The sequence below is a fragment of the Eggerthella hominis genome, assembly GCF_014287365.1.
Lineage (GTDB): Bacteria > Actinomycetota > Coriobacteriia > Coriobacteriales > Eggerthellaceae > Eggerthella > Eggerthella guodeyinii.
This window is the reverse complement of the sequence record NZ_JACOOA010000002.1, coordinates 401621-459291: the sequence shown is the minus strand read 5'-3', so window position 1 is coordinate 459291 and position 57671 is coordinate 401621. Positions and strand designations below refer to the sequence as shown.

Annotated in this window: 53 protein-coding genes (2 of these 53 running past the window's edge); 36 read left to right on the top strand and 17 right to left on the bottom strand. The window is 65.9% G+C overall.

The genetic code is table 11. The features are described from left to right. Positions 1 to 194, bottom strand: the beginning of a protein-coding gene (locus H8S61_RS06730) for an RNA polymerase sigma factor (RefSeq protein ID WP_186938424.1). The gene continues 346 nt to the left of window position 1, outside the view; 194 of the gene's 540 nt are visible here — the first part of the coding sequence; the start codon lies at positions 192 to 194; the stop codon falls past the left edge of the window. 179 nt (positions 195 to 373) lie between these two features. Beyond that, entirely contained in the window at positions 374 to 769 is a 396-nt protein-coding gene (locus tag H8S61_RS06725; RefSeq protein ID WP_154333394.1) for a molybdenum cofactor biosynthesis protein MoaE, read from the bottom strand. A gap of 158 nt (positions 770 to 927) precedes the next feature. Here H8S61_RS06725 and H8S61_RS06720 point away from each other — a divergent pair, with 158 nt between their 5' ends. Next, positions 928 to 1755, top strand: coding sequence for a metallophosphoesterase (locus H8S61_RS06720; RefSeq protein WP_186938423.1), 828 nt, complete (start codon positions 928 to 930; stop codon positions 1753 to 1755). A 265-nt stretch (positions 1756 to 2020) separates the two neighbouring features. On the opposite strand, the gene hypB is transcribed toward H8S61_RS06720, so the two are convergent. The 4 genes from hypB to H8S61_RS06700 form a co-directional block, all read right to left on the bottom strand. Continuing rightward, a complete protein-coding gene (hypB, locus tag H8S61_RS06715; RefSeq protein WP_186938422.1) occupies positions 2021 to 2692 on the bottom strand; it encodes a hydrogenase nickel incorporation protein HypB in 672 nt (223 codons plus the stop codon). After that, complete coding sequence (locus H8S61_RS06710) at positions 2689 to 3063, bottom strand: hydrogenase maturation nickel metallochaperone HypA/HybF (RefSeq protein WP_186938421.1); 375 nt, start codon at positions 3061 to 3063, stop codon at positions 2689 to 2691. Before H8S61_RS06710 ends, hypB begins: the two co-directional genes overlap by 4 nt. Before the next feature lie 9 nt (positions 3064 to 3072). Next, positions 3073 to 4491: a 4Fe-4S binding protein gene (locus H8S61_RS06705; RefSeq protein WP_186938420.1), complete on the bottom strand. Its 1419-nt coding sequence runs from the start codon at positions 4489 to 4491 to the stop codon at positions 3073 to 3075. 130 nt (positions 4492 to 4621) lie between these two features. Then, a complete protein-coding gene (locus H8S61_RS06700) occupies positions 4622 to 5182 on the bottom strand; it encodes a TetR/AcrR family transcriptional regulator C-terminal domain-containing protein (RefSeq protein WP_186938419.1) in 561 nt (186 codons plus the stop codon). 522 nt (positions 5183 to 5704) lie between these two features. Between H8S61_RS06700 and lysA the strand changes: the two genes are divergently transcribed. From lysA to H8S61_RS06650, 10 genes are all read left to right on the top strand, one after another. Further along, positions 5705 to 7060 carry a diaminopimelate decarboxylase gene (lysA, locus tag H8S61_RS06695; RefSeq protein WP_114534024.1) on the top strand — a complete coding sequence of 452 codons (1356 nt, stop codon included), beginning with the start codon at positions 5705 to 5707 and terminating at the stop codon, positions 7058 to 7060. A 27-nt stretch (positions 7061 to 7087) separates the two neighbouring features. Continuing rightward, positions 7088 to 8371 (top strand): homoserine dehydrogenase, encoded by a 1284-nt coding sequence (locus H8S61_RS06690; RefSeq protein WP_186938418.1) that lies wholly within the window; start codon positions 7088 to 7090, stop codon positions 8369 to 8371. Between the two features lie 163 nt (positions 8372 to 8534). Further along, positions 8535 to 10637: an EAL domain-containing protein gene (locus H8S61_RS06685; protein WP_186938417.1), complete on the top strand. Its 2103-nt coding sequence runs from the start codon at positions 8535 to 8537 to the stop codon at positions 10635 to 10637. A gap of 324 nt (positions 10638 to 10961) precedes the next feature. Beyond that, entirely contained in the window at positions 10962 to 11378 is a 417-nt protein-coding gene (locus H8S61_RS06680; protein WP_114534018.1) for a hypothetical protein, read from the top strand. Between the two features lie 10 nt (positions 11379 to 11388). After that, positions 11389 to 11829 carry a MarR family winged helix-turn-helix transcriptional regulator gene (locus tag H8S61_RS06675; protein ID WP_186938416.1) on the top strand — a complete coding sequence of 147 codons (441 nt, stop codon included), beginning with the start codon at positions 11389 to 11391 and terminating at the stop codon, positions 11827 to 11829. A 2-nt stretch (positions 11830 to 11831) separates the two neighbouring features. Next, positions 11832 to 12689, top strand: coding sequence for a DUF5685 family protein (locus H8S61_RS06670; protein WP_186938415.1), 858 nt, complete (start codon positions 11832 to 11834; stop codon positions 12687 to 12689). Further along, on the top strand, positions 12682 to 13482 hold the full coding sequence (locus H8S61_RS06665; RefSeq protein ID WP_186938414.1) for a DnaJ domain-containing protein: 801 nt from the start codon (positions 12682 to 12684) through the stop codon (positions 13480 to 13482). Before H8S61_RS06670 ends, H8S61_RS06665 begins: the two co-directional genes overlap by 8 nt. Before the next feature lie 222 nt (positions 13483 to 13704). Then, the gene (gene dnaK / locus H8S61_RS06660) at positions 13705 to 15507 is read left to right on the top strand and encodes a molecular chaperone DnaK (protein ID WP_186938413.1); all 1803 of its coding nucleotides are present in this window, start codon (positions 13705 to 13707) and stop codon (positions 15505 to 15507) included. Positions 15508 to 15789: 282 nt separating this feature from the next. Next, complete coding sequence (pyrE, locus tag H8S61_RS06655) at positions 15790 to 16470, top strand: orotate phosphoribosyltransferase (RefSeq protein WP_114534008.1); 681 nt, start codon at positions 15790 to 15792, stop codon at positions 16468 to 16470. A gap of 141 nt (positions 16471 to 16611) precedes the next feature. Next, positions 16612 to 17280 (top strand): HAD family hydrolase, encoded by a 669-nt coding sequence (locus H8S61_RS06650; protein WP_186938412.1) that lies wholly within the window; start codon positions 16612 to 16614, stop codon positions 17278 to 17280. A 114-nt stretch (positions 17281 to 17394) separates the two neighbouring features. On the opposite strand, the gene H8S61_RS06645 is transcribed toward H8S61_RS06650, so the two are convergent. Next, complete coding sequence (locus H8S61_RS06645) at positions 17395 to 18504, bottom strand: HAMP domain-containing sensor histidine kinase (protein ID WP_186938411.1); 1110 nt, start codon at positions 18502 to 18504, stop codon at positions 17395 to 17397. Continuing rightward, positions 18501 to 19172, bottom strand: coding sequence for a response regulator transcription factor (locus H8S61_RS06640; protein ID WP_186938410.1), 672 nt, complete (start codon positions 19170 to 19172; stop codon positions 18501 to 18503). Before H8S61_RS06640 ends, H8S61_RS06645 begins: the two co-directional genes overlap by 4 nt. Before the next feature lie 256 nt (positions 19173 to 19428). Here H8S61_RS06640 and H8S61_RS06635 point away from each other — a divergent pair, with 256 nt between their 5' ends. The 5 genes from H8S61_RS06635 to H8S61_RS06615 are packed head-to-tail and all read left to right on the top strand — an operon-like array spanning position 19429 to position 24152. Then, a complete protein-coding gene (locus tag H8S61_RS06635) occupies positions 19429 to 20388 on the top strand; it encodes an ABC transporter ATP-binding protein (protein WP_186938409.1) in 960 nt (319 codons plus the stop codon). Then, complete coding sequence (locus tag H8S61_RS06630) at positions 20382 to 21245, top strand: ABC transporter permease (RefSeq protein WP_186938408.1); 864 nt, start codon at positions 20382 to 20384, stop codon at positions 21243 to 21245. Before H8S61_RS06635 ends, H8S61_RS06630 begins: the two co-directional genes overlap by 7 nt. Then, a complete protein-coding gene (locus H8S61_RS06625; protein WP_186938407.1) occupies positions 21245 to 21493 on the top strand; it encodes a hypothetical protein in 249 nt (82 codons plus the stop codon). Before H8S61_RS06630 ends, H8S61_RS06625 begins: the two co-directional genes overlap by 1 nt. A 15-nt stretch (positions 21494 to 21508) precedes the next feature. Beyond that, positions 21509 to 22741, top strand: coding sequence for a Gldg family protein (locus H8S61_RS06620; RefSeq protein ID WP_186938406.1), 1233 nt, complete (start codon positions 21509 to 21511; stop codon positions 22739 to 22741). A gap of 1 nt (position 22742) precedes the next feature. Beyond that, a complete protein-coding gene (locus tag H8S61_RS06615) occupies positions 22743 to 24152 on the top strand; it encodes a DUF4340 domain-containing protein (RefSeq protein ID WP_186938405.1) in 1410 nt (469 codons plus the stop codon). Between the two features lie 36 nt (positions 24153 to 24188). Here the strand turns inward: H8S61_RS06615 and H8S61_RS06610 are convergent, their stop codons facing one another. The 5 genes from H8S61_RS06610 to H8S61_RS06590 all read right to left on the bottom strand — a co-directional run bounded on the left by H8S61_RS06610 (position 24189) and on the right by H8S61_RS06590 (position 31307). Continuing rightward, on the bottom strand, positions 24189 to 24395 hold the full coding sequence (locus tag H8S61_RS06610) for a hypothetical protein (protein WP_160942030.1): 207 nt from the start codon (positions 24393 to 24395) through the stop codon (positions 24189 to 24191). Then, on the bottom strand, positions 24388 to 25329 hold the full coding sequence (gene metA / locus H8S61_RS06605) for a homoserine O-acetyltransferase MetA (protein WP_114534034.1): 942 nt from the start codon (positions 25327 to 25329) through the stop codon (positions 24388 to 24390). The genes H8S61_RS06610 and metA overlap by 8 nt, the downstream gene beginning before the upstream one ends. A 192-nt stretch (positions 25330 to 25521) precedes the next feature. Then, a complete protein-coding gene (locus H8S61_RS06600) occupies positions 25522 to 29220 on the bottom strand; it encodes a S8 family serine peptidase (protein WP_186938404.1) in 3699 nt (1232 codons plus the stop codon). 159 nt (positions 29221 to 29379) lie between these two features. Continuing rightward, on the bottom strand, positions 29380 to 30036 hold the full coding sequence (locus tag H8S61_RS06595; protein ID WP_186938403.1) for a helix-turn-helix transcriptional regulator: 657 nt from the start codon (positions 30034 to 30036) through the stop codon (positions 29380 to 29382). 14 nt (positions 30037 to 30050) lie between these two features. Further along, a complete protein-coding gene (locus H8S61_RS06590; protein ID WP_186938402.1) occupies positions 30051 to 31307 on the bottom strand; it encodes an arginine deiminase in 1257 nt (418 codons plus the stop codon). A 247-nt stretch (positions 31308 to 31554) separates the two neighbouring features. Between H8S61_RS06590 and H8S61_RS06585 the strand changes: the two genes are divergently transcribed. From H8S61_RS06585 to H8S61_RS06540, 10 genes are all read left to right on the top strand, one after another. Next, entirely contained in the window at positions 31555 to 32985 is a 1431-nt protein-coding gene (locus tag H8S61_RS06585; RefSeq protein ID WP_186938401.1) for a YfcC family protein, read from the top strand. A gap of 69 nt (positions 32986 to 33054) precedes the next feature. Then, the gene (locus H8S61_RS06580; RefSeq protein WP_186938400.1) at positions 33055 to 34302 is read left to right on the top strand and encodes an arginine deiminase; all 1248 of its coding nucleotides are present in this window, start codon (positions 33055 to 33057) and stop codon (positions 34300 to 34302) included. Between the two features lie 25 nt (positions 34303 to 34327). Continuing rightward, positions 34328 to 35335, top strand: coding sequence for an ornithine carbamoyltransferase (argF, locus tag H8S61_RS06575; protein ID WP_186938399.1), 1008 nt, complete (start codon positions 34328 to 34330; stop codon positions 35333 to 35335). A gap of 219 nt (positions 35336 to 35554) precedes the next feature. Beyond that, positions 35555 to 36835 (top strand): O-acetylhomoserine aminocarboxypropyltransferase/cysteine synthase family protein, encoded by a 1281-nt coding sequence (locus tag H8S61_RS06570; RefSeq protein WP_186938398.1) that lies wholly within the window; start codon positions 35555 to 35557, stop codon positions 36833 to 36835. Between the two features lie 72 nt (positions 36836 to 36907). Further along, a complete protein-coding gene (locus tag H8S61_RS06565) occupies positions 36908 to 37339 on the top strand; it encodes a hypothetical protein (protein WP_186938397.1) in 432 nt (143 codons plus the stop codon). A gap of 102 nt (positions 37340 to 37441) precedes the next feature. Then, positions 37442 to 37750: a hypothetical protein gene (locus tag H8S61_RS06560; RefSeq protein WP_114551758.1), complete on the top strand. Its 309-nt coding sequence runs from the start codon at positions 37442 to 37444 to the stop codon at positions 37748 to 37750. A gap of 326 nt (positions 37751 to 38076) precedes the next feature. Then, a complete protein-coding gene (locus tag H8S61_RS06555) occupies positions 38077 to 39585 on the top strand; it encodes a Fic family protein (protein ID WP_160942021.1) in 1509 nt (502 codons plus the stop codon). A gap of 76 nt (positions 39586 to 39661) precedes the next feature. Beyond that, a complete protein-coding gene (locus H8S61_RS06550) occupies positions 39662 to 41317 on the top strand; it encodes a molybdopterin-dependent oxidoreductase (protein WP_255466498.1) in 1656 nt (551 codons plus the stop codon). Positions 41318 to 41385: 68 nt separating this feature from the next. After that, positions 41386 to 42141 (top strand): molybdopterin-dependent oxidoreductase, encoded by a 756-nt coding sequence (locus H8S61_RS06545; RefSeq protein WP_255466497.1) that lies wholly within the window; start codon positions 41386 to 41388, stop codon positions 42139 to 42141. Positions 42142 to 42151: 10 nt separating this feature from the next. Then, positions 42152 to 42430 (top strand): molybdopterin-binding protein, encoded by a 279-nt coding sequence (locus H8S61_RS06540; RefSeq protein WP_160942019.1) that lies wholly within the window; start codon positions 42152 to 42154, stop codon positions 42428 to 42430. Between the two features lie 57 nt (positions 42431 to 42487). On the opposite strand, the gene H8S61_RS06535 is transcribed toward H8S61_RS06540, so the two are convergent. Then, on the bottom strand, positions 42488 to 43498 hold the full coding sequence (locus tag H8S61_RS06535; RefSeq protein WP_186938394.1) for a helix-turn-helix domain-containing protein: 1011 nt from the start codon (positions 43496 to 43498) through the stop codon (positions 42488 to 42490). A gap of 105 nt (positions 43499 to 43603) precedes the next feature. On the opposite strand from H8S61_RS06535, the gene H8S61_RS06530 reads away from it, so the two are divergent. Continuing rightward, on the top strand, positions 43604 to 45007 hold the full coding sequence (locus H8S61_RS06530; RefSeq protein WP_186938393.1) for an MATE family efflux transporter: 1404 nt from the start codon (positions 43604 to 43606) through the stop codon (positions 45005 to 45007). A 57-nt stretch (positions 45008 to 45064) separates the two neighbouring features. Here H8S61_RS06530 and H8S61_RS06525 read toward each other — a convergent pair whose 3' ends face one another. The 3 genes from H8S61_RS06525 to H8S61_RS06515 form a co-directional block, all read right to left on the bottom strand. Further along, positions 45065 to 45487, bottom strand: a complete 423-nt coding sequence (locus H8S61_RS06525) for a flavodoxin (RefSeq protein WP_009305889.1) — start codon at positions 45485 to 45487, stop codon at positions 45065 to 45067. Between the two features lie 128 nt (positions 45488 to 45615). Then, a complete protein-coding gene (locus H8S61_RS06520; protein WP_186938392.1) occupies positions 45616 to 46320 on the bottom strand; it encodes a DUF3793 family protein in 705 nt (234 codons plus the stop codon). 288 nt (positions 46321 to 46608) lie between these two features. Further along, entirely contained in the window at positions 46609 to 47583 is a 975-nt protein-coding gene (locus H8S61_RS06515; protein ID WP_035584274.1) for a helix-turn-helix domain-containing protein, read from the bottom strand. Positions 47584 to 47786: 203 nt separating this feature from the next. Here H8S61_RS06515 and H8S61_RS06510 point away from each other — a divergent pair, with 203 nt between their 5' ends. From H8S61_RS06510 to H8S61_RS06470, 9 genes are all read left to right on the top strand, one after another. After that, positions 47787 to 48434, top strand: a complete 648-nt coding sequence (locus tag H8S61_RS06510; protein WP_009305892.1) for an MptD family putative ECF transporter S component — start codon at positions 47787 to 47789, stop codon at positions 48432 to 48434. A gap of 7 nt (positions 48435 to 48441) precedes the next feature. Further along, positions 48442 to 49167 (top strand): energy-coupling factor transporter transmembrane component T family protein, encoded by a 726-nt coding sequence (locus H8S61_RS06505; protein WP_186938391.1) that lies wholly within the window; start codon positions 48442 to 48444, stop codon positions 49165 to 49167. Next, entirely contained in the window at positions 49167 to 50639 is a 1473-nt protein-coding gene (locus tag H8S61_RS06500; RefSeq protein WP_186938390.1) for an ABC transporter ATP-binding protein, read from the top strand. Before H8S61_RS06505 ends, H8S61_RS06500 begins: the two co-directional genes overlap by 1 nt. A 161-nt stretch (positions 50640 to 50800) precedes the next feature. Further along, the gene (locus H8S61_RS06495; protein WP_009305895.1) at positions 50801 to 51412 is read left to right on the top strand and encodes a TetR/AcrR family transcriptional regulator; all 612 of its coding nucleotides are present in this window, start codon (positions 50801 to 50803) and stop codon (positions 51410 to 51412) included. A gap of 91 nt (positions 51413 to 51503) precedes the next feature. Further along, entirely contained in the window at positions 51504 to 52154 is a 651-nt protein-coding gene (locus H8S61_RS06490; protein ID WP_186938389.1) for an MptD family putative ECF transporter S component, read from the top strand. Positions 52155 to 52170: 16 nt separating this feature from the next. After that, the gene (locus H8S61_RS06485; protein ID WP_255466496.1) at positions 52171 to 52923 is read left to right on the top strand and encodes an energy-coupling factor transporter transmembrane component T; all 753 of its coding nucleotides are present in this window, start codon (positions 52171 to 52173) and stop codon (positions 52921 to 52923) included. Further along, a complete protein-coding gene (locus tag H8S61_RS06480; protein ID WP_186938387.1) occupies positions 52920 to 54395 on the top strand; it encodes an ABC transporter ATP-binding protein in 1476 nt (491 codons plus the stop codon). The genes H8S61_RS06485 and H8S61_RS06480 overlap by 4 nt, the downstream gene beginning before the upstream one ends. Before the next feature lie 108 nt (positions 54396 to 54503). Further along, complete coding sequence (locus tag H8S61_RS06475) at positions 54504 to 56363, top strand: ABC transporter ATP-binding protein (protein ID WP_160942010.1); 1860 nt, start codon at positions 54504 to 54506, stop codon at positions 56361 to 56363. A gap of 1 nt (position 56364) precedes the next feature. Then, a protein-coding gene (locus H8S61_RS06470) for an ABC transporter ATP-binding protein (RefSeq protein WP_186938386.1) crosses the window boundary here: on the top strand, positions 56365 to 57671 show its 5' portion. Its footprint extends 439 nt past the window's final position; the window shows 1307 of its 1746 coding nt (coding positions 1-1307); it begins with the start codon at positions 56365 to 56367; its stop codon lies beyond the right edge, outside the window.

The following is a 57671-nucleotide window of genomic DNA, read 5'->3' as shown; positions in this document are numbered from 1 at the left end:
AGCAGCCACGCCTTGAGGTGCTCGTCGTCTTTGAAGCTGGTCGCGTCTTTCAGCAGGCGCAGGAAGACGTCTTGGCAGACGTCGTCCGCGTCGTGCGGGGACTGCGTTTGGTTGAGGGCCAGGCGGTAGACGGTGCTTCCCCAGGTGCGCATGGCGTGCTCCATGAAGTCGTCCTGCCTGAGCGTTGGTTGCATACGGGGTATCGCCTCCTTGCCATCAACACGAAGCGGTGTGCGGAAATGTGCCCAGAACGAGAAAAAAGCGGCGAAGCGGGAAATCGCCCGCTTCGCCGCTTTCCGCGTGCCGCTCGAGTGACGGCCCTTCGCCGGGGGCCGTCGCGTGAAGTCGCCCGCTTTGCGGAGTCGGCTTCGCTTTACGCGTAGATCTCTTTTTCCACCACGAGGTCGTTCTTGATAGTGCCGACGAGCTTTTGCAGCGCGTCGATGCAGTTCGGGCGGATGTCCGCGCCGATGAGCACGTACATGATGGAGTCGCCCACGTTCAGCACGCCCTCGTTGAGCCACGTGCGCACGTAGTACACGCCCGGCCAGGTGAGGGCCTCTTCGACCGCCGCCTCGACGCCGGCCGCGTCGTAGGAGAACTCCACCTGGGCAACCTCGCCCAGGCCTTCGACGCCCTCGCGCACCTGCTGCTTCGGCGTGATGCGCACGATGCCGTTGTGGGTGAGGAACATGCCGCACTGCGCGGCCTTCGGGTCCTGCTTCGCTTCTGCGAGCCACTGGTCGATCGACGGTTCCTGCTGAGCCATGCTGCTCCCTTCCTTGAGGATGATCGCCCCATTATACGCCAGCGACGAACGGCTGGGCGCGCGGGCGTGCGACAATGGGGGAGGGTATAATGCGGCTACGGCAACGGCATCGTCCAGCGCGACGGCAGGGCGCGGTGCGGCGACGGGAAGGAGCGGCCATGGCGGGATTGTCGATTGCGGGCGCGATCGTGCTGCTGGTGGCCGGGTTGCTGCTTTACGCCCTCAAGGTGGAGCCGTACCGCTTGACGGTGAACGAGCATCGCCTCAACGAGCCGTTCGAGGGGTCCGAGGAGCTGAGGATCGTGCAGCTCTCGGATATCCACATCAAGCCGGAATACACCGTCCGCCAGCTGAAACGCATCGTGGACAAGGCGAACGAGCTCGCCCCCGACCTCATCGTGTTCACGGGCGACCTGTACGACCGCTACAACGCCTATCGCGACGACGAGAACGTCGTGCGCGAGCTGCGGCGCCTGAAGGCGCGGTACGGCAAGATCGCCATCTGGGGCAACCACGATTGCGCGGGCGGAGAGGTGAAGGGCTACCGCGACGTCATCGAGGGTTCGGGATTCACGCTGTTGCAGGGCGAGAACTGCTACCTGTACACCGACCTCGGCCACGCCGTGATGGTCACGGGCATCGACGATTACCTGGGCGGCAAGCCCTACATGCCCGACGAGTCGAAGAGCTCGCCCTGGGACTTCCAGATCCTGCTCGTCCACGAACCCGACGTGGTGGACCAGTACGTCGACTACGACTACGATATCGTTCTGGCAGGTCACACGCACGGCGGGCAGGTGCGCCTCCCGTTCATGAAGCCGCCCGTCACCACGAAGCTGGGCAAAACGTACACGAACGGCATCTACACCATCAAAGGCCGCACGGCCACCCAAGCGCTCCACGTGAACACGGGCCTCGGCACCTCGCGCTTCACCATCCGCTTCTGCGTAGTGCCAGAGATCGCCCTGTTGCGCGCTTATTTGTGAGCCGGTGGCTCAGACACGCAAATCGCGGCGAAGTAGGCAATTTTTGCGTTTTGCGTACGATTTCGGAGCTTTCGGGCCGCTCAGAGTACCTCCGAGAAAAGGCGGACTCGCATTTCCCCAGGTCGGATTTGTCCGCATCGGCAAGAATCGTTGGAGCAGAGGTCCAAACGTACGCAAAACGAAAAAATTGCCTACTTCGTCGCGATTTGCGTGTCGCGACCCGGAGGGGCACCCCGCACGCCGCAGGGCACCCCCGTCCCCGGGTTTACGCCAGCGCCGCCGCCCGGCGCTGGCGCACCCACGCTGCGAGCTCGTCGACGCCTTCGCCGGTCCGGGCCGACGTGACGAAGATGTCGAGGCCGGGGTTGAGCACGCGCGCTTGCGCATGCAGCGCCTCCATGTCGAAATCGGGGTTGAGCGGGAGATAGTCGGATTTCGTCACCACGAGCGCATCGACCACGGCGAACATGGGCGGATACTTGTACACCTTGTCGTAGCCTTCGGGCACCGACAGCAGCATGATGCGCGCGTGCGCGCCCGTGTCGAACTCCGCAGGGCACACGAGGTTGCCGATGTTCTCCAGGAGCAGGTAGTCGAAACGCGCCCCGCCGAACGCGTCGTGCGCCTTCTGCACCATGCTCATCTCCACGTGGCAGACGCCGCGCGTGTTGAGCTCGACGGACGGCACGCCCGCTTCCTTGATCTTGAGGGCGTCGACATCGGATTCCAGGTCGGCCTCTATCACGCTGCATGTCGCCTGAGCCCGCAGACGCTCGATGAGGGCGAGCAGGAGCGTCGTCTTGCCCGCGCCCGGCGACGCCATCACGTCGAGGAAGAACGTGCCGTCGGCCTTGCGCGCCGCGCGGAACGCGTCGGCGGCGCGGTCGTTGCGTGCGAGGATGTTCTGCTTGACTTCGATAACGCGCGTCTCGTTCATGCGCTCGTCCTTTCTCGCTCAACCGCCTCGATCTTGCTGATGGAGAACTCCATGCCGCTGACCAGCTTGTAATCCTGATACGCCTCGCACGCGGGGCATGCCCACGTCGCGCGGTCGATCACGTTGACGTGGAACACGGCTCCGCACCGGTTGCACTGCACGCGGTAGGGAACGCGGCGGATGACCACCTCGGCGCGCTCGGCAACCGTCCCGCGCGCGAGGAACTGGAACAGGCTCTCGAAATACTCCTCGACCACGTCGCGCCCCTCGCCGATGACGAGGTGAACCGCGCGAACCTCGGCTGCGTGCGCGGCTTCGGCCTCGTCGAGCACGACGTCCACCACGTTGCGCACCAGCGCCATCTCGTGCATAACGCCCTCCTACAGGCTGGACGCGACAAAGTCGACGAGCTGGCCTCGCTGCATGCGGTCTTTCGCGAAGAACTTGTTGCACTCCACGTAGTCGGCGGGCAGCTCGGGATAGCTCGGGTTGGCGGTGAGGATGCGGGCGCTCGAAGGGCACACCGCAACGCACTGGCCGCAGCGCACGCACGCCTTGTCCATGACGCAGGCCCCGTCGTCGCCGAAGCTGATGGACTCCATGGGGCAGCGCTCGATGCACTTTCCACATTTTGTGCACGCATCCGCGTCGTAGCTGAGAACATACGCGTTGTAGTATGTCGACGCCGCGCCCTCGCCGTTGATGCCGCGATAGGCCATCAGGTTGCCGCAGCTTTTCGAATGGCAGCAGCAGATGATGTCGGCATTTTTGGCGCAGATGGATTCCACCACCATGCCCCGCTCGATGATGTCCTCGACGATCTCGATAGCTTCGTCTTGGGTGATCTGCTCGCCGATGCCCGTCTCGATGAAGTACTCGGCCATCTCTCCCAGCGACAGGCAGGTGCGATGGGGGTGCTCTTCGGGGAACTCGACGCCGAGCGCATCCCACATGGTGCGGCACTGGCAGGCCGATACGGTGATAGTGGAGTTGCGCTTGATGAGGGCGCGCCAATCGTGGTAGGGCTGCAGCTGGTCCTCGGCAACGACCTCGGCGCTTACCGGATAGGAGCGGAACAGCGGGAACGTGGTGTCGAAGCCGCTCTCGCCGTTCGGGTCGGTGCCGGCGATTCCCTGGGTGTCGAATTCGGCAACGGCACCTTCGACGCCCGAATAGAGGGCCTTGAGCTCGTTGAACTCCCAGAAGCCGTTGATGTACGGCATGAGCGCGTAGAACGGCAGGCCCCCGCGGCGGACGCGCCAGATGAGGCAGCGGTCGGCCTGGTCTTCCAGGATGGCGGCGCATTCCTCTTCCGAGCGGCCCGACACGCCGGCGTAGTCGCTGGCGGTGAAGTACTCGTGCAGCGGCATTTCCAGGTAGTGCTCGGCGTCCTCTTCGCTCCAGAGGTACTTGATCATGTCCCAGCTGTTCTCGGCGGGCGTCGACCCGATGCCGCGTCCGATGCGGTTGATGCGATTGCGCATGCGCAGGTAGACAACGGGAATGACGGTGCCGTCGGTCAGCGTGAGGTCGTTGGTCACCTCGGATTCGTTGAGGACCGCCTCCATCAGCTCGTCGCTATCGAGCACGCATTCGTACGTTTTCGTCGGCGCTCCGTCAGCGCCTTGGCCGTCTGTTGCGCCCGCAGCGTTCGCCGCCGATTCCGGTGCGCAGCCGAACAGCGTCATGATGGGCATCATGCCGACGGCTCCGAATGCGGCCCCCTTCAAGAAGTCGCGGCGCTTGATCCCTTCGTGATTCGTCGGTTCTTGCGTGTGCTTGGTCTCGTCTGCGTGCATGTCTGCCCCTCTCAGCCAGAAATGTTCTCGGTTGCCGCATGCGGCAACCTCCCGCTTTCATTCTAGGAAGCGGCGTTCTGCGGGAAAACAGACAATGAGGGTGCAGTCGTCTAGTCGACGGTGCGGCCGCCTAGCGCGGCGCTTTGAAGTCGGGCAGCATTTCGTCGAGGATGAAGTCGGGCGATGTTTCGTAGATCACGGCCATGAGTGCCTCGATCGGCCATTCCAGCCCGCTTTTGCACCATTCCATGAAGAGGTCGACGTTGCCGTACAGATAGGCGTCCACGAGGGCCTTTCTCCTGAGATACTCCTCGCTCCCGGCGGGGATGTCTTTGAACGCCACCGCGTAGTAGTTCTCCCTGAGCCACGCCAGGTAGCTGTCCCTGAAGCAGTTCTGGCCGTCGTGGTACGGCAGCTGGCGGTAGAACTCCTTGTGCTCGAGCATGAAGCGAAACACCTGCTCCGAGGCATCGGGCGGGCAGAACGGCGGGTAGTTTTCATCGAGAATGGAAATGTGGACGTAGGCGATCAGATCGTTGATGTCTCTGAAATGGTTGTAGAACGTCTGGCGAGCGGTGCCCGCCTCGCTCAACACGTCGCCCACGGTGATCTTCTTCAAGGGCTTCGATGCGCACAGCTCAAGCAAGGCCGCGACGTATGCGCCCTTGATGTCGCGGTCGTCTTTCATCATAAAGACCCCCTGTCCCCTTGGTGGATAAATATACCACGGGTGGCTGGCGTTTGGGTACAAGCGTATTCCTGCTCAAGCGCAGCGTGGCGTAGAGCTGCTTGACGCAAGGGCGGGAGCTTGGCGTGCGCGACGATCGCGATTTGCGTGTCACGGACACGCAAATCGCGGCGTTCTAGGCAATTTTTGCGTTTTGCGTACGTTTGGGCCGCTGCTCCAACGATTCTTGTCGATGCGGACAAATCCGACCTGGGGAAATGCGAGCCCGCCTTTTCTCGGAGGTGCTCTAAGCGGCCCGAAAGCTCCGAAATCGTACGCAAAACGAAAAAATTGCTTACTTCGAGCGGATTTGCGTGTCCGCACGTGCAGTCGAGGAGGCCGCCGCGCGTGTTCTGTGCGCCGTTCGTGCGACCCGCGGCCACCCGCCGCGCGGTGGATGATTGCCACATTTTCGCTGTGTGCAATCTGTGTGCATATCGGGGATGATAGACTAGGCGAATCCCCAGGATGCACGAAAGGAATCACATGTCTCTTCCCGCAGCCGACTTGAGCAAGCAACCCGACAATCGCACCACCATGGAGCTGGGCGCGGTGCTCCCCCTGACCGCCGAGGTGAAGGACGACCACCTGTACGTGGGCGGCGTCGATTTGGTGGAGCTGGCGCGCGAGCAGGGCACCGCGCTGTACGTGATGGACGAGCTGGACATGCGCACGCGCATGGAAACCTACCTCACGGCGTTCCGCAGCCGCTACGAGAACTCCGACGTCGTCTATGCCAGCAAGGCGTTCCTCAACAAGGAGGCCGCGCGCATCGTGGCCGACGAGGGCCTGTGCCTCGACGTGTCGGGCGGCGGCGAGCTGGCCATCGCGCGCGCGGCGGGCTTCCCGATGGAGCGCGTGTTCATGCACGGCAACAACAAGACGCCGCGCGAGCTGCGCGAGGCCATCCAGGCGGGCGTCGGCCGCATCATCATCGATAGCCGCATCGAGCTCAAGCGCATCTCCGAGATCGCCGGCGAGTTGGGCGTCGAGCAGGCCATCTACATGCGCATCACGCCGGGCGTCGAGGCCGACACCCACCAGTACATCCGCACCGGTTGCGAGGACTCGAAGTTCGGCTTCACCATGCGCGAGGATTTCGCCTACGGGTGCGTGAAGGACGTGCTGGCGGCGCCGAACGTGAAGCTGGCGGGCCTGCACTGCCACATCGGCTCGCAGATTTTCGCGCTGCACTCCTACCCCGAGGCCGTCGAGGTCATGGTGGAGCTCATGGCGCGCATCGAGGACGGGTACGGCTATCGTATCGAGGAGCTGGACGTGGGCGGCGGCTTGGGCATCGCCTACACGGCCGACGACAAGCCGGCCTCCATCGACGAGTTCGCCGAAACGGTCACGTCGGCGGTGCACGCGGCGTGCGCGAAGTTCGGCGTTCCCGAGCCGCGCCTGCTCACCGAGCCGGGCCGCAGCCTCGTGGCCACCGCGGGCGTGACGCTGTACACGGTGGGCATCCTGAAAACGCTGCCGGGCATCCGCAAGTACGTGGCGGTGGACGGCGGCATGTCCGACAACATCCGCACGGCGCTGTACCACGCCGATTATGAGCCGGTCATCGCGAACAAGGCCGGCCAGCCGCGCACCGAGATCGTCACCATCGCGGGCAAGCACTGCGAAAGCGGCGACGCCGTGGTCATCGACATGCCGATGCAGCACGCCGACCTGGGCGACATCGTCGCCGTCTTCGGCACGGGCGCGTACTGCTACACTATGGCGAGCAACTACAACGGCCAGCCGCGGCCGGCCATCGTGTTCGTGAAGGACGGCGAGGCGCGCGTGACCACGCGGCGCGAAACGTACGACGACCTGATGGCGCGGGATCTGTAGGAACGTACTCGGGAAAGGGAGCGCAGCATGACGGTAAAACTGGGATTGGTCGGCACGGGCACGGTCGGCGGCGGGTGCATCGACATCCTCAAGAACCACCGCGAAGACTTCAAGCGCCACTACGGCATCGACGTGGAGCTCGTGCGCGTGTGCTCGCGCAACCCCGAGCAGGCGATCGCCCACGGCGTGGAGGACATCTTCACGCAGGACTTCCAGGACATCCTGAACGACCCTGACATCGACATCGTGGTCGAGCTCATCGGCGGCACCACCGTGGCGCGCGAGATCGTGGTGGGCGCGCTCAAGGCGGGCAAGAACGTGGTCACGGCCAACAAGGCGCTCATGGCCACGTACGGCGAAGAGGTCATGCGCACGGCCGACGAAGCCGGCAAGGAGATCGCGTTCGAGGCCAGCGTGGGCGGCGGCATCCCCATCATCGACCCGATGAAGCACTCACTCATCGCCAACGAGATCAGCTCGGTCATGGGCATCGTGAACGGCACGACGAACTACATGCTCACGCGCATGGTGGAAGACGGTCTCAGCTACGATGCCGCGCTCAAAGAGGCGCAGGAGAAGGGATTCGCCGAGGCCGATTCCACTGCTGACGTGGACGGATTCGACGCCGCCGCGAAAATCGCCATCCTCGCGTCCATCGCGTTCAATTCGCGCGTCACCATCGAGGACGTGCACACCGAGGGCATCCGCAACGTCACCACGATGGATCTCGACGCGGCGCGCGACATGGGCTACTGCGTGAAGCTGCTGGCGTTGGCTCATCGCACGAACGAGGGCGTGGACGTGCGCGTGCATCCCACCATGCTGCCGCTCACCCACCAGCTGGCCACCGTCGACGGCGTGTACAACGCCATCTACGTGACGGGCGACGCCGTGGGCGAGACGATGTTCTTCGGCGAGGGCGCGGGCGCGGGCCCGGCTGCGAGCGCCGTGATGGGCGACGTGCTGGAGGTGGCGCGCCATGTCACGCTGGGCATCGGGCCGCTGGTGGGCTGCACCTGCACCGACGAGCTTCCCATCGTGCCGATGGACGACCTCAAGACGAAGTACTACATCCGCTTCAAGGTGGCCGACCGCTCCGGCGTGCTGGCCGCGATGGCCGGCGTGTTCGCGAAGCACAACGTGAGCGTGTACTCCGTGGTGCAGCGCGGCAAGAAGGAGGGCGGCCAGGTGGATCTCGTGTACGTCACCCACACCGCGCGCGAGAAGAGCGTGCGCGACGTGCTGGCCGAGATCGCCGAGCTCGACGACGTGCTGCGCGACGAGCCCAGCGTCATCCGCGTGGAGGAGTAAGGCTCCCGCGCGTTTCCGCTTTTTATTTGAACGGCCTCGCACCTACGTGTGGGGCCGTTCGTTTTTACCCCACCCCCTTAGCAACTCTTCCGATGTTCATCTATACTGGTTCTGCTGGTCACCGGGCCGTACGAGAACTTCGGGACGAAGGGGGAAGCGCTGCATGCAAAACGCGATGGATTCGCTTCTCGACGGATTGTCCGAACTCGTGTACGTCAGCGACCCCGACACCTACCAGCTGTTGTTCGTGAACAAAGCCGGCAAGGAGATTTACGGTCGCGATGCCGACGACGGCACGCATTTGTGCTACAGCGTGCTGCAAAATCGCACCTCCCCTTGCCCGTTCTGCACGAACAAGCAGCTGAACGCGCACACGTTCCTCGAGTGGGAGTACACGAGCCCCATCACGACGCATCACTACCTGCTGCGCGACAAACTCATCGATTGGGAGGGGCGCGAGGCGCGCCTCGAGATCGCGTTCGACATCACCGACCACGAGCGCGAGAAGGAATCGTTCAAGTTCCTGGCCGGGGCGAACGGCCTCAACGTCGAATGCATACGCGTGCTGGAGAACGAGCCCCTCGGCGCGGCGCTCAACGCGGTGCTGGGCATGGTAGGCACGTTTCTGGAGGCCGATCGCACGTACATTTTCGGCATCGAGAACCATCGCATGACGAACATCTACGAATGGTGCGCGGAGGGCGTGGCACCGGAAATCCAGAACCTGACGGATTTGCCGCTGTCGCTGATCGACCATTGGATCGAGCGCTTCGACCGGGGAAGCGCCGTCATCATCAACTCGGTGGCCGACTTGGAAGACGGCGGGCGCTCCGACGAGCGCGAGGCGCTGGCGGCGCAGGGCATCGGATCGCTCGTGGCGGTCCCGCTCGAGATCGACGGCAAGCTCGTGGGTTATCTGGGCGCGGACGATCCCAAGAAGGGTCGCCTCGAGATCATCGAGCAGCCGCTCGTGGGCTTGGCGTCGTTCATTTCCGCAAGCATGAAGCGCGCGGTGGCGGAGCGCCAGGTTAACGATTTGACCTGGAATGACGGACTGACGTGCGCGCATTCGCGCGGTGCGTTCCACCGCGACTACGATCGCGGCACATTCGATCGCATCGGATTCGTGCTGGTGGACGCCGACCGCCTCGCGGTCATCAACCGCGAGCGCAGCCGCGCCGAAGGCGACGAGATGCTGCAGCGCATCGCCGTGTGCATGCGCGACGTGTTCGGCGACGGCGTCTACCGGATCGGCGACGACGAGTTCTGCGCCGTGGCAACGCCGATGGCGTACGAGGATTTCAACCGTCTCGTGCGCACGCTGACGGTGCGCTTCGCCCAGATGGGGTTGCCGGCATCGGCCGGGCCGGCGTGGAGCGAGCGCTGCGACGACACGAACCGGCTGCTGGACACGGCGGGCGACCGCATGCGCCGCGCGAAGCGCGGGCGGCATCGCGCGGTCGACCTGGGCGTCGATCTCGCGCAGGACGCCGCCGTCAGCAACCTCGTCCGCCCCGGCGGCGCGCAGGAGGCGGTGGCCGCAGGGCTGCTCGACATCTTCCTCATGCCGCAGGTGGCAACGCAAACCGGTGCGCTCGTGGGGGCGGAGGCGCTCATCCGCTACCTCGACCCCGAACGCGGCGTCGCGGCGCAGCCCGCCTCGTTCATTCCCGCGCTGGAGGACATGGGGGAAATCGCGGACGTGGATTTCTTCGCTCTGTCGCGCGCGTGCGAAACGGTGGCGCGCTGGCAGCGCGAAGGCGGCCGCGTGGTGCCGCTCGCGGTGAACTTCTCGCGCCTGACGGTGGGCGAGGAGGGGTTCGTCTCCCGCGTGGTGCAAACCGTGGCGCGGTACGGCGTCGACCCTGCGCTCATCGAGATCGAGGTGACGGAGTCGGCGCGCGGGCAGGGCGGCAACCTGCTGCGCAACGTAGCCGACGAGCTGCGCGGGTGCGGCTTCCGCGTGGCCATCGACGACTTCGGCGTGGACAACGCGAACGTGTCGTTGTTCGTGCAGCTGGAATTCGACGTGTTGAAGATGGATAAGTCGCTGATCTGGGGCATCGATGCAACCGATCGCACGATGCGCGTGGTCAGCGGCATGGCCACCCTGTGCGACGACCTGCACGTCGAGTCGGTGGCCGAGGGCATCGAGACGGAGCAGCAGTTCAAGGCGCTGGGTACCACGGGCTGCACGCGCGCACAAGGCTACTACGTCGGACGCCCCGCACCCATCGTCGAGTTTGAGCAGCGCTTTCTGGCGTAGCCCCTCCCTCTTATGGCGCGGCGCGCTCTTCGGGATGCGCGCGCCTTGTGCCGAGTCGATCGCACGCCGCTCCCGTCGCGAATCGGCGCGGCGCCAGCTCATAGGTTCGCAAATGTTTCCCCGCTCCTACCGCGCCCATGATGACCCCCGCCCTGTGGGCGCTTTATGGCCGCATCATGTCAGTTCGATGACATCGGCGTGTCGCGGCTGAAAATTACTCTTACATTAATACTATATTTCCTGAGAGATCGAAGAGAGCCGGGCGACAACGCCGGCATGAGCGCAGCGGCCCCGGTGGGCCGCATGCAACGGAAAGAGGTTCGCGTGAAGGGTTTTCTCGAGCGTTTGCAGTGGAAGCTGTCGGGCATGATGCAGGGGCGTCGCGGTGCCGACACCCTGTCGAACTTCCTCGTGGTCGTGGGCATCGTCTTGCTGCTGGCGTCGATCGTACCGGGGCTCGATCTGCTGTCGTGGGTGGCGCTGATCGTGTTGGCGTACTCGCTGTTCCGCAGCTATTCGAAGAACATCGCCGCGCGCGATCGCGAGAACGCCGCATTCGAGCGCATCGTGGAGAAACCGCGCAAGCAGCTGTCGCTCATGCGCAAGCAGTGGACGAACCGCAAGACCACGCGCTACTTCAAGTGCAAGGGCTGCGGCCAGGTGCTTTCGGTGCCGCGCGGCAAGGGCACGCTGCGCGTGGTGTGCCCGAAGTGCAAGACCGAGACGAAACAGAAGTCGTAAGGGCCGCGCCGTGGACATCTCGACGTTCAAGCACGAGCTTTTCGTGGTTACCTACGACGTTCAGAAGATCTTGCACGAGACGATGGCGCCCATCTGCCAGCAGCACGGCCTGACGTTGCAGCAGATGCACGTGCTGATGGAGCTAATGCGCACGCCGGGATTGACCGCGGGCCAGCTGAGCGACCAAGCGGGCATCCTGCGCACGAACTTCCCGTCGGTGTGCCGCAAGCTGGAAGACCGCGGGCTCATCGAGCGCCAGCGCAGCCAGACGGACAAGCGCTCGCTGCGGCTGCGGGTGACCGACGAGGGCCGCGTGCTCATGGCCGGCATCGACGAGGAGGTGCAGCGTCGGTACGGCACGGCGTTCGCCGCCGAGCCGCCTGAGACGTTCGACACCATCATCGAGGGGTTCCAGGCGCTTGCGGACTTCTCGAAGAAGCTGGGGCGCTGAGCATGTTCGGTTACGTGGTGCCCAGCTGGGAGGGCTTGGACGACGCCGAGCGCGAGCGCTACCATGCCGCGTACTGCGGGCTGTGCCGTGCGATCGGGCAGCAGTGCGGGCAGCGTTGCCGCGTGGCGCTCACCTACGACCTGGTGTTTTTGGCGCTGTTGCTGGGCTCGCTGTACGAGCCGGAAGAACGCGCGGGCGAAGGTCGCTGCGTGCCCCATCCGGTGAAGCCGCACGGGTTCGTCAGCACCGCGTGCATCGACTACGCGGCCGACGTGACCGTGGCGCTGGCGTACTACAAGGGCCTCGACGACTGGAACGACGACCGCAGCGTGCGGGCGCGCGCGTTCGCCGGCGCGCTGGCCGGGCCGTATCGCGGCATCCGCGCGCGGAACCCGCGCATCTGCGAGGCCGTTGAGACGGGCATGGCCGACATCGGCGCCATCGAGGCGGCTGCTCGTGCGGCGGCTGCGACACCGGGCAGCGAGCCGCCCGCGCCCGATGCGGCCGCCAACCGCTTCGGCGTGCTGATGGGCGAGCTGTTCGTCTACCGGCCGGACGACTTCTGGGCCGACGACCTGCGGAGATTAGGTGCACGGTTGGGAAAGTTCGTGTACGTGATGGACGCGGCGATGGATTACGAGGACGATAAGGCCTCGGGCAGTTACAACCCGCTGGTGGATATCGAAGCCGGTGCGGAGGACGTGCACGAGGATTTGAACCTGCTCATGGCCGGCGTGGCCGAGGCGTTCGAGCGACTGCCGCTCGAACGCGACCTGCGCTTGCTGCGCAGCGTGGTGTACGCGGGCGTGTGGCAGAAGTACCATGCGAAGGAAAACGACAAGGAGAAGCGCCGTGGTTGAGAACCCCTACGACGTGCTGGGCGTGAGCCGTGATGCGTCCGCCGACGAGGTGAAGAAGGCGTACCGCAAGAAGGCGCGCGAGAACCATCCCGACTTGAACCCGAACGATCCCGCTGCGGCGGATCGCATGAACAAGATCAACGAGGCGTACGACCGCATCATCAATCCCGAGAAGTACGCGGCGCGCGATCGTCGTGCGAGCGCGGCGTCGGGCCCGCAGGGCGGCGCGGGCTACGGCGGCGCAGGTTACGGCGGATCGGGCGGCGGCGCGGGCCAAGGCCAGGGCGCGGGCGGCGGCTCCGGTTACGGCACGGAGGGCCCCTACGGCTGGTCGGGCGGCTTCGGCTTCGACTTCGACGACCTGTTCGGCTTCGGCGGCGCGGGCTACGGCAGCCGCGAGCCCATCCATCCCGAGGCGGCGGCGGGCGACAGCGTGCAGATGCGCAACGCCGTCGACGCCATCAATGCCGGGCGCGGGCAGCAGGCGGTCGACATCCTGAACACCGTGACGAGCGACGGCCGCACGGCGCGCTGGTACTACCTGAGCGCGCTCGCGAACGACGCTGCGGGCAACACGCTCATGGCGCTCGAGCAGATCAGGCGCGCGGTGCGCATGGATCCGAACAACCCGGACTACCAGCGCGCGCAGCGGCAGTTCCAGCAGACCGGGCAAACCTATCAGCAGGAGAGCCAGTCGCAAGGTTTCAGCATGGGCGTCGACCCCGGCCTCATCTGTTGCGGCGTTTGGTGCCTCGGCCCCACGCTGTGCCGCTTCTGCGGCATGCCGTTCTGATGGTTTCGGCGGCCTACCGGCCGTCGGAACTGCTCGACGCTGCGGCTTCCCGTGGTGCCCGACCTCGCAGCGAGGCCGAGGACTCGCGTACCGAAGTACGCTTCGCCCTCGCCCTCCCCACGATCTCGGGCACCACGGAAACCCTCGCTGACGTTACGAACTACCAGTGATTCGAGTTTTCGCACTTGCACCTACGCAATCTCAACCTGAAAGGACGCATCTATGGCAACGATCGGCATCGACTTAGGAACGACGAACAGCTGCGCGGCGACGGTGGAGGGCGGCCGGCCCGTCATCGTGCCGAACGCGGAAGGGGAGCGCACCACGCCGAGCGTGATCGCGTTCTCGAAGGAGGGCGAGCGCCTGGTGGGAACCATCGCGTGCCGCCAGGCGGCGGTGAACCCCGACCGCACCATCGAGTCGGTCAAGCGCCATATGGGCAGCGACTGGCGCGCCACCGTGGACGGCAAAGCCTATTCGCCGCAGGAGCTGTCCGCCATGATACTGCGCAAGCTGCGCCGCGACGCGGAGGCGTTCCTCGGTCAGGATGTGCCGCAGGCGGTCATCACGGTGCCCGCGTACTTCGACGACGCGCAGCGCCAGGCTACGAAGGACGCCGGGCGCATCGCCGGCCTCGACGTGCTGCGCATCATCAACGAGCCCACGGCCGCCGCGCTGGCCTACGGGCTGGACAACGGCACGCCGCAGAAGGTGATGGTGTACGACCTGGGCGGCGGCACGTTCGACGTGTCGGTCATCGAGATCGGCGACAACGTCATCGAGGTGCTGGCCACGTCGGGCGATAACCACCTCGGCGGCGACGACTTCGACGAGCGCGTGGCGGCCTACCTGCTCGACGCGTTTCAGCGCGAGCACGGAATCGACCTGCGCCGCGACCAAACGGCCTTGCAGCGCGTCACCGAGGCGGCGCGCGAGGCGAAGAAGGAGCTTTCGTCGCTCGACACCGCGCACGTCAACCTTCCGTTCCTGGCGCAGGGTTCGTCGGGTCCGCTGCACCTCGAGACTACGCTCACGCGCGCCGCGTTCAACGACATGACGCGCGACCTGGTCGAACGCACGTCGAACCCCGTGCAGACCGCCCTCAACGACGCGGGCATCGCCGCCTCCGAGCTGGGATGCGTGCTGCTGGTGGGCGGCTCCACGCGCATTCCGGCCGTGCAGGATCACGTGCGCAAGCTCACGGGCAAGGAACCGTCCGCGTCCATCAACCCCGACGAATGCGTGGCCATGGGCGCCGCCATCCAGGGCGCAACGCTGTCGGGCACGTCGACGGGCCTGGTGAAAGCCGACAACAGCATCCTGCTGCTCGACGTGACGCCGCTCAGCCTGTCCATCGAGACGGTGGGAGGCGTGGCCACGCGCCTCGTGGAGCGCAACACCACGCTGCCGGTGAACTATTCGCAGGTGTTCAGCACCGCCGCCGCCTTCCAGACCAGCGTGGAGATCCACGTGCTGCAGGGCGAGCGTCCCATGGCGAAGGACAACAAGTCCATCGGCACGTTCAAGCTGAAGGGCATCAAGCGCGCGCCGGCCGGCGTGCCGCAGATCGAGGTGACGTTCGACATCGACGCGAACGGCATCCTCACCGTGTCGGCGAAGGACCTGGATACGGGCAAGCAGCAGTCCATCACCATCGACGACTCGGGCCGCATGTCCGACGACGACATCGAGCGCGCCATCCGCGACGCCGAGCAGTACGCCTCCCAGGACAACGAGCGTCGCGAGGCCATGGCGGCCCGCGAGGAGGCTCAGAGCCTGCTGAACGAGGTGGACCGGGCGTTCGGCCAGGTGGGCAAGCAGCTGGAGAAGGACGAGAAGAAACAGGTCAAGGCCGATGCCGAGACGCTGCGCAAGGCGTTGTCGAAGCGCCCCGCCGGTTTCGGCAAGAAGGCGCGCGAGGCCGAGGCGGCGTCGGTCGACGACGTGTCCGACATCAAGGCCGCCGCCGAGCGCTTGAGGGCATCGAGCGCCCACGTGCGCGAGCTGTTGGGGCAGCAAGGATAGAGCCGCCGAGGGCGCAACAGGCGGCGGACGGCGGGTCGCGTCCGCCGCCTTGGACGCGAAATGACACCCATGACAATTTTCGGTGCGTTACGGCCATTGGCCGACTGCGACTTTTCGCAAAACGCCTGGTGGCGAAAATCTCCCCGCCCGCTTTTCACGTAATGGCCCTTTCGAAATTGTCATGGGTGCCGATTTGCGCCCAAGGCACAGCGAACCGCACTTTCTAGTATCATGGTTCGCAGCGGGCGCGGCGCGCTTGGAAGACACGGAGAAGGGACCCCTATGGAGCAGTATAAGCAAGAGTTCATCGAGTTCATGGTCGAAAGCGAAGTGCTCAAGTTCGGCGAGTTCACGCTGAAAAGCGGCAGGAAGTCCCCCTTCTTCATGAACGCGGGCGCCTATGTGACGGGCGAGCAGCTGCACCGCCTGGGCCTGTACTACGCGCGCGCCATCCACGACAACTTCGGGCTCGATTTCGACGTGGTGTTCGGGCCCGCGTACAAGGGCATCCCGCTGTCGGTGATCACGGTCATCGGGCTGCAGGAGCTGTACGGCAAGGAGGCGCGCTACTGCTCCAACCGCAAAGAGGTCAAGGACCACGGCGCCGACGCGGGCAACCTGCTGGGCAGCGAGCTGCACGACGGCGATCGCGTGGTCATGGTGGAGGACGTCACCACGTCGGGCAAGTCCATCGACGAGACGTATCCCGTGCTCAAGGGCGCGGCCGACGTGGACGTCAAGGGCCTCATCGTGTCGCTCAACCGCATGGAAGTGGGCAAGGGCGGCGTGGTGACCGCGCAGCAGGAGGTTCAGGAGAAGTACGGCTTCCCCGTGGCGTCCATCGTGAGCATGGCCGAGGTGACGGAATGCCTGCACAACCGCGAGGTGCAGGGCCGCGTCGTCATCGACGACCAGGTGAAGGCCGCCCTCGACGCCTACTACGACCAGTACGGCGTGAAGTAACCCGCCGCCGCGCGGGGCTGGTAAGTATCCTGTAAATTCGGCACGGGTCGGATGCGCTGACGGTTTGACGTCTGATAAGCTGGGTCACGACATGAGGATTCGGCCGAGGCGCAGCGCCTCGGCGCGGGCGAAGGGGTTTGCATGGAGGCATCTCGGATCGGCGTGATCTTCGATTGCGATGGGACGCTGCTCGACTCGATGCGCGTGTGGCGCGAGGCGGAAACCGAGCTGGCGCGGCGCGCGAACGTGACGCTGTCGGCGGCCGACACCGACGCGCTCACCGCGATGACCATTCCCGAGTGCGGCGCGTTCTTCCACGAGCGCTTCGGGCTGGGCGCGTCGGGCGACGAGGTGATCGCCATGATGGACGAGCTCATGCTGGCGTTCTACCGCGAGCGCGTGCTGGCGCGGCCGGGCGCGCTCGCGTTCGTGCAGGGGCTTGCCGAGCGCGGCGTGCGCATGAGCGTGGCTTCGTCGAGCCCGCAGCCGTACCTGCAGGCGGGCCTCGAGCGTTGCGGCTTCGCGCCGTACTTCGATGCCATCGTGTCGGTGGATGACGTAGGCGCGTCGAAGCGCGAGCCCGCCGTGTACGATCGCGCCCGCGAAGCGATGGGCACGCCGCTGGCCACCACCTGGGGCGTCGAGGACTCGGTGTACGCTGTGGGCACGCTGAAAGCTGCCGATTATCGCACGCTCGGCATCTACGATTGCGACATCTCCGGCACCGTCGAATCGCTGCGCGAGGCCGCCGAACGCTTCATCGCCACCTTCGAAGACCTGGACGCCGCCACATTCATCGAGTGGAACTAGCGAACGCAAGGGGCGTCGCGCGAGGCAAGCTCGTCGTAGCCGCGGGAGCCGTCGGCGAGCGAGGGTGCGTTGAGGTTTGAATCTGGTTTTGTCGGGTCCCAAGTAGGGCCCTCATCAAAAAACCGCTCGTTCGCCGACGGCTCCGGGTACCCGCGCGGTGAAGGTGGCTCCTTTGCCGGGGGCGCTTGTTGCGGTGAGGGTGCCGTTGTGCAGCTCGACGATGCGCTTGGCGAGGGGGAGGCCGAGGCCGTTGCCCTCGCTGGCGTGGGAGGCGTCGCCCTGGTAGAACTTCTCGAAGGCGCGGCGCTGCGTCTGCTCGTCCATGCCCGGGCCGTTGTCGGCGACCGTCACCTCGGCGAACGCGCCGTCGCGCCGCAGCCGCACGCTCACCCGCCCGCCGTCCGGAGCGAACTTCGCCGCGTTGCCCAGCAGGTTCGTCCATACGTGGGCGAGCAGGTCCTCGTCGCCGCGCAGCCGCACGTCCTCGAGCTCCACGTCCACAGCGATGCCGCGCTCGCTCCAGGCGTCCTCGAGCAGCAGCACGCATGCGCGGATCTGCTCGTCGAGCGAAAACGCCTGCGTGTCGCCCAGGGCGGCTTCGCGCTCCAGCTTCGACAGGCGCAGCACGTTGTCGGTGAGCGACGAGAGCCGCCGGGCGTTCGAGGCGATTTTCGCGACGCACTGCGCCCGGCGCTCGTCGCTGAGCGTGGGGCTTTCCAGCAGCGTCGCGTAACCCTCGATGGCGGCGAGCGGCGTCTTGAACTCGTGCGAGACGTTGCTCACGAAGTCGGTGCGCAGAAGCTCGGTCTGCGCCAGCTCGCGGGTCATGGCGGTGAAGTTGTCGGCCATGTCCCGCACTTCGCGCACGCTGGACGAACGGTGCAGCTCGACGTCGAAGTCGCCTCGCGCCACGCGCTTGGCGGCTTCACCGATTTCCGTGACGGGCGCGATGATGCGCCTGCTCTGCCACGTGCCGAGGGCGCCGCCCAGCACCACGCTGGCGATGGCGGTGCCGATCAGGGGGTTGTGCAGCGCGCCTTCGTCCGCGCCGTCGCCGGCCGAGCGGGAGCCGTCCACCATCATCGACGCCGTCACCACCGCGAACGTGACCAGCGCGAGCGTCACGAACAGCACGAGCGAGAGCGCGGTGGCCATCTTGAACGTCCGGTTCACTGCGGGCTTCGCTTCCGTCGCCTCGGCCCGCTCCCGTTCCTCGCGCCTCACGAGCTCACCGCCTTGTACCCCAGCCCGCGCACCGTGGCGATGCTGATGTCGGGATTGTCCTTGAGCCGCTCGCGCAGCCGGTTCACGTGCACGTCCAGCGTGTGCGCTCCCACCTGGGAGTCGACGCCCCACACTTCGTCCATGATCTGGCGGCGCGTGAACACCCGGTTCGGCGACGAGGCCAGCTTGCACAGCAGCAGGAACTCCTTGCAAGGCAGCGTCTCGCGCGCGCCGTTGCGCACGAGCTCCATCGCGTCGATGTCGAGCGTCGTCGCGCCGAGGCGCACCACCCGCTCGCGCGCGATGCGCGCCCGGCGCAGCAGCGCATCGATGCGCCACACCATCTCGTTGACGTCGATGGGCTTCACCATGTAGTCGTCGGTGCCGTGCGCGAACCCGCGCCGCTTGTCGGCCGCCGCGCCGCGCGCGGTGATCATGAGGATGGGAAGCTCGGGGTGCTCGGCGCGCAATCGGGCGGTCAGCTGGAATCCGTCCACCTCCGGCAGCATGAGGTCGGTGATCACGAGGTCGATCGGCTCGCGCTGCATGGCCTCGAGCGCCGCGCGCCCGTTCTCGGCCGTGACGGCGCGCCATCCGCGCTCCTCGAGCACCGTGCCGTACAGCTCGCACAAATCGTGATCGTCTTCCACCACCAGCATCGTGAACATGCGCTTCTCCTCGTCATCGCGATGCGCGCTCCCTTGTCCGCGCCTCTTCGAGCATATCCGAATCGCGTCGGCCAGCTGTGAACGAACTATGGAAAAACGTCGGACGACGCATGGAGGCCCGCGGGGGCGTGAGGTTGGGTTGAGGTTGGTTCCGTACGTTGATGGGGGCGCGCGTCGGCTCGGACGCGCAACGGTTGCGGCGCGTTGTCGGCGCCGTCCCCTCCGGAAAGGAACGCGAATCGATGGGAGCACGCACATGATTGAGGTCAAGCATCTGACGAGAAGATACGGAAGCACCCTCGCCGTCGACGACGTCTCCTTTTCCGTGGAGCGCGGCGCGATCTGCGGGCTGCTGGGCCCCAACGGCGCGGGGAAATCCACGACGATGAACATCATGACCGGCTGCCTGGCCGCCACCGACGGTGAGGTACGCTACGACGGCCTGGAGATATACGCCGATAAAGACCAGGTGAAGCGCAGGATCGGGTACTTGCCCGAGCAGCCGCCCCTCTACGGCGACATGACCGTGTGGGAGTACCTCGACTTCGTCGCCCGCGCGAAGGGCTTGCCGCGCCTGCAGGTGACGGAAGAGGTGAAGCGCACGGGGTTCGCCTGCGGGCTGGAAGAGGTGATCGGCCGCCCCATCAAGAACCTCTCGAAGGGCTACAAGCAGCGCGTGGGCATCGCGCAGGCGCTCATCGGCGACCCCGACGTCGTCATCCTCGACGAGCCCACCGTGGGCCTCGACCCCATCCAGATCATCGAGATCCGCGATCTGGTGAAGCGCCTGGGCGAGCGCCATACCGTGATCGTGAGCAGCCATATCCTGTCGGAGATCAGGGCACTGTGCGATCGCATCGTCATCATCTCGAAGGGGCGCGTGGTGGCCGACGACACGCCGGAAAACCTGGAGAAGCTGTTCGCCGGCTCCAGCACCACGGTGGCGACGGTGCGGACGAGCGAGGGCACCGCCCTCTCCATCGCCTCCGGCGTGCCCCACGCGGGCGCGGTGACCTGCGATCCCGCCGCCGAGGAGGGCGCCGTCGACGTGCGCATCGAGGCTGCGGACGATGCCGACATCCGCGCCGCGGTGTCCCGCGCGTTCGCCGAGCGCGACGTGGCGCTGCTGCAGATGGTGACGAGCTGCGCCTCGCTCGAGGACGTGTTCGTCGAGTTGACGACGGAAACCCCGGAGGAGGTGGAGGTGCCATGCTAGCCATCTTCTCGCGCGAGGTGAAATCGTTCTTCATCACGATGACCGGATGGGCGTTCGTCGCATTCATGCTGGTGTTCATCGGCATCTACATGATGATCTACAACTTGAACTACGGGTACGGCAACTTCGAGTACGTGCTTTCGGGGCTGACGTTCGTGTACCTCATGGCGGTGCCGCTGCTCACCATGCGCTGCTTCGCGGACGAGCGCCGGCAGCACACCGACCAGCTGCTGTACGCGCTGCCGCTCTCGTCGGGCAAGATCGTGATGGGGAAGTACCTCGCCATGCTCGTGGTGCTGGCCGTGCCGACGGTGGTGTCGTGCACGTATCCCGTCATCATCTCGCTGTTCGGCGACGTGTACCTTCCCACGGCCTACGCGAGCATCCTCGCGTTCTTCCTGCTGGGCGCGGCGCTGACGGCCGTCGGCATGTTCTGCTCGTCGCTGTGCGAGAGCCAGGTGACGGCCGCGGTCGTGTGCTTCATCGTGCTGCTGGTCGACTACTTCATCAGCGGTCTCTCGTCGCTGGTTCCCAGCGGCGTGGGCCCGGCGTGCTTCGTCGTGTCGGTGCTGATCGCGCTGGGCGTGGTGGCGCTCATCGTGCTCACGAAAAACGGCGTGTTCGCCGTGGCGGTGGGCGTGGTCGCCGAGGTCGCGCTGCTGGCGGTGGCCGCGTTCAACGGCTCGGTGCTGGAGGGCGCGGTGCCGGACGTGCTGTCGGGCATCTCGCTGTTCGAGCGGTTCTCGCCGTTCGTCGAGGGCGTGTTCGATCTTGCCTCCATCGCGTTCTTCCTCGCGGTGACGGCGGCCTTCGCGGTGCTGACGGTGCACTGCTTCGAGAAGAGGAGGTGGAGCTGATGGGCGCCTGTTCGACGTCGGTGCGTTCGCGCGTGGGACGCATGCGGGACGCGGTGGTCCGCACGTTTTCCAAGGAGCATCTGAGGGAGCTGTTCACCGGCCGCTCGTTCAAAACGGGAGGCTACACGGCCGCCGTATGCGTGGCGGTGATCGGCATCTGCATCGCGGCGGTGCTCGTGGTGGAGGCGCTTCCCGCGTCGCTCACCGAATGGGACATATCGCAAGAGCAGACCACGTCGATATCCTAGGAAACCGCCGACTACGTGGCGGGCCTCGAGGACGACGTGACGATATACCTCATCGCCGAGGAAGGGGAGGAGGACGAACGCATCGTGCGCCTGCTCCAGCAGTACGCCGACGCGAGCGACCGCGTGTCGGTGGTGCAGAAGGACCCGGTGCTCTACCCGGCGTTCACCAGCCAGTACACGTCGGACGAGGTGACGGGCAACAGCCTGATCGTCACGTGCGGCGACGAGTACCGCCTCGTGGACTACTACGACATATACACGATGAGCTCGTCGTCGTACAGCTACGAGTTCGGCGGCGAATCGGCGGTGACCAGCGCGCTCGTGGCGCTGACGACCGACGAGCTTCCCGTGGTGTACACGCTGACGGGCCATGGCGAAAGCGATCTGCCCACGGGCGTCGCGTCCAGCATCGAAAGCGCCAACATCGAGACGACCGAGCTCAACCTGCTGGCGAGCGATGCCGTGCCCGAGGATGCCGACGCGGTGTTGGCGTACGCGCCCACGAGCGATCTGTCCACGGACGAGAAGGACAAGCTGCTCGCCTATCTTGAGCAGGGCGGCAGCCTGCTGCTGTTCACCGATTACTCGGCGGAAGACCTGCCGAACTTCGACGACGTGATGAACGCGTACGGCCTGGAGGCGGTCGACGGGATCATCGTGGAGGGAGACGGCTCGCACGCGCTGAGCGGCTACCCCTACTACCTGTTGCCCGACATCGGCGACCACGTCATCACCGAGGGCCTTGCCGACGCGAACGCGTACGTGCTCGTGCCGCTTGCGCACGGCATCGCGGAGATCGACTCGTACCGCAGCTCGCTCACCATCACGCCGCTTTTGAGCACGTCGACGTCGGCGTACGTGAAAGCCGACGCCTACAACGCCGAAACGCTGGCGAAGGAGGACGGCGACGTGTCCGGCTCCACCATGGTGGGGGCGGCGGTGACCGAAGCGGTCGGCGACGAGGAGGAGACGCGGGTCGTGTGGTTCAGCTCGAGCCAGTTCCTCGACACGTCGCTGGACAAGCAGGTGGGCGGCAACAACTCGAAGCTGGTGGTGAACGCGCTGGCGTGGCTTGCCGACGCCGAGGACGCCGCCACGATCGCGGTTGCGAGCAAGGGGCTGGGCACGACGATGATCACCATCGATTCGTCCTCGGCCAGCGTGGTGAGCGCATTCGTGGTCGGCGTGGTGCCGCTGTTCTTCCTGATCTGCGGATTCGTGGTCTGGCGCTCGCGAAGGAGGCTGTAGCATGGCCGGGTTGGCATCGAAGCGCGCCCGCACGGTGCTCGTGCTGGCGCTGGCGCTGGCGGCGCTGGGCGGCGCGTATGCGCTCGCGTCGGGGATGGCCGATGCCGAAGGCGAAGGCTCCCTGGCGGCCGGCGAGCCGTTCCTGTCCGTCTCGTCGGAGGAAATCGCAGAGGTGACCTGGACGTACGGCGGCGCGACGGCCACCGTGGTCAAGGAGGACGGCACGTGGGCGGATGCGGAAGCCGCAGGCGTGTCCCTCGACCAGTCGGCGGCTGCGGAGCTTGCGTCGGCGGCGGCCGATGCAAGCTCGAGCCGATCCGTCGCGCGCTCGCAGGAAGACGCGGCGATGGGGCTGGAAAGCCCGACGGTCCGGGCCACGCTCGTCCTGACGGACGGCAGCTCGGTGTCGTTCGAGGTGGGCGCGGCCACGGCCGACGGCACTTCGTGCTACGCGTGGCGCGAGGGGTCGGAGGACGTGCAGGTGGTGGACATCGCCCTGCTCAACGCGTTTTCCTGCTCGATGGCTGACCTCTACGTCACCGAGAGCGCGCCGGGATCTTCGAGCGTCACGGCGTTCGAGGTCGATCGCGGCGGCGACGTCCTGTCGATGACGTACCTCGAAGAGGGGTCCGATGCGACCTACTCGTCGTCCTATCAATGGTTCTTGCAGGACGGCGACGCCCTGCGCGCCCTCGACACGAGCAAGGCGCGAACCCTGGCCAACGTGGTGAATCGCATCACGTGGAAGTCGTGCGTCGATACGGCGTACGCCGACGACGCGGCCGCGACGTACGGGTTCGACGACCCGGTGCTCACGGCGACCCTCTCGTACACGAACGACGATGAGCCGAGCGAATACGTGCTGATCGTGGGTTCGAAAGCGAGTTCGAGCACCTATTACGCCCACCCGGCCGGCTCGACGTACGTGTACACGGTGGCCGCAGAGAAGGTGGAAGACCTGCTGGAGGCCACGTTCGAGACGTTGCGTCCCGACGACGTGTGCCTCATGGATTGGGATACGGTGGACGCGCTCGACATCGTGTGCGACGGCGAGGCGACGACGGTGTCGTTCGTGAGGACGGAGGAGCAGGACGACGACGGCGAGACCGTGGTCAGCACGTCGTACGAGGTGGACGGCGCGTCGGCGGATGCGAGCGCGGTGTCGTCCCTGACGGATGCCATCGACGGGATGGAGTCGGAGGGGGAGGGCACGATCGACGCCGCCCAAGGCGGCGCGGATGCCGAGCTGGCGATCACCTTCCACCGCACCGCGTCGACGTACGAGACGATGACCCTGAGCTTCATTCGCTACGACAACAGCTTCTACCTGGTGTCGTTCAACGGCGAGGAGCGTCTCCTCGTCAACCGCAACGACGTGGCGGCCCTCAAGGAGGCGGTGCAAGCGCTGTGACCCGCCGGGCGCGCCGAGCGCCCTGTGCGCTGCCTGCTAGCGCCAGGGGTCTTCCTGGAACGCGGGGTCGGGGTCGGCGGGGCGGTCGCTGAACGGGTCGTAGCCGTCGTCGTCTTCCTGGGCGGGGCGCAGGAACGGGTCGGCCGAACGCGGCTGCGGCCCCTCCTCCGACGGCTTCGAGCCTGCGACCGGCGTGGTGACCGGTCGCAGGATGTAGTGCGGCTTGTGCTCTGAGTCACTCATGGACGCTATCCTCTTCGGTGCCTACTTTCGCCAAATCGTATGGCGTGGTCTGGTACACATAATAGTTCAACCAGTTCGTGTACAACAGCTGCGCATGCGCGCGCCACGTGGCTTTCGGCGTTTGCGTCGGGTCGTCGTTCGGGAAGTAGTGGCGGGGGAGCGGCATGTCGAGGCCCTTCGCCACGTCGCGTTCGTACTCCACCATGAGCGTGCCGGCGTCGTACTCGGGGTGCCCGAACACGAAGAAGTGGCGGCTGTCGGTGCTCTTCGCGATGTAGACGCCGGCCTCGTCGGAGACGGCGATCAGCTCGAGGTCGGGATGCGCCTCGATGTCGGCCGCGTGCACCTCGGTGTAGCGCGAGTGCGGTGCGCGGAACGAGTCGTTGAACCCGCGCACGAGCGGCGACGACGGCTTCACCACGTCGTGATCGAACACGCCGAACAGCTTGTTCTCCAACTCGTACTTGGGGATGCCGTAGTGGTGGTAGATGCCGGCCTGCGCGCCCCAGCAGATGTGGAACGTGGAGTGCACGTTCGTGGCGGACCAATCCATGATGCGGGCGAGCTCGTCCCAGTAGTCCACGTCCTCGAAGTCGAGCAGCTCCACCGGCGCGCCGGTGATGATCATGCCGTCGAAGCGCTGGTCCTTGATGTCGTCGAACGTGGTGTAGAACGTGTCGAGGTGCTGCTCGGACACGTTTTTCGCCGCATGGCTGGCCGTTTGCAGCAGGTTGACGTCGATTTGCAGCGGGGTGTTCGACAGCTTGCGCATGATCTGCGTCTCGGTGACGATTTTCGTGGGCATGAGGTTGAGCAGCAGCACCTTCAGCGGGCGAATGTCCTGGTGCAAGGCGCGGTATTCGGTCATCACGAAGATGTTCTCGCCCTCGAGCACCTCGGTTGCGGGCAGGGAGTCGGGGATTCTGATGGGCATGGGAACCTCGCATTCCATAGATCGTTGCGGCGTCTTGACCATGATACCTTCTAATCAGAATGCCTGGTTATCCGTATAACAGGTAACGAGTTATCGGCGCAGATACGCGCCGCATGAAGGCCGGTACGAGGCGCTCTCGGATTGCAAGGCGCCGAGGGGCGAGCGCTTCGTACCGGGCCATCCACCTCTTCGCTACGCTTTGCGAGCGCGACGACGGCGAACCGTCGAGACGGCGAGTGCCGCTGCGCCGGCGGATGCGAGCACGGCAAGGACGAGCGAAGAGGGCGCAAGTGGGTCTCCCGTACGCGCGAGCGCTTTGGGCGTGCTTCCGCTCGGGGCGTTAGGGGTCGGCGCTGGGTCGGGCGTCGGCTTCGGATCGGGATCGGGGGTTGGCTCCGGCCCCGGGTCGGGCGTCGGCACGATCTCGGCATCGCCGGGCTGCGCACCCGTCTCCATGGCCGTCGAGCTGAATACGTGGTACGGTTCGTTCTGCGACCCCGCCAGCACGTAGAACCGCCCGCGGTACGCCGTAGCGGCCGGAGCGACCAACGCTTGCTGCGAAGCCCTCTTCCCATACGCCGCCACCGAGGACGCCTCGTCGCCGGAAAGCAGATACGTGTCGGTCGTGCCGTCGTCGCTCGTCGGCCCGACGAGCGCGAACCCGTCTTCGACGCCGCCTGCCGCGTACGCCAGTTGCCCCGTTTCGGTTACGAGCGACGAGAGGTCGACCGGAGTGCCCTCAAGCCATCCCTTGGGAATCCCTTCGCCCGACGCGTCGTCCGAGTCGCCTTCGCGCGGCATCGCCAGTTCGACGCCTCCGATGCCGCCAAGCTGGGTGCTTATAGAAACGCCGCTCGTCACCGCGAACGCTCCGTTGCCATACGCTACCTGAGGACGGATGCGACCCGTGGAAAGCTCCCCTGCCTCCTCGAAAACGAACGTTTCGAGGTCGGCGCGATACACGACCGTGCTGTCTTTTTCTTCCCCGGTTATGCCACCGAACAGGTACAGATGCTTGCCGTCGCTCCCCAGCGTGGAGGCGTACGGCACACCGTTCTCCGCGGGGAAGTCGAAGTCGAGCATCTCCCATGTTCCGTCGGCGGTATAGCGGACGAAAGATACCTTGTCCTCCCTGTTGACCAGCTGCAACACAAGCGCGCCGCCGAGCGTGGCCCCCGTTGCGTCGACGATGCTGCCAGCAAAACCTTTCGTGCCGAGAAGGTCGACGGGAAACGGCACCTCTTCCCATGTTTTCGTATCGGGATCGTAGCGCAGCAGATGGTCGTAGCTGTTGCTCGAATCGAAAACAGATGTGCGCGGCAGGCAGTACACGTTTCCATTAAAGCCCACCAGCTGCCATGCGCCCCATGTGTTGAGCTCGTCGGGAACGGGCAGATCCGTCTGGTCGTAGTACGTCGTTTCAACGCGTTTTCCCAGATCGACGCGGTGATTGGCCTGCTTGCCGTTCGCCTCCACCCGCACGACCGCTTGGCCGCCCGCAAAGCCCTCGGGCTTCTGCACGGTCAACTCGGTCTTTCCGTCGCCCAGGTCGGCCCGCTCGGACACCGTCGCCGCCGCACCGTCCAGCATCGCCGTCGCTCCTTCCGGCATGAAGTAGCCGCGCACCGTCACCGTGCGCCCGTTGTCCACGACCTCGGTGATGGCCGGGCCGGGGTTCGACGCGCCGTCCACCGTTGCGTATCCGCCCGTCGAGCAAAGCCCCTCGTAGCGGGCGTCGGGTTCGGCTGCGCCCTTCACCAACGCAGCCAGCTTTTCGGCCGCTTTCGCCGGATCGTCTGCGGCCACATCGTCCAAGCCCTGCCCTGCGATCACCGCAGCCGCTCCGGCCACTGCCGGGCTCGCCATGGACGTGCCTTGCAGGTAGGTGTAGGGAACCAGGTCGCTGCCCAGGCCGATGCTGTCAACCACGAAGGTACCGGCCAGGTAGGGCCCCAGGTCGCTCGTGCCGCCGGTTGTGGACAGCTTCGCCACGGCGTAGCGTATGTCCACTTGGAAATTCGCCCAGTCGACGTTGTCCGGCAGCTGCCCCGAGAGGCCCGCCCACGAATCGCCGCCATAGCCGAAGGAGCCTTCTTTGGTGGCCAGCTCTTTCCAGCTGCCGTCGAGTGTTTTCACGCCGACGCTCGTCAGCGGTACGACTGAGGCGTTCTCGCCGGAGGTTGCCGTGTAGCGGATGCTCAAGTGCGTGGGCTTCTCGGCAAGCCCCGAGAGATCCACCGTGCCGCTGACGGCGCTTGCGGGGTCGCCCATTTCGGCGGAGTCCGAATCGTAGGGAAGCTCCAAGGCGCTCTCGCCGTCGAAGCGCCGGCCGCCGGCCACGATCTCGCAAGTGTCGGCGGCGTCGGAATCGACGGAGAACGAGGAAAACGTTTGCATGTCGACCCCCGCAGCGGCGTGGCTTTTGCTGTCGAAGCTTTCGTACAGCGCCGCTTCCCCGTCTTCTTCGCCAAGGTACTGCGGGCCCTCGGTGACCCCCGCTCCGTTTGCGGCGCCGGTCGCATAGGTGGACAGGACGGCCGTGCCCGGTGCCATCACGTCGGTCGTGGTCTCCCCGTACTGAGTGAACGTGGACAGGTTGCCCGTCGGGTCGATAGCGTTGACGGTTATCGCGTACGGGTTGTCGGCCAAGAGGCCGACCGTGCTGCCTGCAGCGTCGGTGTCATACGTCGAGTTGCCGGACGCGAACACGCTCACGACGCCCTGGCGCCCGATTTCCGTCACGGCCATGTCGAGCGAGCGCCATTGGCCCTGGCCCAGGCCCCACGAGTTGTTCGTCACCCGCACCTCGACGCCCGCATCGCAGGCTCGGCTGACGTAATCGAAGCATTTCAGAGCGCCGGATAAGGTGTCGTCATGACGAACGGCCATGAGGTTCACGTTCCCCGCCAGGCCCGAGACGCCTTTGCCGTCCCATGCGGCTCCGATGGTGCCCGCTACGTGCGTGCCGTGGTATTCCGTGAGGCCCGTCGTCGACGAGACGCCTGCGGCGGAGTCTGCGACGACGGCGAAGCCATGCTCGTCTTCCTTGCCCGTCGTCGCGATGCCGGACGTCAGCCCCTCGTTCCACATGACCGGTTCCAGATCGGGGTTCGAAGCGTCCACGCCCGAGTCGATGACGGCCACGACGACTTCGTCCAGCTTCTCGGCTGCGGCCGCATCGTTCCATGCGGCGTAGCCCATGTCCACGGCCTCGTTCTGCGCCATGCCGCCCATGCGCCCGTCGTTGTGGAAGCCCCATACGAATTCGTTGATGTCGGTTGCGGGCTCGTCTTTGTCTTGGCCGAAGACGATTTCTGAGGAGGGGGTGCTTTCTTCGCCGTCGCCTTCCGGCTCGGTTTCGCCCTTGTCGTTCGCGACCTCCGCCGTCGGCTTGGCGAGTGCGTCGGGCTCGGGCGTTGCGCCGTCCGCGTCGACGGTTTCCACGATGGCGTTCGGCTCCGCGAACGCCACGCGCGCATCGGACTCCAGCTCGCCGATGAGCTGCTCGGCGGTCTTGCTCTCGTCCCTCACGAGAACCAGGCGTCCGGCCGAGGCTTCGTCGCCGTTACTCGACGAGCGCGATCGAACCGCAGCGGCGGCTTCGACCGCCCCCGCATCGTCTTTCAACGCCTCGACGGCCGTTCCCGCGTCGATGCTCATCAGGTTCTCGGCGCTTCCCAGCAGGTCGTCGTTCAGCGAAAACGCTTGCGCTCCGCCGTCGATCACGTACGCGATGGCCTCGTGCTCGACGTACGTGCCCGGGGCGAGCGCCGCGTCCGCGCTACCGTCTGCGGAGCCTGCGGTCTCGTCCGCCGCCGCCGTACCTGCAGGTATCGGTACGAGCGAACATGCCAACAACGCTCCCAGCGCAAACCTTCCGAATCCCCTCATGTGCTCTCCTTCGCATCGCGCACGGGCAATGGGTGCATACTAAGGAAAAGCATACAACAAAACAGCAGCACGCGAAGATCGAATGCGACAGCGCGCAGGTCAACGGTCTCGTCGGTAAATTCGTGACGGTGCGCGAGCTAGCGCTGCGTTGATCTCGCTTCATGCTCCCAGGTCGTGATCTGCCTGGTACCATACGACGACGCCAACGATGCGGACTCGACGCCTATCGATCATGAGGTCGGGGGCGGGTGCGTCGTAGGTCCACGAGGACAGCATAATAGTGTTGTTTCCCGCTAGGTAACGGCGAATGACTACGGTTGCGTTGTCGAGGTACGCGACCACCGTGCATCCGTTCCACGGCCTCAGCTTCTGATCCACCAAAAGCAGCGATCCTACGGGATACAGACGAGTCATTTCCCGACAGTCCATGCGCACGAATATCCCGACGGGATGCCGTTGAGCGACGTCAAGCGGGGCGTACGCCTCGCTTGAGCACCGCAGCGTGGTGCCGTTGCCGGAGCGCTCCACCTTGTACACGGGGTACGGGAGCTGCATGACGTCGTTCGGGCCCGCGCCGGACGAGGGATCGCGCGCGACGGAAGGCTCCGATGCGAATCCGAGCCCCTCGCTGAGAACGTCGTCGGCCGTCACCCCGAACACTTCGATGAACTTATCGAGGTGCGCTTTGCGTATGAAGCTCTTGCTCGTTTCCCAGCGGGACACGGTTTCCTTCGTGACACTCAGCCGTTTCGCCAGCTCTGCTTGGGACAGGTGCTCGCGGGTCCTCAACGCGCGGATGTTGTCGCCGACGCCCATCGTCCGGGCGCTTCCTAGACGTTCTCTCGCCACAGCGGCAGGCACAGGCTGGTGGGGCCGCCGAAGCCGGCGGTCATCTCCTGGATCGATACAGGGTGCAGCGTCATGCCGGCCTTGTCCAGTAGGTTGTTCGCCGTGACGTTCTCTTCGCAGACGCACAGGTTGCCGGGAGCCAGGCACAGCATGCTCGTGGCGCCGTTGTCGCGCTCGAACTCGATCCGGTTGCTGGCGCCGCTATCCAGGTCCATGAGGCGAATGGGGCCGATGTCGAGCGCCTGCTTGAGCATGGATCGAAGGTCGCCTGAAAGCTCCTTGATGCTCACGCTGCCCTCTTTGCGCCCGCGGCTCATCTTGAACACGGTCGGGTTCTGGGCCAGGGCGGGATCCACCACGAAGGTGTCGTAGTCGATTCGCGAAATGCACGTGTCCAGATGCAGCCGGTTGCCTATCTGGGGTACGTCGAACGCGTAGATGCTCGTGATCTCGGATTCGTCCGCCTCCCACAGGAGGCGGCGGGCCAGCACGTCGATTGCCGCCGCTTCGGTGCGGCTGGACAGGCCCACCGCCAGCGTATGCGCATCGAGGTTGACGAGGTCCCCGCCTTCGAGGTGAAACGAGCAGCGATGGTCGAACCACGAGGGTGCGGACGCAAAGCGGGGATGGTGCCGCGCAACGGCTTCCAGCACATTGACCTCTTGGTTGCGGTCTTGCCAATACATGTGGTTCAGCGTGATGCCTTTGCCGACGACGCTCATGGGGTCGCGTGTGAAGAAGGCGGCGTTGATGGGGTTGATCAGGAACGTGTCGGCATCGAAGGAGCTTCCGGTCAAAGTGGCCAAAGACTGCCGGTCGGAGGCGAGCAGATCTATATCGCCGTAGCGGACGCCCTCGAAGAGACGCTTGACGAGCTGCTCGCTCGTGATCGCTTTGGCGAGGTGCTCTTTGACGCCCTCCGTCAGCTCGATTCCCTCGATGCGGCCGTCCTTCACGTAGGCTTCGGTCAGCTCCGTCCTGGCCTGCTCGGTGCTGTCGATAGCTTCGACCAGGAGGTCTTGCACGTGCAGCACCTCGACGCCTTCGTCGGAGAGCAGCGTGGTCAGGCGATCGTGCTCGGCCTGCGCTTTTGCCAGGTCGAACTCCGTATGGGCCGGGCGCAAGTAGAACACCTGCAAAAAGTCCCCGTGGGGATACTGCTGCGTCTCTTCTCCGGGCCGGTGCATCAACACCTGCTTCAGCGGGCCTATCTCGCTTTTCACCTGCACGCCGCCCATGACCGTCCTTTCCTCCGTCTTCTTAGGGGAAGCATAGCGAATCCGCCGTCCCCTGTACAAGCGAACTTCCAAAATATGACGTTTAATGTCTACACATTTCGGAAACACGACGAAACATGTTGCCTCCTTCGCCGCTTAACGGGCGCGTACCCTTCGCGGCCCCTGCATTTCCCGGATCCTGTCGGTGCGCCTGAGATCATGGACGCCAGGTGGGGAACCAAGGGCTATGGGAAAGGAGAGAGGTGAAATGGCAGAAAAGATCAAGCGCACGTTGCAGGTGCCGCATACCTATACCATCATCTTCGTGCTGATGATACTTGTTGCCGTGCTGACGTGGATCGTTCCGTCCGGTGCTTTCGACACGACGGAGGTCGACGGTCGCGAGGTCACCGTGTCAGGGACCTATCAGGAGATTGACAAGGTCATTGTCGACGAAGAGACCGGCGAGCAGACGGATCTGCGCCAAGGCGTCGATGCCGTGCTGCAGGCACCCCTGCAGGGCATTGAAGCCGCGGTCGAGGTTGTCGCGTTCATCTTCATCGTCGGCGGAGCGTTTCAGATCATCACGGCAACCGGGGCCATCGACGCCGGCATGAGGCGCGTGGTCAAGCGATTCAAGAGCAAGGACATCCTCGTCATACCCATCGCGATGCTGCTGTTCGCGCTGGGTGGATCGACGTTCGGCATGGCGGAGGAGACGCTGCCGTTCTTCGCGATATTCGTGCCCATCATGATCTCAATGGGATTCAACTCCCTCACCGCGTTCATGATCGTCTTTATCGGTGCGAAAGCGGGCTACATCGCCTCGACCGTCAACCCGTTCAGCGTTCTCATCGCGCAGGGCATCGTCGGCATCACCGGCAACCCGCAGCTGTGGCTTCGCGCCATCATGTTCGTGGTCATCGTGGGGCTGTCCATCGCTTGGGTCATGCTCTATGCGAGGAAGGTGCGTAAGAATCCGAAGCTGTCGTTGACGTACGAAGCCGATAAGGCGAAGCGCGAAAAACTGGGTACGGTTGCCGACGATGCTCCGTTCACGACGGCGCAGAAGCTGGTCTTGGGAGTGTTCCTCGCAGGCATGCTGCTCATCGTGTGGGGCCTGGTGACTCAAGGCTGGTACATGGGCGAGCTTTCGGCGGTGTTTCTGGCCATGGGTTTGATCTCGGGCCTCATCGCACGGTTCTCGCAGCAGCGGATCGCCTCGGAGTTCGTCATCGGTTTGAAGGACTTCGCTTTCTCGGCCATCGTGGTGGGCCTCGCGCGCGGCGTCCTGGTCATCGCCGACAACGGCATGATCATCGACACGATCCTCAACGGGCTGGCAACCGGTTTGGCAGGCGTGCCGTCGGCCGTCTACACCACCATCCTGTACGGCGTGGTGAACCTGTTGACCATCCTCGTGCCCAGCTCGTCGAGCCTGGCGGCCCTGACGATGCCGATCTTCGGCCCCCTGACCGAGCTGATGGCTCTCAACCCCGAGGGCGCCGTGACGGCTCTGTGCCTGGGCGAGCCCATGATGACCATCATCTGCCCCACAAGCGCCATCCTCATCGCCGGGCTTGCGGTGTGCAAGATAAGCCTGGAGCAATGGTGGAAGACCTGCTGGAAGTTCTGGTTGGTGCTCAGCGCGGTCTGTATAGGTTTCACGGCTGTTTCCGCGATGCTTCCCGTTGCGTAGATTGCCGACGACGGTTCGAAGGAGGTGCGCATGCGGAGCTGCCGCATGCGCACCGAGGAAGGAGAGACAATGGCGAATACGCCCCTATGCGTAACGAGCGAGATCGGCGCCCTCAAGAAGGTGGTGCTCCATCGCCCCGGCCGCGAGCTCGCGAACATGAAGGCCGACGAGTTCGAGAAGTGCTGGATCCACGATGCGTTCTATCTCGAGTACGCCCAGCAGGAGCACGACGCGTTCGCGCAGATGCTGCGCGACGAAGGTGCCGAGGTGCTGTACATGGAAGACCTGCTTGCGGAATCCATGGACCAGGATCCCCGGGCGCGCGAGGCATTTCTGGACGAGTACCTGGCCCAGGCCCCTATTCCCGACCCGCAGCTGGCTCCGCTGGTCCGCGAAGTGCTGGACGGCATCTCCGACAACCGGCGCCTCGTTGCGAAGGCCCTCGAGGGCATGAGGCTGCGCGAGCTGGATCTTGCCGATGGCCCTCGCACGCTCGCGCATCTAGCGGGAGAGGGTTTGGCGCCCGACGATTTCATCGTCTACTCGATGCCCGCCTCCTACTTTTCGCGCGACCCTATCGCATCCATCGGCGGCGGCGTGTCGCTGAACCGCATGTACCATCCGCAACGCAATCGGGAGGTTCCGTTCTACAAGACGTTCCTCACGTACCATGCGGACTATGCGGGAACGCCGTTTTGGTACGACAACGCCCATACGGCCCACATCGAGGGCGGCGACATCCTGAACATCAACGAGAAGACGGTTGCGGTGGGCATATCGGAGCGCACGGAGCCTGCGGCCATCGACGAGCTGGCACGCAACCTGTTCTGGGGCGCGCATCCCTCCGCCGTCGAAAACGTGTACGCCATCAAGATCCCCTTCGGCTACGAGACGATGCATCTCGACACCGTGTGCACGCAGATCGACTACGACAAGTTCACCGTGTATCCGGGCATGTACGACGAGCTGCGCGCCTACCGCTTGAGGAAGGGCGATCAGCCCCAGGAGGTCGTGGTGGAGGAGCTGGCGGGATCGCTGAAGCGGATTCTGGAAGTGGCAACGGGTTTGGGCGACGTGTCGCTTATCGAATGCGGCGGCGGCGATTCGGTGGAGGCGTCGCGCGAGCAGTGGAACGACGGGTCGAACACGCTGGCCATCGCCCCGGGCAAGGTTTGCGTGTACGAGCGCAACGTGGTGACGAACGAGGTGCTTCGCAAGGCGGGCGTGGAGTTGTGCGTGATCCCGTCGGAGGAGCTTTCCCGAGGCCGTGGTGGCCCGCGCTGCATGAGCATGCCGTTCGTGCGCGAGGCCCTGTAAATCTAAAAAGAAAGGATGATGAATCATGGGATTGAATCTTTCTGGCAAGAGCTTCCTCACGCTGCTGGACTTCAGCGCCGAGGAGATCGACTACCTGCTTGACCTGGCCGAGGACTTCAAGGGCCTCAAGCGTGCAGGTGTGCCGCACCGTTGGCTTGAGGGTAAGAACATCGTGCTGCTGTTCGAGAAGACGTCCACGCGCACTCGCTGCGCCTTCGAAGTGGGTGGCATGGATCTCGGCATGGGCGTGACGTACCTCGATCCGGGCAGCTCGCAGATGGGGAAGAAGGAGTCGGTGGAGGATACGGCGCGCGTGCTCGGGCGCATGTACGACGGCATCGAATACCGAGGCTTCGAACAGAGCGTTGTCGAGGAAATGGCAGAGGTTGCCGGCGTGCCGGTGTGGAACGGCTTGACCGCGCAGTTTCATCCCACCCAAGCTTTGGCCGACGTGCTGACCATGCGGCAGGAATTCGGCCGCGACTTGAAGGGCCGCAAGCTGGCCTTCTTCGGCCAAGTGGGCAACACGGCGGCGTCGCTGCTGGTCATCTGCGCAAAATTGGGTATCGACTTTGCACAGGTGGGCCCGCAGTCCGACGCCCCCGGCAACCGTACGTACGATCCTCAGCTGCTGGCTACGTGCCGGGAGCTGGCCGCGGAGAGCGGAGCGACAATCACGGTTACGGATAGCATCGAAGAAGGCGTTCAAGGTGCCGATGCGGTCTATACGGACGTATGGGTGGGAATGGGCCAGCCGGACAGCTTGTGGAAGGAGCGCATCGGTCTGCTGGAGCCCTATCGCGTGACCGAGTCGGTCATGGCGCAGGCCGCTCCGGACGCGATCTTCATGCACTGCTTGCCGTCGTTCCACGACACGAACACTATCGTCGGCGCCGAAGTCGCCGAGAAGTTCGGTGTGCAGGAGATGGAGGTTGAGGACGCGGTCTTCGAGTCGGGGCAATCGCGCGTGTTCCAGGAGGCCGAGAATCGCATGCACACTATCAAGGCGGTGATGTACGCAACTCTGCGATAGCGTGGACGGTGCGGCGTGCTGGGTGTGGGTTGTGTTGCGCAGGGCCCGATCGACTGGTCGAGCCCTGCGTTTTCAATATCGGCTAGCTTTCAGTGCGATCGCTTGGCCATCTGGAATTGCGATAGCAAGGTATCGAAAAGACGGCACTACCGAGTCTAAAGCGCTCCCCGCTATAATGGGCAAAGCAAATTCGACCTTCACGTGCAACAAGGAGCACCCATGAGCGAGTCCATCAGCACCACCTGCGTGCAGGGCGGCTATCGCCCCGGCGACGGCGAGCCGCGCCAGATTCCCATCTACCAGTCCACCACCTGGAAGTACGACACGAGCGAGCACATGGGCCGCCTGTTCGACCTCGAGGAGGCCGGCTACTTCTACACGCGCCTCGCCAACCCCACGAACGATTTCGTGGCGGCCAAGATCGCCGAGCTCGAGGGCGGCACGGCGGCCATGCTCACGTCGTCGGGCCAGGCGGCTAACTTCTTCGCCGTGTTCAACATCGCCGGGGCGGGCGACCACGTCGTAGCCAGCTCGGCCATCTACGGCGGCACGTTCAACCTGCTGGCCGTCACCATGAAGCGCATGGGCCTCGCGTGCACGTTCGTCGCGCCCGACTGCACCGACGAGGAGCTGGAGGCCGCGTTCCAGCCGAACACGAAGGCCGTGTTCGGCGAGACCATCGCGAACCCGGCGCTGTCGGTGCTCGACATCGAGCGCTTCGCCGCCGCGGCGCACGCGCACGGCGTGCCGCTCATCGTGGACAACACGTTCCCCACGCCGGTGAACTGCCGTCCCATCGAATGGGGAGCCGACATCGTGACGCACTCCACCACGAAGTACATGGACGGGCACGGCGCCAGCGTGGGCGGGGCCATCGTGGACTCCGGGACGTTCGATTGGACGGCGCACGCCGACAAGTTCCCCGGCCTGTGCGAGCCCGACGAGAGCTACCACGGCGTGACGTACACCGAGCGCTTCGGGCTGGGAGGCGCGTTTATCACGAAGGCGACGGCCCAGCTCATGCGCGACTTCGGCGCTATCCAGTCGCCGCAGAACGCCTACCTCGTCAACCTGGGGCTGGAGAGCCTGCACCTGCGCATGGCGCAGCACAGCAAGAACGGCCTGGCGCTGGCGCAGCACCTGGCCGCGCATCCGAAGATCGCATGGGTGCGCTATCCCGGCCTCGAGGGCGACGCCTACTACGACCTGGCGCAGAAGTACCTGCCGAACGGAGCCAGCGGCGTGGTGAGCTTCGGCGTGGCCGGCGGGCGCGCCGCGGCTGAGACGTTCATGGCGAACCTCAAGCTGGCGCAGATCGCCACGCACGTGGCCGACGCGCGCACCTGCGTGCTGCACCCGGCCAACGCGACGCATCGCCAGATGAACGACGAGGAGCTGGCAGCCGCCGGCATCACGCCGGATCTCATCCGCCTGTCGTGCGGCATCGAAGCCACCGAGGACCTCATCGCCGACGTCGACCAGGCGCTCGCGGCGGTGTAGGGGGCTGTGGTACGATAGGGTTCCTAGCTCGGGTGAGAAGACCGGTTCGGGATTCGATCACGGAGGTGCCCTATGGAACGCAAGAAGCTGTTCGTTCGCATCGGCATTGGCGCGGCGGGGGTGCTGTTGCTCGTGGCGGTGTTCGCCGGCGTCAGCATGGTGGGGGAGCGGAACCACCTGCGTCAGGGCATCGAGGAGGGCTTCGAGCTGCGAGGGACGTATCAGCTTCCCAGCGGCGCATCCATCACCTTCCAGGTGTTCGACGCTGAGCGTTCGTGGGAGGCGCAGAACGGCCCCGACGGCGTGGCCAAGGGCACGTTCAAGGAAACGGCGGACCCGAACATCTACCTGCTTGAAGACGAGCGTGGCGAAGAGACAGGTTGGGTGCACCTCGCCTACGCGAACGGCGACGGCGGGGGCACCCTGTACGTGCGCTACGGTTCGGGCGATGTGGTCGAGATGGGCAAGGTAAGCAGGACCCCCATCTATCAGGCGCGCGGCTGACCTGCGTTTCAACTCCTCGTTGCAGGACGATCCTTCGGGTCGAACGGCGGCGCGCGCTCGCTATACTGATCCCAGTGAATGCGTCGACGTGAAAGGACGACCATGGACATTCAAGCCATCATCGACAAGGTTGTGGGCGAGGTTCAGCAGGCTCCCGAGATGCTGCAGGAGATCGTCGCCGACCCGGGTGCGGCAATCGAGAAGATCACCGGCCACTCGCTGGGCGACACCGACATCGCGGCCGTGGCCGAGGGCGTGCTCGCTCAGGTGCAGGAAAAGGGCGGCGACCTCAAAGAGCACCTCTCCGGCCTGATGGAGAACGGCGCGGTGCACGACGTCATCGCCAACATCACCGGCGAAGGCTCGCCGTTCAGCGGCCTGCTGGGCAGCATCTTCGGCAACAAGGAGTAGCGCGCTGCGCACATACGGAAGCACCGGGCCCGCTCGCGAACGCGCGCGGGCCTTTTTGATGCTTCGCTCGAATAGCCGTTGAGGAGGGCCGGCGCGTCCCCGGCGCCGAGCCGGCCGCACGGGCGTCGGAACCCGACGCCGCCCGGTCGCTCGGCCTTCACGCTGATGGGGCCGCGGTTCTGCCGCTTTCTCGCGCTCTTCCCTTCTGAAATGCAACCCTTTTCCCCTTCGGTGGTAAATAGTTTCTAGTCACGGCTCAGTATCTTGATGTTCGCGCACCACTTCTGCGAACATGCACGTGAGAAGGGTATGGGAAGAGGGGGCTCATGGCGAAGAGGCTCATAGCGGACGATTTTTCGCTGCTGGGCGGCGCTCTGTCGCTGGCCGCGCGCAACGCGCAGACGTTCGAGTCGCTCGCGGCCGAGCTCGACGTGTCCCAGGAAGACCTGTCCCTGTACTGGTTCGCGCTCAACAACCTGCGCCGCCATCAGGGCCACGTGCTGCCCGTGCCCTTCGACGCGGCGGCGCCCGGCGACGCGCCCGACGCACCCTCCTCCTCGAGCAACTGGTACGCGCCCACGTGGCGCCTGAACAAGCTGCTGGAGGAATTCCAGCTCAACGAGGGTTTGGCGGTGCACTACGGGCGCATCCTGACCGATCCCGAAGGCGGCCACTACGAACTGAACCTCGCGGCCAGCGAGGTGGTGCGCGCGGTGCGGCTGGAGAACGCCGACCTCGATGCGGCCCAGCTCAGGCGCGTGTGCGTGCAGGCATGCGAGCCGGTCAACGGCATCGAGCTGCTCGTGTCAAACGCGGGCAAGATCCTGCTGACGGTGGAGGACTACCGCGACGAGCCGCTCGACATCGCGTTCGTCGAGCGCCTGTACGCGGCACTCACCGAGGGCATCTCCATCAAGGAGGTGCGCGAGATCGAGAGCCGCGAGGCGAACGCGGTCGACGAGCTGCGCGCGAAGGCGCTCGAGTCGTTCTGCGCGCACGTGTGGGTGCCCGACGGCAACCACACCCTCGTCGACGCCCTCATCGCGCTGTACTACTTCAAGACGTTCCGCCTGTTCCCTGCCGGGAACAACGTGCTGGCGTTCCTGCTGTACTTCCTCATCCTGCACCGCGCCGGCTACCACTTCTCGGCGCATGTGCCCGTGGTCAAGCTGCTGTACCCGCGCGATGACGACGGCGGCCGCGGCCACGGCCTGGCGTGCGCGCCCGAGGACCTCGTGGTTGCCTGCGACGGCTACTTCGACTGGACCCGCTTCTTCGAGCAGGCGGTGCGGCTGATCATCGACGAGCAGCGCTGGACCATGACCAAGCTCGACGGCATGGCGCGCCGCCGCGAGCGCTTCCGCGCCATCATCGACGCCGACGAGAGCATGAACTTCCGCCAGAAGGAAGTGCTGCTCGAGGCCGTCCTCCACAGCAACGCCGAGTTCACCTACGGCATCCACGTGCATCGCTACGACGTGTCGTATCCCTGCGCGCGCAGCGACTTCGCGCGGCTGCTGGACCAGGGGTTTCTCCGGCAGCACGACGACGGCATCCGCCACTTCTTCGTGGCGTCCGACAACTTCGGCGAGGTGTTCCTGAACTACCTCAAGGAGCATTGCGCCGACGCGTTCTCGCGCTTCTACCGCGAAGACGGCTCGCTGCGCGACGCGTTCAAAAGCGCGGACGACATCGCGGCGGAATACAACAAGGACGTGGGCTTTTACGAGAAGTCCCTGCTGGATAAAACGTACATCGAGCACTACGACTTCCGGCGCACGCCCATTGCCGACCACGACGGGCCGCAGCGGCGCCGCCGGTCGGACGACGAGTGACAACCGGCGAGGAGAAAGGAGGATTCGGGGGAGTTCGGCCATTTTCATTGTCAAAGGAGGGTCAATGAAAGACACCATGAAAGAGCGTGCACGCCTGCACGCTCCCAGCAAAGCGAAAGCACTGGTCGTGCTGGTTGCGGTTGCGCTGGTCGCTTCGTTCGCCGTTTGGGGATGCAGCCCGAAGGCGATGAGCGACGACGCGAAGGCCGCCGGCACGAGCACGGAAAGCACCGACGGCAAGACGAGCGCGAAGGCCGGCGACGGCCCCGACGAGCTGTCCGCGTTCAGCGGGTTCCCCACCGAGGGCCGCTTCGTCGACGGCGTGGCATCGCTGCCCGATTTCTACAAGAACACCGAGAAGAACGAATCCAACGCCAAGGCCGAAGCGCCGCGCCGCTACACCGACCGCAACGGCAACCTCGTGCAGCCGGTTCCCACCGACGAGCTGGGGTGGAACAACACCTACCTCGACGCCGACAACCGCGGCTGCACCTCGTGCCACACGTTGGAGAACGCCCTGATGAGCCTGCCCACGTACCATCGCCTGATCTTCTTCGGGTACCCCACCGAGCAGAGCTATCAGAACTGCATCGCCTGCCACTCCGATTCCTACTCGGGGCACAAGCTGGCCGACGCCATCCACACGCTGCACATGAACAGCACCATGTTCGTCGATGACGACAACGGGAACTGCCAGTCGTGCCACTACATCGACTCCAACACCGGCGTGTTCGAGCGCTGGGACGAGGTGAAGTACGACCTGTACAAGGGCATCACCGACGTGGCATCCGACGAGCTGAAGGCCTCGGTCACCTACGATCAGACCACCATCACGCCGGCTGAGAACCGCATCTTCAAAACCGTCAAGGACGAGCCCAACGAGTGGCTGACCGACGACTCCAAGGTGGACACGTCCATCTACGAGAACTGGGTCATCTCCATCGACGGCGATTGCGAGAACCCCGTCGAGATGACGCTTCCCGAGATGGAGCAGCAGTTCGGCACCGTGAAGCAGGTCATGAAGATGGACTGCACCATCAACGGCGTGGGCCAGGCCACCATCATGCAGAGCGAGGTGGAGGGCATTCCGCTGAAGGCCATCATCGACTACGCGAAGCCGAAATCGGGCGCCAACGTGGTGAGCCCCATCGGCAGCGACGGGTACGACTACGCGAAGATGGGCATCGACTGGCTGCTTGAGAACGACGCGGTCATCGTCACGAAGATGGACGGCGAGCTGCTGCCCAACTCGCAGGGCTATCCCTGCATGATCTGGGTGAACAAGACGTCCGGCGGCAACTTCACGAAGCGCATCTCCAACCTCACGTTCATGACGGTGCCCGACGACAAGATCGACGCCGAGCTGTACGTGGGCCAGTTCACCGACGACCGCACGGGCGAGATCTACTCCAAGCCCAACAGCGGCGTGCTGAACTATCCCACCGGCATCGTGCTGTCCGGCGAGGAGGCGAAGACCGTGCACCTGGAGGGTTTCGCCGACGCGTGGGACGAGCCCATCAAGAAGATGGAATTCTCCTTCGATCACGGCGAGACGTGGACCGTGGTGGACACGCCCGACAACAACGCCGACAACTGGACGTACTGGCGCATGGACTTCACGCCGCCCGCGGCCGGCGCCTACCTGCTGGACATCCGCACGACCAGCATCACGCCTGACGGCGCCGATCGCGTCTGCCAGTACGACACCCAGTTCATGTTCACGGTAGAGTAGGGGGTACGATAATGAAAACAACGACGCAACGCGGTCGTGCCACGATCTCTGCCCTCGCGGGGTTCACCATGGTCGCCTCCATGGCGGCCGCGCCGGCGGTGGCGCTGGCCGGCGAACCCGCTGCCGACGAGCCCGTGGCCGCCGGCGGCACCGAGGCCGCGACGAACGGCACGGCTGTCGAGAGCACGCAGGTCACGCCCGCCCAGGTGGAGGGCGAGTTCTCGTTCGACCAGACCACCATCACGTCCAACGAGGTGATCAAGACCTTCTTCCAGCGCGTGTCGCAGGCCATCTGCGGCGCGACGGTGCCCCTCGTGGCGGACAACCCGCTGGGCTGGAAGCTGTCCGTGTCGGGCGACGTGGAAACGGCGTTCACCGCTTCGGTGGGCGACCTCGCCAACGAGGAGTCGACCAGCAACGTGATGACCTGCACCTGCGGCGGCAACCCCGCCGGCGGGCGCGCCATCGTCACCGCGGACGTGACGGGCATCCCGGTGGAGCATCTGCTGGCGAAGGCCGGCGCGGCTTCGGGTGCGAACGCCGTGACGTTCGTGTCGGCCGACGGCACGCAGCAGACGTTCCCGCTGGGCTACGTGGTGGGGCGCCATGCGGTGCTGTCCTACGAGATCAACGACGAGGACCTGTCGGCCTCCGTGGGCGGCAGCAACCAGCTGTGGATGACGAAGACGCCGGCGAACTACTTCGTGCGCGACGTCGTGGAAATCGTGGTGTCCACCGAGGACGTCGCGCCCGCGACTCCGGGTGCGGCCGACGAGCATCCCAACAGCCCCAACGCGGGCGTGCTCGCGGGAACGCAGGGCTAGGGGACACACGATGATCGCTCCGATGCAGGTATCCGTGGGCAAGCCGGTGACGTTCAGCGGGTACGCCGAGGACTACGGCAAGCAGATCGTGTCGGTGCAGTTCTCGCTCGACAACGGCGCGAACTGGACCACGTACGACGTGTCGGATTCCACCGACGAGCTGTGGGTGCACTGGACGTTCTCGTACACGCCCGAGCGGCCCGGGTTCTACCGGCTGCTCGTGCGCTCGGTGAACGACGCCGGCGCAGCCAGCCCGCTCGCGGACGTGGCCGAGTTCACGGCCGCCTAAGCGAAAAGGGGGCGCTTCCTTGGGTTCGGAGGAGGCGCCCCCTTCTTTTCCGCCCGCCTAGCGCATGGCGGCGCGGTAGGCGCTGGGGGTGGTGTGGTGGGTGCGGGCGAACAGCTCGGCCAGGCGCTCGGGGCGGTAGCCGACGGCTGCGGCAACCTGCGCCACGGGCGCGTCGCCGACGGCCAGCAGCTCGGCGGCCTTCGCGCAGCGCAAGCGCTGGCGGTACTCCACGATGGTGCAGCCGCACGCCTGCTTGAAGGTGCGCCGCAGCTTGGTCTGGCCCATGCAGGCGATGCGGGCCAGCTCGTCGGCGTCCACGGGCGCGGCCAGCTGCTGCTCCAGGCGCCGCCGCACGCGCTCGATGGCGTGCATGTCCTCGCTGGCCAGTTCGCTGGTGCGCTCGCCGGCCATCGCGCGCGACTTGTCCACGACGAGCGCCACCGCTTCCTCAACCTTGCTTCGGTAGAACAGCCGCGCCGACGCGCCGCGTCCGCGGTAGGCTTCCACCTGCTTGAGCAGCACCACCATCTCGGGGAAGTCGGAAAGCCCGTCGATGCTGGCGAACGCCTCCTCGGCGCTGAACGCCTCATCCCGGTACACCTCGCGCAAATACTGCTCGTAAAACGGCGGGGCGAGCATGATCTCGACGTTGCGGATGGGCGTGCCGGCCCGGCACAGGCAGTCCCAATGCGGCGTGTCCAGAACGTGCCCCTCCAGGTAGGGTGCCTCCACCGTGCGGTTCGTGACGCTCTCGACGCAGCTTCCCGACAGGTAGTAGCGCACCGAGACGAAGCGCGGATGCCGGCATTGCTCGCGGAAGTCGCGGGGGAACAGCATGTCGGTCGCCGAGATGGCGAAATCGCGCTCGGCGTACAGCCAGAAGTATCCCGAGGCCACGTCGCGCGGCATGCGGAACATGCGCCCCTCGCGTTCGGGCGCGCCCACGTCCGCCGCGCGCGTTTCCTCCATCTGCATGTCGGCGAGGCAGGGGAGGAACACCTCGCGCATGATGTCGTAGTCGGCGCATGCGGCAGCCGTCCCGTCCCGATTTCCGTCTGCGCGAATCAACGCGCCCTCCTTCCGTTCCAACGCGTTTGCGCGCCCGCCCTTGCGCCCGGACGCGCTCGTCTCTAAGTTAGATCAGGATAACATGATAGAGCGATAGGAGCATATATGGCATCATCAGAGAACAAACGCGAGCTCATACTCACCCGATCGCCCGGCAGGCTCATGGTGTCGTTGAGCCTGCCGGCTATCGTGGGCATGGTGGTCATCGGCCTGTACACGTTCGTCGACGCGATCTACGCAGGTCAGCTGATCGGCGTCGACGCGATGGGTGCGGTGTCCATCGCGTACCCGTTCACGTTCATCAACTCGGGGCTGGCGGCCATGATCGGCATGGGCTCGGCCTCCGTGCTGTCGCGGGCCATCGGCGCGCGCGATCAGAAGAGCATCGACCAGGTGATGGGCAACCTCGTCGTCATGAACCTCGTGCTGTCCCTCGCCGTGACGGTGGTGGGCGTCGCGTTCGCCCGCCCGCTGCTCGCGCTCACGGGCGCGGAAGGCGCCATGCTCGACCTGGGGGAGCGCTACCTGCGCATCATATTCCTCGGCAGCCTGTTCGTGAACTTCGCCCAAAGCTCGAACATGATCATGCGCGGCGAGGGGGAGTTGGCCCGCGCCATGGGCATCATGGCCGGCGGCGCCATCCTCAACATGGTCCTCGCGCCGGTGTTCATCCTCGCGCTGCGCGATCAGGGATTGGGCCTGGAAGGAGCCGCGTGCGCCACCGTGCTGTCGCAGGCGGTGCTGGCGGGCGCGATGCTGTGGTGGTTCTTCAAGCGCGAGAAGACGGCGCGCATCGTGCGCGTGGCGGCGTCGCGCGCGGTGCTGGCCGAGGTGGCGAAGGTGGGCGTGTCGGCCATGCTCATGCAGGTGCTCACGCTCGTGCAGCAGGCGATCATCTACCGCGCGGCGGCCGAGTGGGGCGGCGCGGAGTGGCAGGTGCTGTTCGGCGCTGCGCTGCGCATCCAGTCGTTCGCGTTCATCCCGCTGTGGGGCATGAGCAACGGCTTCCAGCCCGCGGCGGGCACGAACTACGGCGCCGGGCTGTACGACCGCGTGAGAAGGTGCACCGTGGCGTTCTCGCTGGGGGCGACGGGGCTTGCGCTGCTGTTCTGGATACCCGCCATGCTGTTCCCCGAGGCCGCGTTGTCGCTGTTCATCACCGATCCGGCGCTCGTGGCGCAAGGCGTTGACGACTTCCGCGTGTTCTTCGTCGCCTATCTGGCGATGGGCGTCATGGTGATGGGCATCACGCTGTTCCAGTCGTTGGGGAAGGGCGGATTGGCGGCGCTGCTCGCGCTTGCGCGGCCGTTGCTGCTGTTCGTGCCGCTCGTGCTGATCGTGCCGAACCTGGGCGGCCTCGGCATCCACGGCGTGTGGCTGGCCTGCGCGATCACCGACGGCTTGCTGGCGCTGATCGCCGTCGCCCTCATGGTGCGCACGTGCCGCGGGATGGGGAAGGGCCGCGCGCGGACGGCCGCGATCGAGGAGGGGGAAGCCGCGCGGGCGTAACGCGCAGGCGGCCCGGGACGTGCGGCAGGCGCGCGTCCCGGGCCGTTCGCGTGCCCGCTAGCCGGCCAGCAGGTTTCCGACGCGCAGGCATTCGGCGCTGGCCTCGTCGTCGGGGTAGTCGTAGGCGATCACGGAATCGGCCACGTCGACGCCGGCTTCTTCGGCGCGCTTCTCCCACAGCTCCATCCACTCGCCGTCGTTCCACTCGTACGAGCCGAACAGCACCACCTTGTGACCGGCCAAATGGGGCTCTACCTGGTCGTACATCGGGAGGAACTCCATATCCTCCAGCTCTTCGTCGCCCATGGCGGGGCAGCCGAAGGCGAGGGCGTCGTAGTCCTCCACGCGCTCGGCGGTGAAGTCCGCGGCATGCACGAGGTCGGCCGTGCCGCCGGCCGCGCGCACGCCTTGCGCGATGAGGTCGGCCATGGCCTCGGTGTTGCCCGTGCCGCTCCAGTAGACGATTGCAACCTTGCTCATAGGGTATCTCCTTCGTGTCGAGGGATGTCGCATGCGCTCTCTGTTGAGCGAGGTGCGCGACGAAGCCGCGCCGCGCACCTCGCTCAACAGAGCCGCGTCTCGCGTCTCACGTGCCGTCCGCTCGCGCGCTAGCCGGCCGCGCGGAACGCCTCGGCGGCGGGGAAGTCCTCGTCCACCGCGGCGAGGCATTCGATGGAAACGCCCTCGTCGAACAGCTGCTGGTACATGGTGGTGCAGTTCTTGTAGCAGCAGAAGCACGTTTGGGCGTCGCGCTCTTTCGCGTACACCTTCCAGCATCCGCTGCACAGGAAGTTCTCGCCTTCGTTGTCGATGAAGCCGATGACGTCCTCGTAGGGATAGCCCAGGAAGAAGCCGATCTCGTGCGGGAACGAGCAGCGCCCCGTCATCTGGCTTTGCAGGTCGGTGCCGCAGATGCGCTTGTGCAGCTTCTCGATGCAGGCCGACAGCGACGAGGTGTCGTAGCCCTCGGCGGTCAGGAACGCGGCCACCTGCTCCTGCTGGATGGCGCGCGTGAGCAGCCGGGGCCGGTACACGTACACGAGCGCCCCGCTCGTGCGGCGGGCCAGCACCTCGATGCGCACGCCGTGCGGCGCTAGCTTGGCGCGGCAGGCGCGCAGCGCGTCGGACAGCTGGTCGTCGCGCAGGGCCGCCGCAGTCGGGCGTCGCCCGTGCTGGACGGCCGTGGGGGAGAGGGTGCTGCGGCAGGTGAACAGGTTCGCGGGTTTGAGCGCCGCGAGCGTGGGGGTGCAGTGGTGCACCAGCTTGCGTTCGAACGCTTCGCAAGGCGATAGTTCCTGCTCGATTGCTTCCATGCGGCCTCCCTCGGGCAGCGCCTCCGCGGGTGTCGGATGCGCCTATAAGTTAGCTTTGGATAACATATACCCGAGTGTCGGAGGTTCGTCAAGCACGGATCCGAAAAAGCGCCAGACGCGCAACGTATGCGGCAGCGCAGGACCCGCGGACGTTGCGCTCCTCGCCTTGCGTCGTTCTCCCCGAGCTGCGCAAGGGGTCGGCATCCGGGCGTCCGAATGTTTCACGTGAAACATTCGTTCTGGTTTCATTCGAGGCGCGACCCTCGACGATCCTTCGATCGCCTCCGCTCAGGCGCTGCGGCGGCGGTAGGCGCTGGGGGGCACGCCGGTGCGGCGGCGGAAGGCTTCGGCGAACGCGCCGGGCTTGCGGTAGCCCACGGCGCGCGCGATGTGGGCGATGGGCTCGTCGGTGGAGTTGAGCAGCTCGATGGCGCGCTCGATGCGCGCGTCCGCGACGAACGCCGCGGGCGAGGTGCCGTACGCCGCCTTGAACGCGGCCTTCAGCTTCGTCTGCCCCATGCACGCCCGGCGCGCGAGCTCCTCGCAGGACAAGGCGCCCGCGAGATTGCCGTTGATGTAGGCGCTCAGGTCGTCGAGGGCCGCGCGATCCTCCTTCGACAGCGACGGCGCGCTCCCTTCGGCGCGCTCCGCCTCGATGGCCGCCGCGCGTTCGATGACCAGCGCGAGCGCCTCGGCCACGGCGCCCTCGTAGAACAGGGTGGCCGCCATGCCCGTGCCCTGATAGGCGCGCACCTGCTTGAACAAGGCGACCAGCTCGGGAAAGTCGGTGCGACCGTCAACCAGCGCGAAGGCGCGCCGCACGTCGGGGATGTTCCCGAAGCGGGCCTGCAGGTAGTCGCGGTAGTAATCGGGCGAGATGGTGATGGAGGTCGCGCGGGTCGCCGAACCCGGCTGGTAGAGCGCCACGTACTCGGCGCCTTCCTCGGCGAGGTAGGTTGAGATGGCCCCGGCGCGCAGCGTGCTGCCGCCGCTCTGCACGATGAGGTCGGCGGCTTCGTAGTATCCGATGGACAGGTGCTCGGCGTGGCGGTAGCGCATGACGCCGGCGTGCTCGAACGTCATGTCGAAAGCGTTGACGGCGAAGAGGTTGTCGTGGAAGTAGGCCCAGTATTCGCCGTGCCCGCAGCCGTTCGCGAACCGGTAGACGCTGCCCGCCGAGCCGTACCCCGGCACCGTGCCGGCGGGCACCATGTCCCAGAGGCGGAACGCCTCGTCGTACATGTCGTCTTTGATGCTGCGCATTCGCTTCCTCCTCCGTCTGCCCCCGGGCTGCCGATCGCGCGCGTTCCGCACTGCCCGAAACGGTCGTTTCGCTGCCGTGAATCGTCGCGCGCGCCCGTCGTCGCTGCTGCCGTCCGGCTGATTCGCTCATTATACCAAAAAGTTACCGAGGGTTAACAACGCGCTGCCGGTTGGCGGCGTTCGACGGGAAAGGAGCGTGCGCAATGGCATCGAACGTGGCAAACACGCAGGGGGAGAGGGCGGCTTCCGCGACGGCGAACCGGTGGACGACGCGGGATGTGCTCACGTTCGTCATCTTCAACATCGTCATCATCGTGGCGACGATGGTCGTGAAGCTGGCGGAGGACGCGGTGCTCTCGCCGCAGAACACCTTCTTCGTGGGATCGTGGCTGTTCCCGCTGGTATCCACTCCGTTCTACCTGGTCATGGCCGATCGCATCGGCAAACGCGGCGTGCTGGGCGGCTCCATCCTGCTGTTCGGCGTCCTGTACACGTTCATGGGCGGCCTGTACTGCGCGCCCGTGGCCGTGGTGGGCGCCGTGATCGGCGAGCTGGTGATGTGGGGGAAGGGGTCGTACCGCAGCATCGTGCGTTCGGCCGTGGGCTTCTTCGTGTACTGGGCGACGTTCGCCTGTTACGGCATCATCCCGTATCTCCTGTTCAAGGACGCGTATATGGAGCAGCTGGGCGCGTATTACAGCGCGAGCGACGTGGCCGCCATGGTGTCGCAGTACACGGAGCTGCCGTGGATCCTGCTCATGCTGGCGATGTTCGCCGCCGGCACGGCGCTCGGCGCGGTCATCGGCGCGAAGTTCCTGAAGAAGCACGTCCGCAAAGCGAAGATCGCGTAAGCGCCCGATGGAGACGAGCTCGCAAGCGCGCCCCTTCGCGCGCCCCGACTTGCGCGCGGGCCTGTTCGGCCTCGACCCGCGCACGCATCTGCTGGCCGTCGTGGCGTTCGGCGTTGCGTCCATCGTGCTCACCGGCTTGCTGGAGACGGCGTTGTTGCAGGTGGCCGCCGCGTTGTACCTGGCGGGCAACGGGCGCGCTCGCTTGGCGCTGCGCTCGTGCGCGAGCTTCGCCGTCGTCGCGGGCCTCAGCTTCCTGCCGCTGCCGGGGCTGTACGGGGTGCTGTTCGTGAGCCTGCTGCACATGGTGCCGCCGTTCACGGCGGGCTGCGCGTTGTTCTCGCTGTCTCCTTCGGCCATCATGTGCGCGCTCGCGCGGTGGCGCGTGCCGCAGCGCGTGCTCGTGGGCGTGTGCATGCTGTTCCGCTTCGCGTCGGTGCTCTCGTTCGAGGCGCGCTCCATCGTGCGCGGCATCCGGCTGCGCGGGGTGTTCCCGCGCGCGATCGACGTGGCGCTGCATCCCGCGCTCGCCTACGAGTGCTGCTACACGCCGCTCGTCATGCGCTGTTTGCGCCTGTCGGCCGAGCTGGCCGCGTCGGCGGAGCTGCGGGGCATCGAGGCCGACGGCGTGCGCACGTCGGTGCATCATGTGGGATTCGAGGCGCGCGACGCCCTTGCCGCCGTGGCGGTGCTGGCCGTGTGCGCGGGGCTATGCGTGTGGGGGAAGGTGACGTGATGGCGCAAGCGCAGGACAGCGAGCGGGCGGCGGCCGTGCTGCTCGACCGGGCAACGTTCCGCTACGTGGACGAATCCGAGCGAGGTTTGGAAGCGGAAGCGGGTTCTGCCGCGCCCGCATCGGGCAGCCGCGTGGACGACGTGTCGCTGTCGGTGGCTCCCGGCCGCTGCCTCGTGCTGTGCGGGCGCTCGGGCGACGGCAAGTCCACCGTGTTGCGCCTGGTGGACGGGTTGGCGGGCACGTTCTTTCCCGGCGATCTGACGGGCGTCGTGGAGGTGTGCGGCGCCGACGTGCGCCGGCTCGCGCCGCGGGAGCGCACCGAGCGTCTCGGCGTGGTGATGCAGGACCCGCGCAGCCAGTTCTTCATGGGGACGGTGGGTGACGAGATCGCGTTTTCGGCCGAGAACCTGGGGGTGGACCCCGCCGAAACCGTGCGTCGCGTGCGCGCCGCCGCCGAGACGTGCGGCGTGGAAGGGCTTCTGGGCGAGAAGCTGTCCGAGCTGTCGAGCGGCCAGAAGCAGCGGGTGGCCCTCGCCGCCGCCATCGCGTGCGGTCCGGCCGTGCTCGTGCTGGACGAACCCACGTCCAACCTGGACGCGCAGGGCTCCGAGGCGCTCGTGCGCATCCTGGCCGAGCTCAAGCGCCGCGGCACCGCGGTGGTGGTGTCCGAGCATCGGCTCCACCAACTGCTGCCGGTGGCCGACGCCTACGTATGCCTGCGCGCCGGCCGCGTCGTTGAGCGGTGGAACGCCGACGCGTTCGCACGGCTCGGGCTGGAGGACGCGGCGGCATACGGCTTGCGGCATCCGGACATGGCCGCGCCCGCGCCGGGCGCCGGCGGCGTTGCGCCTGCAGCGAGCGGTTGGCGGGTCGAGGGGCTGACGTACCGCTACCCGTCCACGAAGCGGGGCATCCGCGACTTCGATGCCGCGTTCGCCTGCGGGGCGGTGACGGTGATCGAGGGCCCGAACGGGGCGGGCAAGACCACGCTCGCGAAGGTGCTGTGCGGCGCGACGCGCGAGCAGGCGGGGCGCGTGACGTTCGACGGTCGCCCCGTGCCGCGCCGCGAGCGACGGCGGCGCAGCTACTTCGTCATGCAGGACGCCGACTACCAGCTGTACGCCGGCAGCGTGGCCGACGAGGTGGTGCTGGGGCGGCGCGTGGACGAGGCGCTGAAGGCGCGCGCATGGGAGGCGCTCGAGGCGTTCGACCTGGTCGACCTGGCCGATCGGCATCCTGCGAGCCTGTCGGGCGGTCAGAAGCAGCGCGTGACGCTGGCGGCGGCGTACTGCTCGGACGCCGACCTCATCGTGCTGGACGAGCCCACGAGCGGCCTCGACGGCCGCGGCGTGCGCGAGGTGTCCGCGTGGTGCCGCACCCTGGCCGCCGGCGGCAAGGCCGTGGCGATCATCACCCACGACAACCTGCTGGCCGCCCTCGCCGGCGATGCCGTCGTGGAGCTGAAAGGCTAGGCACCCGACGGGGAAGGCGGGCGAGCCGATTGCGCTTCCGTGCGCTGTCGATCGCGAACCGCGCCGCAAGTTCGGGCTTGCAATCCGCCCGGACCGCCTCTATACTGATAATCACATTATCGATAATGAAATTATCAGTAGAGGGAAAGGCGGTTGGAAGCTTGTCGAAATCCGACGCGAGCATCGACCCTCGCATCCTCGACAGCGCACGGCGGGAGTTCCTCGCCCGCGGCTTCGAGGGGGCGTCCTTGCAGAGCATCTGCGCGGACGCCGGCGTGACGACGGGTGCGCTCTACAAACGCTACAAGGGGAAGGCCGATCTGTTCGAAGCCGTGGTAGCTCCCACGCTCGCCGACATCCGCGCGCTTGAGGAAGAGGCGAAGCGCCGCGATTACGCGCTCATGGACGATAAGAACCTTCGCGAGCTGTGGGCTCTGTCCGAAGATATCCATCGCCAGTGGATGATCTACTTCTACGAGCGCTACGAAGGGATGCGGCTCCTGCTGTGCTGTGCGGAGGGCACGGCCTATGCGAACTTCCTTCACGACTTCGTGGCGCGCAACACGGCGTTGTGCATGGAGTTCGTGAACGAGGCGCGTCGACGCGATTTGCCGGTGAGCGACATCGACGCCGATGAGTTGCACATCCTGCTCACGGCGTACTGGTCCACCGTGTTCGAGCCCCTCGTCCACGGGTTCCCCCTGGAAAAGGCGCTCGGATACTGCAAGCGCATCGCCGGGTTCTTCAATTGGCAGGTGGTGTTCGGCTTCTAACATGCGGTGAGGAAACGGAAGACGAGGCGGACGGGATCCGCCTTTTCTCGAACCAAAGGTTACCCTAATCTAACATTTGAAAGGAAACGCCATGCAACAGAACGCAGGGCAGGCGCAAGCCATGCCCGAAACCGAGGCCGTGCCCGCGGGAAAGCGGCCGGGAACGCGCAACGAGCGCCTGAACGTGCGCGACTTCGTGACCATCGCGGTGCTCACCGTGCTGGAACTGGTGGTGTATTTCAGCATCGGCATGATTGCGGGCTCGACGCCCATCGGCTGGTGTTTCACGCTGGGCATTCAGGCCATCCCGTTGGGCATCATCTTCATGCTGATGTACGCGAAGGTGAACAAGCGCGGCGTCGTGCTCATCTCGGGCGTGCTCGTGGGGCTGCTCGTCGGTATGAGTTTTTGGCTCACCGGCCTCGTCATCGCATTGGGCGCACTGGTTGGCGAGGTTATCTGGAACGTCGCCGACCGCAAGCGCTTCGTCACCATGGCCGCCAGCTTCACGTCCATCATGGTGGGCTGGTATCTGGGCGCGTTCGCCCCGCTCGTGCTCATGAAGGACTTCTTTTTGAACTCGGTGCCCACGATGGCTGAGTTCTACGGCAGCGTGTTCGATATCGTGGCGGGTCCTCTGTTCTTCGTCTGCCTGGGCGTTACCGCGCTTGGCGGCGTTCTGGGCTCGCTGCTGGGACGCGCTGTGCTGAAGAAGCACTTCGAACGCGCGGGGATCGCCTGATATGGAGGCCGCGCGCATGCAGAACGCGACCGCCGTGCCTCGCGACGGGGGATCGGGCGTGCCGGCGGTGAGAAACCTCGACCCGCGGATGAAGCTGCTCATCGTCCTCGTGGTGGGGTCGGCCGCGCTGTTCAGCCCGCATCGTGCCCTGCTGCTGTGGTGCTACGCGATTATCGCGGCGCTGTGGCTGCTGTCGGGCGAGGCCCGTCGCGCGCTGGGATTCGTGGCCGTGCTCGCGGCGGTGGCGCTTGCCGAGTGGGGCGCGGGGTTCATCCCCAACGCCACGGTGGCGGGCATGGTGGGTTTTCTCTTCTTCATCTTCGCGCGCTCGCTGTCTACGTTTGCGCTGATCATGTGGATGTCGGTGGGGTTGCGCATCGATGATCTCATCGCGTCGCTGCAGCGCTTGCGCCTGCCGCGCGGCCTCGTCATCACCATCGCCGTGGTGTTTCGCTACCTTCCCACGGCTGCCGACGAGTTCCGGAAGATCAGCGCCACCATGCGGCTGCGCGGTGTGGAGCTCTCGGTGCGCAACCTGGTGCTGCATCCCGGCCGCTCGCTCGAGTACGTGCTGGTGCCGCTCATCATCCGCACCATCAAAATCGCCGACGATCTGGCCGCTTCCGCCATGACGCGCGGCCTCGACCTTGTGGGTGCGCGCACGACGTACCGCGACGTGCGCATCGGAGCGTCGGGGGCGCTCGTGACGGCCGCGGTGCTCGTCTGCACGGCGGCCGGTTACGTCGCGTGGGCGGTGAGCGCGCTATGACGGCCAACGAGGTGGTGGTGGCAGGTGCGACGTTTCGCTACGCCCACGATGGCCAGCCTGCGCTGCGCGGCCTCGACCTGCGCGCGGGCGGCGGGAAGCTCGTGCTGCTGCTGGGCGCGAGCGGGTGCGGTAAAACCACTGCGACGCGCCTGCTGAACGGGCTGGTCCCCCATTTCTTCGAGGGAGGCGCGCTCGACGGCTCGGTGGACGTGTGCGGCATGGAGCCGGCTTCCGTCAGCGTGCAGCGGCTGGCCGGCGCGGTGGGGTCGGTGTTCCAGGATCCGCGCAGCCAGTTCTTCGCCACCGACGTGTCATCCGAAATCGCGTTCTCGTGCGAGAACCTCGGCGTTCCCGCGCTCGAGATGCGCCGACGCGTGGCCGAAGCGGCCGGAGCGTGCGGCGTCGCGCACCTGATGGACCGCAGCATCTTCGACCTGTCGAGCGGCGAGAAGCAGGCGGTGGCGGTGGCGTCGGTGCTGGCGATGCGCCCGCGCGTGGTGGTGATGGACGAGCCGTCGGCGAACCTCGACGAGGTGGCCACCGCTCGGCTGCGCACCATCGTCGAGACGCTGTTGCACCGCGGCGTGACCGTGGTGGTGTCCGAGCATCGGGTTCACTATCTGGCCGACCTTGCCGACGAGGCGCTGCTGCTGCGCGCAGGGCGCGTGGAGCGGCGTTTCGCCGCGGGAGAATTGGCGCGTCTTACGCCCGAGGCATCGCACGAGCTGGGCTTGCGCGCGTCGAGCCTCGACGAAGTGCGCGCCGTGCCGCGCGCGGAGGCCCGGGGACCCGCGGCCCTTGAAGTGCACGACGTGAGCTTCGGCTATCGGGGCGCGCCGCCCGTGCTGAAGGGAACGTCGTTCTCGGTGCGGGAGGGCGAGGTCGTGGGCATCGTCGGACGCAACGGCGTGGGCAAAAGCACGCTGATCGACCTCGTGTGCGGCCTCAAGACGGAGTGCGCGGGCACGGTGTCCATCGGCGGCGTCTCGTTGCGGCCGAAGGAGCGCGTGCGGGCAAGCTACCTGGTCATGCAGGATTCGGATTGCCAGCTGTTCGCGGAAAGCGTCGAAGCCGAGCTGCTTCTGGGCGAGCGTGCCGACGAGGCGCGCGTGGCGCGAGCGCGCGCAGCGCTTGCGCGCATGGGGCTTGCGGGGCTGGAGGACCGTCACCCGGCATCGCTGTCGGGAGGCCAGAAGCAGCGGCTGTCCATCGCGGTGGCCTACATGAAGGATGCGAAGGTCGTGTGCCTCGACGAGCCCACGAGCGGCTTGGACTGGGCGTCGATGATGGGCGTGGCGCAGCTGTTGCGGGATCTGGCCGAAGAAGGGCGCGGCATCGTGGTGATCACCCACGACTACGAGTTCTTGCTGGCGGCGTGCGACCGGGTGCTGCGCATCGGCGAGGGCGGGTCGGCGGTCGAGGTCGGCTTCGACGGCCCTGGCGATGCGAGCGCGCTCCGCAACCCCGAATAGTCGTTTCGGTGCCGCGATGCGGCGGGAGTCCCTCGATCCTGCGCCGGCGGGCGCGCGTTTCGGGCATTCTGAGCGAAGTTTGATAAAGCTAACTTGAGGAGTTGACCAATGGAAGTTTCTCCGGCGAACCGCGACGTGCGGCCAAGCGCGTTCGCGAAGCTGTACTACTTCATGCGGCCGGATCGCGGGCGCATGGTGTGTTCGCTCGTGCTGGCCTGTATCGGCGAGGCCGTGGGCATGGTGCCCTACGTGGTGATCGCGCTGTTGGCGGCGGGGCTCATCGAGGGCACGCTGACGTTCGAGCGCGCGGCCCTCCTGGCGGCCGTCGCCGCGCTCGCGCACGTCGCGCGCTTCTTCTGCACGTGGCGCTCGTCCATGATGAGCCACCGCATCGCGTTCAAGGCGCTGGCCACCATGCGCGACCAGATGGCGGAGAAGATGGAGCGCGTTCCCATGGGCACGATCATCGACACGCCCACCGGCACGTTCAAGAACCGCTTCGTCGACAACGTGAACCAGCTGGAAGACGCCATCGCCCACTTCATGCCCGAGCTGCCGTCGAACGTGTTCGGGCCGTTGCTGGCCATGGTCATCGTGTTCGCGCTCGACTGGCGCATGGGGCTGGCCGGGCTGGCCACCATCCCGCTGGGCGTGCTGTTCTATGCGGCCATGATGCGCGATTACAAGCCGAAGATGGCCCGCTACATCGGCAGCGAGCAGCGGATGAACTCGTCGCTCGTGGAGTACGTGAACGGCATCCAGGTGATCAAGGCGTTCGGGCGTACGGCCAGCTCGTACGGCGGATTCTCCACCGCGGTCGCCGAGTACCACGACTCGACGCTCGCGTGGTTCAAGCAGAGCTGGGTGTGGATGGCGGCCGTCAAGTCGGTGGTGCCGTGCACGCTGCTCGTGTCGCTGCCGCTGGGCGTGTGGCTCATGTCCGCAGGCCAGCTGACGCTGCCGATATTCCTGACGTGCATCGTCATCCCGCTGGGCTTCATCGCGCCGCTGCTGAAGTTCGCGCAGGCGGGCGGCCAGATCTCGCGCATGGACGTGTGCCTCAACGTCATCTGGGACTTCCTGGGCGCGCCCGAGCTCGTGCGCCCCGCCGAGCGCGTGCGGCTGGACGGCGAGTCGTTCGCGTTCGAGAACGTGTCGTTCTCCTACCACGAGGGGGCCGAGGTGCTGCACGGCGTCAGCTTCGAGACGCATCCCGGGCAGATCACGGCCATCGTGGGGCCCAGCGGTTCGGGCAAATCGACCGTGGCGAAGCTCATGGCCGGGTTCTGGGACGCAACGGACGGGCGCGTCGCGTTCGACGGGGTCGATGTGCGGAACATCCCGTACCAGCAGCTCATGGAGCATATCTCCTACGTGGCGCAGGACACGTTCCTGTTCGACCGCACGCTCGCCGACAACATCCGCATGGGGCGTCCTGCCGCCTCGCAGGCCGACGTGGAGGCCGCCGCCCGCGCGGCGGGTTGCCACGAGTTCATCAGCCGCTTGCCGCAGGGCTACGACACGCGCGCCGGCGAGGCGGGCGAGAGGCTGAGCGGCGGCGAGAAGCAGCGCATCGCCATCGCGCGCGCCATTTTAAAGAACGCGCCCATCGTCATCCTCGACGAGGCGACGGCCTACGCCGATCCCGAGAACGAGGCGCTCGTCGAGCGCGCCATCAGCAAGCTCGTGGCCGGGAAGACGCTCGTTACCATCGCGCACCGCCTGTCCACCGTGACGGGCGCCGACCAGATCCTCGTCATGGACGCCGGCCGCATCGTCGCCCGCGGCACGCACGAGGAGCTGCTGGAATGCTGCCCGCTGTACCGTCGCATGTGGGAGCAGCACAGAAGTTCCGCTGTTCTACGAACGGCGGAACCGGCCGACGCTGCGGCTTCCCCCGGTGGCACCGGGGAAACCCTCGCTGACGTTTCGGCGACGGGCGACAACGATATCAAGGAGGCGATGTAGCATGTTCGCGCTCATCAAACGCGTGCTCGACCTGGCTGGCAGCTTCTCTCCGGCGGCGCGGCGCAGCCTGACGTGGGGCATGGTGTGCAACATCCTGAAAGCGTTCTTCATGGCCGGTATGCTGGGCGCGGTGTTCTGGGCGCTCGAGAACCGCGACCATCTCGACGCCGTCGTGGCGTTGCAATGCCTGGGCATCTTGGCTGTCAGCGTGATCGGGCAGTACGTGTTCCAGTACCTCGTGGACATCACGATGGACGCGCAGGGTTTCCACATCTTCCGCGACCTGCGCCTGCGCGTGGGCGACCGGCTGAAGGCCGCGCCCATGGGCTACTTCTCCGAGCAGCGCCTGTCGGCCGTCACCACGACGCTGACCACGACGGTGCACCAGCTGGAGGAGTTCATGACCATCTGCCTGACGGGTCTGACGGGCGGCGTGGCCATGGCGGTGATCATGAGCCTGTTCTTCCTCGCCGTGGCCTGGCCCATCGCGGCCATCACGTTCGCGGGCATCGCCGCGGGCCTGTGCGTGCTGAACGTGCTGCGCCGCCGCGCCACCAGCGTGACGCGCGAGGTGACCGCCGCGCAGGAGGCCATGACCGACAAGGTCATCGAGTACGCTCGCGGCATGGCCGTGCTGCGCACGTTCGCCACGCCCGACGAATCGCTGGCCGCCGCGAAGGCGTCGTTCCAGCAGAAGCGCGCGGCCGATTACCATCAGGAGGCCGCCGCGCAGGGCATCCTCAAGCTGTACGCGCTCGTGTTCAACCTGGCCAGCTGCGCGGTGCTGTTCACCGCTTGCGCGCTGTACCTGAACGGCGCGCTGCCGCTGTCGTGGGCGCTCACGCTGCTCGTGGCCGCGTTCATGATCTACGGCGAGCTCATCCACGCGAACGATGCGGCGTTCCTCACGAAGAAGATCGAGGGCGAGCTCGACCGCGTCGACGAGGTGTGCGACATCCCGAAGCAGAACGTGACGGACGCGCCGCTCGCGCCCGCCGATTTCGGTATCGAGATGAACGGTGTCTCGTTCGGTTACGACGCCGACCGGCGCGTCATCGACGACGTGTCGCTGCGCATCCCGCAGGGCACGAGCTGCGCCATCGTGGGGCCCAGCGGCTCGGGCAAGACGACGCTCGTGAACCTCATGGCCCGATTCTGGGACGTGGACGCCGGCGCGGTGCTGCTCGGGGGCCAGGACGTGCGCGAGGGCACGGCCGAGAGCCTGCTCGCGCACGTGTCGATGGTGTTCCAGAACGTGTACCTGTTCAACGACACCGTGGAGAACAACATCAAGTTCGGCATGCCGAA

Coding starts and splice junctions, on each gene's coding strand:
- H8S61_RS06725 (WP_154333394.1), bottom strand. CDS start 769: ATGGCTCAGCAGGAACCGTCGATCGACCAGTGGCTCGCAGAAGCGAAG.
- H8S61_RS06720 (WP_186938423.1), top strand. CDS start 928: ATGGCGGGATTGTCGATTGCGGGCGCGATCGTGCTGCTGGTGGCCGGG.
- hypB (WP_186938422.1), bottom strand. CDS start 2,692: ATGAACGAGACGCGCGTTATCGAAGTCAAGCAGAACATCCTCGCACGC.
- H8S61_RS06710 (WP_186938421.1), bottom strand. CDS start 3,063: ATGCACGAGATGGCGCTGGTGCGCAACGTGGTGGACGTCGTGCTCGAC.
- H8S61_RS06705 (WP_186938420.1), bottom strand. CDS start 4,491: ATGCACGCAGACGAGACCAAGCACACGCAAGAACCGACGAATCACGAA.
- H8S61_RS06700 (WP_186938419.1), bottom strand. CDS start 5,182: ATGATGAAAGACGACCGCGACATCAAGGGCGCATACGTCGCGGCCTTG.
- lysA (WP_114534024.1), top strand. CDS start 5,705: ATGTCTCTTCCCGCAGCCGACTTGAGCAAGCAACCCGACAATCGCACC.
- H8S61_RS06690 (WP_186938418.1), top strand. CDS start 7,088: ATGACGGTAAAACTGGGATTGGTCGGCACGGGCACGGTCGGCGGCGGG.
- H8S61_RS06685 (WP_186938417.1), top strand. CDS start 8,535: ATGCAAAACGCGATGGATTCGCTTCTCGACGGATTGTCCGAACTCGTG.
- H8S61_RS06670 (WP_186938415.1), top strand. CDS start 11,832: ATGTTCGGTTACGTGGTGCCCAGCTGGGAGGGCTTGGACGACGCCGAG.
- dnaK (WP_186938413.1), top strand. CDS start 13,705: ATGGCAACGATCGGCATCGACTTAGGAACGACGAACAGCTGCGCGGCG.
- pyrE (WP_114534008.1), top strand. CDS start 15,790: ATGGAGCAGTATAAGCAAGAGTTCATCGAGTTCATGGTCGAAAGCGAA.
- H8S61_RS06650 (WP_186938412.1), top strand. CDS start 16,612: ATGGAGGCATCTCGGATCGGCGTGATCTTCGATTGCGATGGGACGCTG.
- H8S61_RS06640 (WP_186938410.1), bottom strand. CDS start 19,172: ATGTTCACGATGCTGGTGGTGGAAGACGATCACGATTTGTGCGAGCTG.
- H8S61_RS06635 (WP_186938409.1), top strand. CDS start 19,429: ATGATTGAGGTCAAGCATCTGACGAGAAGATACGGAAGCACCCTCGCC.
- H8S61_RS06630 (WP_186938408.1), top strand. CDS start 20,382: ATGCTAGCCATCTTCTCGCGCGAGGTGAAATCGTTCTTCATCACGATG.
- H8S61_RS06625 (WP_186938407.1), top strand. CDS start 21,245: ATGGGCGCCTGTTCGACGTCGGTGCGTTCGCGCGTGGGACGCATGCGG.
- H8S61_RS06615 (WP_186938405.1), top strand. CDS start 22,743: ATGGCCGGGTTGGCATCGAAGCGCGCCCGCACGGTGCTCGTGCTGGCG.
- H8S61_RS06610 (WP_160942030.1), bottom strand. CDS start 24,395: ATGAGTGACTCAGAGCACAAGCCGCACTACATCCTGCGACCGGTCACC.
- metA (WP_114534034.1), bottom strand. CDS start 25,329: ATGCCCATCAGAATCCCCGACTCCCTGCCCGCAACCGAGGTGCTCGAG.
- H8S61_RS06600 (WP_186938404.1), bottom strand. CDS start 29,220: ATGAGGGGATTCGGAAGGTTTGCGCTGGGAGCGTTGTTGGCATGTTCG.
- H8S61_RS06595 (WP_186938403.1), bottom strand. CDS start 30,036: ATGGGCGTCGGCGACAACATCCGCGCGTTGAGGACCCGCGAGCACCTG.
- H8S61_RS06590 (WP_186938402.1), bottom strand. CDS start 31,307: ATGGGCGGCGTGCAGGTGAAAAGCGAGATAGGCCCGCTGAAGCAGGTG.
- H8S61_RS06585 (WP_186938401.1), top strand. CDS start 31,555: ATGGCAGAAAAGATCAAGCGCACGTTGCAGGTGCCGCATACCTATACC.
- H8S61_RS06580 (WP_186938400.1), top strand. CDS start 33,055: ATGGCGAATACGCCCCTATGCGTAACGAGCGAGATCGGCGCCCTCAAG.
- argF (WP_186938399.1), top strand. CDS start 34,328: ATGGGATTGAATCTTTCTGGCAAGAGCTTCCTCACGCTGCTGGACTTC.
- H8S61_RS06570 (WP_186938398.1), top strand. CDS start 35,555: ATGAGCGAGTCCATCAGCACCACCTGCGTGCAGGGCGGCTATCGCCCC.
- H8S61_RS06565 (WP_186938397.1), top strand. CDS start 36,908: ATGGAACGCAAGAAGCTGTTCGTTCGCATCGGCATTGGCGCGGCGGGG.
- H8S61_RS06560 (WP_114551758.1), top strand. CDS start 37,442: ATGGACATTCAAGCCATCATCGACAAGGTTGTGGGCGAGGTTCAGCAG.
- H8S61_RS06555 (WP_160942021.1), top strand. CDS start 38,077: ATGGCGAAGAGGCTCATAGCGGACGATTTTTCGCTGCTGGGCGGCGCT.
- H8S61_RS06550 (WP_255466498.1), top strand. CDS start 39,662: ATGAAAGAGCGTGCACGCCTGCACGCTCCCAGCAAAGCGAAAGCACTG.
- H8S61_RS06545 (WP_255466497.1), top strand. CDS start 41,386: ATGGTCGCCTCCATGGCGGCCGCGCCGGCGGTGGCGCTGGCCGGCGAA.
- H8S61_RS06540 (WP_160942019.1), top strand. CDS start 42,152: ATGATCGCTCCGATGCAGGTATCCGTGGGCAAGCCGGTGACGTTCAGC.
- H8S61_RS06530 (WP_186938393.1), top strand. CDS start 43,604: ATGGCATCATCAGAGAACAAACGCGAGCTCATACTCACCCGATCGCCC.
- H8S61_RS06525 (WP_009305889.1), bottom strand. CDS start 45,487: ATGAGCAAGGTTGCAATCGTCTACTGGAGCGGCACGGGCAACACCGAG.
- H8S61_RS06520 (WP_186938392.1), bottom strand. CDS start 46,320: ATGGAAGCAATCGAGCAGGAACTATCGCCTTGCGAAGCGTTCGAACGC.
- H8S61_RS06515 (WP_035584274.1), bottom strand. CDS start 47,583: ATGCGCAGCATCAAAGACGACATGTACGACGAGGCGTTCCGCCTCTGG.
- H8S61_RS06510 (WP_009305892.1), top strand. CDS start 47,787: ATGGCATCGAACGTGGCAAACACGCAGGGGGAGAGGGCGGCTTCCGCG.
- H8S61_RS06505 (WP_186938391.1), top strand. CDS start 48,442: ATGGAGACGAGCTCGCAAGCGCGCCCCTTCGCGCGCCCCGACTTGCGC.
- H8S61_RS06500 (WP_186938390.1), top strand. CDS start 49,167: ATGGCGCAAGCGCAGGACAGCGAGCGGGCGGCGGCCGTGCTGCTCGAC.
- H8S61_RS06490 (WP_186938389.1), top strand. CDS start 51,504: ATGCAACAGAACGCAGGGCAGGCGCAAGCCATGCCCGAAACCGAGGCC.
- H8S61_RS06485 (WP_255466496.1), top strand. CDS start 52,171: ATGCAGAACGCGACCGCCGTGCCTCGCGACGGGGGATCGGGCGTGCCG.
- H8S61_RS06480 (WP_186938387.1), top strand. CDS start 52,920: ATGACGGCCAACGAGGTGGTGGTGGCAGGTGCGACGTTTCGCTACGCC.
- H8S61_RS06475 (WP_160942010.1), top strand. CDS start 54,504: ATGGAAGTTTCTCCGGCGAACCGCGACGTGCGGCCAAGCGCGTTCGCG.